This window comes from Silvanigrella paludirubra, from assembly GCF_009208775.1.
Classification (GTDB): Bacteria; Bdellovibrionota_B; Oligoflexia; order Silvanigrellales; family Silvanigrellaceae; genus Silvanigrella; species Silvanigrella paludirubra.
This window is the reverse complement of the sequence record NZ_WFLM01000002.1, coordinates 57,672-115,342: the sequence shown is the minus strand read 5'-3', so window position 1 is coordinate 115,342 and position 57,671 is coordinate 57,672. Positions and strand designations below refer to the sequence as shown.

Genomic DNA, 57,671 nt, shown 5'->3' with positions numbered 1-57,671 from the left:
TTCAAAATTTAATTGAATATGATCTCGTAATAACGGCAGATATTCCTTTAGCAGATCTTGTTGTAAAAAAAGGAGCAGTAGCTATTAATCCTAGAGGTGAGCTTTATAATGAAGGAAATATTACAGAACGTTTGTCTATTCGAAATTTCACCCAAGTTCTTAGAGAGGGTGGTTTAATTCAAGGAGGTCCTCCTCAATTTAGCGCAGCAGATAAGCAAAAGTTTGCATCTACATTTGATAAACAATTGACAATACTTTTAAGAAAAGAAAAAATGAAAATTTAAATATTTTTCTAATTAATTACTTCTTTCAAAAATAGAACGTACAGTATTTCTGGTATGACTTCCTGCATTTGCCATAAGTGTATTAACATTATCATACATCTTTTCTTTTATTTTATCTGTTTGTTGTTCTAAAATTTGTATTGCTTGAAAAGAATCATTAAAAATATATTTTGGGTCATTTGTATAATTTTCAGGAAAAGATCTTCTAATAATTGCAGATGTATCTTTATTTACTCTCCAAAATATAAGACTACCATAAGTAGGTTTAGTATAATAAGAAGCTTCTTTTGAAATAACATCTCGAACATCATTTTCATTAACCATTGGATAACTATTATCATGAGATTGATTTTGTAAAAAATTAATTATGAAGGACTGATATTGGTTATTTACTCTAGCATAAACTAATTCTTCATAAACTAATTTTTCAAGAATTAAATGCCTATTTGTAATTATATTTATTGCATCATTCATTTTGTTATTTTTTTTGCAAAAAGCACCTTCTAACTTATCTAATATGTTTAAACCAATGAGATCTGTTGTTGAATATCCTGGGATTGGTGCATTATGAAAGGGTTGAGTTAAATCTTGTATATAATGAAGACTCCATCCTAAAAACCGAAGCCCCCAATAAGGATGTCCACTCTTAAATGCCATGATTGATAATTCTTGATATAATTTTATTCTATGTTCTGCATAGGTTTGTTTAATGTAAGGTGCCAGCTTATAAACAATTGGAGATTCATGGTAAAAACCCATGTGAAAGGGAGCTTGGCTGCTAAATGAAAAATTGGCATTACCAAACGGTTGATTTCCAAATCCAAAATTTACATTAAAATCTTTAATATTATCTGCAAATAAATTGATGTCATGGCCATAATCAGGTTCGTCAGATGCTGTTGCAATCACTTGTAGAGGATTTATATATTGACCATTAGAAACCTTAATAAATTTATAATCGCCTACATCATTTAATATAGGTGAAATAATGACATCATTATTTCTTAATAATGTGTCTGAATTTCCTAATGAATCACCTGGTAATAATTGTAAAAATAAATTTAGTTTAACCGTTGGGTTTATTCTTATGGCGTATAGAAATTTTTGTAAAATTTGAGGGTCCTCTTTTGAGGCATTAAATTTTAATTCAGAAGGTGTTTTAGGGTATGTGAAATTGTATTTTTGAGTTCTTGAAATAGTCCAATTTTCTACATTTGACAAAACATCAGGAATTAAGTTTGATGTATTAGACAAAAAATCTTCTATGCTTTCTGCTTGAACTAAATTTTTTTCATTTATAATGTTTGAATTTTTTAATGATATTTCTGTTATTAAAGAATGGTTTTTCCATCCATATGCTTTCTGTTTAGTTTGAAAAAAAAGAAAACAAAATAATGCTATAATAATACTATTTTTTTTATTACAAAAAGTTTTCATATTTACCTCATTAAAAATTATAGAGATTTAACTTCTTTTTTTATAGCGAGATTTATTTTATTTATAATTTCTATTCCAACTTTTTTTGAACACATAAAATGCCTAACTACTTCATTTTTACTGTCAGTTATTTCTTTGTATTCTAAATACATTTTAATATCTTTGTTTTTATTTTGGTAATATTCAAATTCATTTAAAGTAAAAAAGGCATAATCACCTTCTTTTTTAATTATCTTTAATAACATTTCTTCTTGATCTGAGGAAGTAGAAATAATTTTATTATTTTTTTCTTTTTCTATATTGTATATAGAGTAGTTTTTGTATTTTTCTAAAAGATCGGATACAGCTTTTTCATGATTATATCCAATTTTAATAATTGGATATAATTCATTTTTTGAAATAACATCTTTAAACGTATTTAAATTTTTAAATCTTAAGTCATCCTTTCTAATAGCTAAAATTAATTTTGAAGTTTTTTGAAATGGAAGGCTAAATAGTGCGCTTTTTTCTCTTTCTTTGCTTTTATAGGCATATGGATAACAGGTTGGATATCTATTTTCTTTAATATCTAATAAAGATCTAACTAATGGTTTATTTTCATAAACAAAATTTATTTTTGATTCTTTAAGTATTTTATCAATGATTTCGTATCCTATACCTTCAGTGAGTTTGTGAGTTATTGGGTTTTCAATAAAAAAGGGAGGTCTATTTTGATATTGAATTGATATTTTGAAATCTTCGCAATAAGCAAATGTTATTTTTGTTAATGCTATAATAAGTGTAATTATATTTTTTATAGACATTAGATCTCCAAATATCATTAAATTTTAGTATCTTTTATAAGGATTCATCCTTTTTTTGTTTGAATAAAATATTAAAGAATAGTTATTGGTTTTGTCAAGTTAAAAACTCAATTAATTATGTAAAGCTATTTTAAAATATTTACAATATTAAATTATCAATCATTATATCTGCATTTTTTAATGCATTTTCTCTTTTATTAGGATAACTTAAACCTTCTGCTTTAATAATTTGTATATCTGATATCCCAATAAAATTAAATATAAATCTTAAATAGGGTTCATTAAAATCAATTGATGAATTAGAATAAACTCCACCACTAGCAATAATAATAATTGCTTTTTTATTTTCAGCTAATCCAAAATATCCATTATCATCTTTTGAAAATGTTTTTCCGACGCGTACAATATGATCTAACCAAGCTTTTAATGATGAAGGAATACTAAAGTTCCACATAGGAGCGCCCACAATAACGATATTTGAATCTAATAACTCGTCTGTTAATTTATTTGATAAATTAATTGCAGAATTTAATTCATCAGTAAGCATTTCTTTTGGAGTAAAATAAGCACTTATTGTTTCATTTGTTGGATGTGGTAATGGATTTTTTGATAAATTTTTATATGTAATAATAGCATTTTTGTGTTTTTTAACAATTTTATCTTCTATTTTTTGGATAAGGTTATTTGTGATGGAATCGTTTTCTCTTGGGCTTGATTGAATAATAAGTATTTTTTTTGTCATTGCGATATCCTAATTTTAAATTATTTATGAATGTATTTTAATAAGTTACAAGAGAACTTGTATTATTAAGATGTTTCAAATTCGTTTATAGACGGTTTTTTGATTGTACACTAGATAGTAAAATATAGACATTATGTGCAATATTTTGTACAATCAAGTTTATGGAACTAGATGCTATTGTTGTATTTACAAAAGTGGTTGAAACGAAAAGCTTTTCTGGAGCTGCAAGGCTCTTGAAAATGCCTAAAACTACGGTTAGTTCCAAAATAGCAGGGCTTGAAAAAAGGCTTGGTGTCACACTAATACAAAGAACAACTCGTCATTTGAATATTACGGAATCAGGTTTGGTATTTTATAATCATTGTGTGAATGCAATTAAATCTATTGAACAAGGTGAATCTGAAATTCTTTCACGCCAGGAAAAACCAAAAGGACTTTTGAAAATAACTTTTCCTGTTGGTATTTCTTCATCAATATTAGCTCGTATTATAAGTGAATATTTAAATAAATACCCTGATGTTACTATTGAGCTTATCGTAACAAATAGATTAGTAGACTTAATACGTGAAGGTTTTGATCTTGCTATTAGGGCTGGGCAATTAAGTGATTCTACATTAAGGACAAAAAAATTTTTCGACGTTCATTTCTCTTTATGGGCATCTCATGATTTTATTAAAAATAATAATAAAATAAATCATCCATTAGATTTAAAAACTCATTCATTAATTATGCATAATTCATTAAATCTAAGAAATTTTGAATTAATAAAAGGGAAAGAAAGTTTTATACTTAAAGATGAATCGAGAGTTATGTCAGATGATTTTCAAATAATTAAAGAACTTATTTTGTTAAATAATGGCATAGGATTATTACCAAATCATGTATTAAATAATAAACATGATCTTGATAATTTAATTCAAGTGTTACCAGATTGGAAATTTAATTCAACAGGATCGTTTTCATTTGTATTTCCTGCTCAAAAATACGCATCACCTAAAGTTAAATCCTTTATTGAATTAGCTTTAGATAGAATAAATAAAACATAAATTAAATAATATTTGTTAATTTAATGTGATTAATTAAAAGAAAAATGCTGAAAATGTTTTTTTGAACCCATTTTTCTCATTAAGAACTTCAAAATCATATTTTTCTATTAGCCAAGATATTTTCCTGTTATTTTCATTTTTAAATTACTTTTCTTTTAAAATATAATTAAGAATGATTAATAAAAAGAAAAAAATTCATTTTAAAATGAGTTTATTTTACAATTATGTGTCAATATAATGACTTTTAAAAATGAATATATGTGAAATATTATTTTATAAATATCTAATGAGGGATTTTTATGAAAAAAATATATTTGTATTTAAAAATAAAAACATTTTTTCTCTTTTGTTTTTATATTTTTCCAGTCTATTCGGAAGTAAGAATTGTTCGACTTCCCGTCTCTGAGGTAAAATTAGGAAAGTTTGGTGCGGTTATTCAAGATAATGGAGAATTTAAAAAAACAAAGGCTAGTTACGACGAAGCTACAAAAGAATATTATCATCCATTTAGTGAAAACACGACAGAACTTGCAAGAAGAGATATAGCAATCATTGGAACAAGTTTTGAAATTATGAATTATTTGGCCAAAAATAAAGATGTTTTGATTAAAAACGATATCAAAGAATTACCCGGTATTTATATTGGTTTTGGTAAATATAATCCTAAAGATAGATTTTACGGGATGTTTCCTTTTCAAGATTTTGTGAATCAGCTTGTAGAAAATACCAGTAAAATCTTTACAGCTAGTGTTTCAAGCGCTAGTGAGTTTTCACAAGCCTATAATGAATCATTAACGACAACACAGTCACAGTCTGTGTCTGCCGAATTTTCTTTTGATGATTATAAAAGTCAATTTAATAATTTTTTCAACTTTATTCAGGTATATGATGATGGTAATGGTGTTGCTAAATTTTATAATGGATTGAAAAATAATTCAATTAAAAATTCATTAAATACCAAATATATTTTAGTTATCTCCTATTTGTTTTCAAATGAATACTTAAAAGAAGATTTAAAGGAAGTTGGTAAAAATAAAGTTACTTTTTTTGATATTTATAAAAAAATTATGGATGATTTTCTTTTAAGTATTAAAGGATACCAAGATGTGTTTATTTGGAGAGATATTCATGGAGTAGCTTATGGAAGCCATAGTGATAAAAGTAAAATAAAATACAAAAGTCATTTTGAAAAACAAAATTCTTTGATTACAGTTGATGAGCCTAGTCTTAAAGAAAAAGCTTATAATTTTGTTGATAATGAACCTTTAGTTTCTAGTGCTCCTTTTATTTTAATAGGTAGTGAATCGGATATTTTGAATTTTTTTGCTCAAAGATTTGATTATTCTTTTATTAATAAAATGGAAATTTATCAAAATAAAAAAATCTATATGGGGATCTCAGACTATAAATATTCTGATCTTTTTGGAGCTAGAAAAATAGACAAATTTAGAAGTTTTTTAAATAAATTAGCAATTCGAAGTTCATATGAAGGAAGGTATTCTGTAAGTGATTTTATGAATAATATGGTAAAAAATGAGAATGGCTTTTTTCCAGATAACTCCGGTGGAAAAATGAGCTTTAATGATTTTTTAGTCATGGCAAAAAAACTAAAATATAGACAATATCTTCCTGGCTATGTCTATAAAGGAAAATATTATTATTATATTAAAATTGGTTTGCATCCTGAAAAGGGAATGTTTGAAATTGGAAATGGGGAAGTAAAATTTTCGAGTATATTATCTCTTTTTAAAGATTCTATGCCAAGTTACGTTCTTAAATAATAAAAATGACAAAGAAATAAAAAAATTATTTCTTTGTAAAAAAGTTCAAAAAATTAGTGAACTAGTTTTTTGAACTTGATTCTTTTTGGATTAACGGCATCTTCGCCAAGTCTGCGTTTTTTATCTGCCATATAGTCTTGATAGTTACCTTCAAACCAAACAACATTACTGTTACCTTCAAAGGCAAGAATATGTGTTGCAATGCGGTCTAAGAAATAGCGATCATGGCTAATAACAACAGCACAACCTGGAAAAGAGACAAGAGAATCTTCTAGTGCTCTTAAAGTATCAACATCGAGATCATTTGTAGGCTCATCAAGAAGTAACAAGTTACCACCATTCATAACCATTTTAGCTAAATTAAGTCTATTGCGTTCACCGCCAGATAACTTTCCTACAGCTTTTTGCTGATCTGCTCCGCGGAATCCAAAGCTTGAAATATAAGAACGGGCTGGAATTTCTTTGTTACCAACCATGATCATTTCTTTTCCTTGGCTTAGCTCTTGAAATACTGTTTTATCGCTATCTAGAGACTCTCTATTTTGATCAACGTAACTAATTTTTACGGTTTCCCCAATTTTTAGTTCACCTTGATCTGGTTTTTCAAGTCCAGCAATCATTTTAAAGAGAGTTGTTTTACCAGCTCCGTTAGGGCCGATTATCCCAACAATTCCTCCTGGAGGAAGTTTAAAGTTCAGATTTTCAAATAGTAATTTATCACCAAAAGATTTTGTTAAATTAACAGAGTCTACAACATTATCTCCAAGTCTTGGAGCTGGTGGAAAAGCAATTTCTCGAATTCCTTCTTGTTTTTCATTTTGTTCTTTTAGAAGTTCATTGTACGCAGAAATTCGCCATTTGCTTTTTGCTTGTCTTGCTTTAGGGGACATGCTCATCCACTCAAGTTCACGTTTTAATGTTTTTTGACGAGCGGATTCTTGTTTTTCTTCTTCAGAAAGTCGAGTTGTTTTTTGACCTAGCCAAGAAGAATAATTCCCTTGCCAAGGAATTCCTTCTCCTTTGTCAAGTTCCAAAACCCATTCTGTTACATTATCAAGAAAGTATCTATCATGCGTAATAGTAACAAGAGTTCCTGGGTATTCTTTAAGGTAACGTTCTAACCATTGAACACTTTCTGCATCAAGATGGTTTGTAGGTTCGTCAAGAAGGAGTAATTCAGGTTTTTCCATTAATAATTTACATAATGCAACTCTTCTTAATTCGCCACCAGATAAACTTGTTACTTTTGAATCGCCAGGGGGACAGCGAAGGGCATCCATAGCAATTTCAATTGTTCTATCAATTTCCCAAGCATTTTTTGCATCAATTTCGTCTTGTAAAACGGCTGTTTGTTCAAGAATTTTATTCATTTCATCATCTTCAAGTGGTTCGCCAAGGCGTTCATTTAAAGAATCAAATTTGCGGATAAGATCTTTTATATCTTTTACAGCTTCTTCTACATTTTCAAATACAGTTTTATTTGGATCTAGTTTTGGTTCTTGAGGTAAATATCCAACTTTTATTCCTTTTTGAGGAAATGCTTCACCAGCAAAATCTTTATCTATACCCGCCATAATTCTCAATAAAGTTGATTTACCAGCACCATTCGATCCAATGACACCAATTTTAGCGCCGTGAAAAAAGGATAAATAAATATCTTTCAAAATATCTTTACCCGCAATATTTTTGCGAAGTTTGACCATATTATAAATATAGTTAGCCATGTTCTGGTTTTCCTTTCCAGGTGATATTAACATTAATTATATAATTCCAAATTGCGGCAATAAAATAACCAAAAGCATTGGAGAGATAAACATCCATTCCATAAGTTAACATTTTAAGTGCTATAGCTTGATTTATAAGTGCACCACCTAAACAAATTGCATGAAATGTGGCAAGGCCTCGAATGATTTTCCAAAGCCCTTTTAATTTAAAGTTTTTGAAAGTCCAATAATTATTTAAATAAAAATTAGTTATAATGCTTATTTCAATAGAAAGAGCAATTGAATATGATTTAGATAAATTCGTAAAATGTTGGCATATAAAAATGATTGCAGTTGCAATAATTAGTCCAGAGAAACCAATAATACCATATTTAATAAATTGGGTTGGCAAATATTTACCAATGCTTAATTCATATAATGCAAATATATAATCAAAAATAACTTTACTAGAAAGTTTACTTTCACCGTGAATTCTTCCTCTAAAAGTATATCCAACTTCTTCTATTTGTGTATTTTTAGCTCGTGCTAAAAATTCTAAAAGAATTTTAAAACCTCTAGGATTGATTTCATGCTTATATGTCTCATAAATTTTTCGTTTTATACCAAAAAAACCACTCATAGGATCACTTACAGATTTTGTGAGGGCAATTTTAGCGAGTAAGGTAGCTGACCAAGAAACAAATTTTCGGAAGGGGCTCCAATCTTCAATTCCGCCACCTGCTACTTTTCGAGAGCCAACAACAATATCGGCTCCTTTTTCAAAGGCAGTGATAAAGGATAGAAGAGCCTTTTCATCATGTTGAAGATCAGAGTCCATAACAGCTAAAACATCGCCTTCTGATATTTCAAACCCAGCAAGTACTGCTGAGCTCAAACCTCTATCTGACATTCGGCGAATGACTCTTAGCCAAGGATATTCATTGCTTAAAGTTCTAGCTATTTCCCAGGTTTTATCTGGAGAGTTATCATCTACAATAATCACTTCTTTAGATATATTTGATAAAGTTTGTGCTATTCGTTCAATTAAAATTGGAATATTTTTGCTTTCATTATATGTTGGTATGATAAGCGAAAGAAGCATAGAATTCTCCAATATTGAAAGATAAATATATATTAACTTATAACGACGGTATCTTTTTTATAATTGATATCATCAGTATAAGGATAATCTAGAGAATAATGAATCCCTCTGCTTTCTTTTCTCATTCTGGCGCATTTTACGGTTAACTGCGCTACGACAGCCAGATTTCGAACCTCAACAAGAGATCTACTTGGAATTATATTCCAGTAATATGTCTCTATCTCTTGGCAAATTTGATCAATCCGAGCTGCTGCGCGAGAAAGTCTTTTTTCAGTACGCACAATACTTACGTAGTTCCACATAGTGCGGCGAATTTCATCCCAAAGTTGACTGATAACGACCATTTCATCGGGTTCGCCCGCTTTGCCTATTTGCCATTTAGGTACCTCTGGAATAGAATAATTTTGTAAATCTGGCCAGAGATTTTTAATATCTTCATAGACAAAATCAGCAAAAACGAGTCCTTCTAAAAGAGAATTTGAGGCAAGACGATTGGCTCCATGTAAACCAGTACAAGCCACTTCACCAATAGCCCATAAAGCTTTAATACCAGTACGGCCTCTTGTGTCTGTTACGATACCGCCACAGCTATAATGAGCTGCTGGAACTACGGGAATGGGATCTTTTGTGATATCAATACCAAGACTTAAACATTTTGAATAAATTCCTGGAAAATGTGCTTTTATAAAGTCAGGATCTTTGTGTGAAATATCTAGTAAAACATAAGCTTCACCTGTTTTTTTAATTTCGGCATCAATTGCTCTTGCTACAATGTCACGGGGGGCAAGTTCTTTTAATGGATGGGCATCTTCCATAAATCTTTTGCCATTTTTAGATTTTAAAATGGCCCCTTCACCACGCATTGCTTCAGAAATAAGAAAGTTTTTTGCTCTAGGGCTATATAAACAAGTAGGATGAAATTGCATAAATTCTAAATTAGCAACTCTTGCTCCTGCTCTCCAAGCCATGGCAACACCATCACCTGCAGCTACATCAGGATTTGTAGTATATAAATATAATTTTCCATGACCACCTGTAGCAAGTATTGTTGCTTTCGCTAATAAAGCAGAAATAATATTGTCTCTTTCGTTTATAACATAAGCACCTAAAACACGATTTCTTGAAAAATCAGGGCAAACTTTATCAGTTACAATTAGATCAATTGCGGTATGAAATTCGAGTATTACGATATTGGGATTTTCTGTTACTTTTTCTACAAGGGTTTTTTGTAATGCTGCTCCCGTCATATCTGCAGCATGAATAATACGACGAGCGCTATGCGCACCTTCTTGGGTGAGATGATATTCAAAGTCATATTGGTTTTGAGATTCACTAGGAGTAAAGGCTACTCCCATATCAATAAGTTCTTGAACTGCTTTCGGACCAGCTGCAACAACTTTACGAACTGTGGCTTCATGGCAAAGTCCATTTCCCGCAATTAATGTGTCTTGTGTATGTGATTCATAGGAATCATTTTCACTTAATACGGAAGCGATTCCTCCTTGAGCCCAGCGCGTGTTACATTCAAATAATGTTTCTTTACAAAGAAGACCCACTTTTCCAAGTTTACTTAATTTTAAAGCGGCTGATGCGCCTGCGACACCACTTCCAATAATAAGGAAATCAAATTTTATATTTTCACCAACTTGAATGGATGTTTTTTTTGCCATATTTTAAATCCTCAGAACGCATCAGTCTAAACCAGAATTGCACATTATGCATGTTGCGGAACTCTTGCAAGTGTCCTATCAAAGAGCATATACTTTGAAGCGTTCGATTTAGGTAAAGATTAAAAATGCCTATATTGCTTTTGTAAATAATAAAGAAAGGGTTTTAAATGTTAAATACAAAAAAAGTATTGTATATATCTCCTCTTTTGTTAGCAGTTTCCCTTGCTTTCACAGGGTGTGCTTCATTTGAAGGTGATTATGGTGATGCAAACCAAGCTCAAATTTTGGATGATAAATGGAACCCTACTGATGCAACATTAACTGTTCAAAAAATGGTTAAAGATATGTCTGCTGCTCCTTGGGTGCAAAATTGGCGTGATGATATGCAAAAAAAAGGAACGGATCGTCCTTTTGTTCTTGTAGATGACATGGAAAATAGAACAAGTGAAATCATTGATACAAAAGCATTATTTGAAGATTTAAGAAGTCAAATTTTAAATGATGGAAAAGTTCGTTTTCTAGATGGTGATGCTCGTAAGAAAATTTTAAATGAATATAAATATCAACAATCTGGTGTTGTGAAAAAAGGTCAAGTTAAAGGTCCAGGAAATCAATATGGCGCTGACTTTTTCTTATCTGGTGCAATTTCAAGCATAGTTTCAAAACAAGGTGGTAAAAGCTCTGTTCAATATCAAATTGAAATGAAGCTTGTTAATATCTCTACTGGAGAACTTGTTTGGAGTGGAATTGAGAAAATAAGAAAAAACTTTAAAAGAAGCAGCGTTGGCTGGTAATTTGTAGTATAGATCGAATACTAAAAAAGCAGTTTTTAACTGCTTTTTTGTTTTAAGCAATAATATATAAAGGATATTTATATGGATAAAAAACAACTTGTTAATAAAGTAAAAGAAGGTATGGATAAAACAATTAGCTCATTGCAAGCCGACTTACAAAAAGTGAGAACGGGTAGAGCATCTACTTCTTTACTTGATGATGTTAGAGTTGATTCTTATGGCACATTAATGCCTTTAAGCAAAGTCGCAACATTAGCTACTCCTGAAGCACGTTTAATTACGGTAAACCCTTTCGATAAAGGAATGTTACCAATCGTAGAAAAAGCAATTTTAACTTCGGGTTTAGGTTTAACTCCAAATAATGATGGTAAAGTCATTCGTATTCCAATTCCTGCGCTTTCAGAAGATCGTCGTAAAGAAATGGCAAAACAAGTAAAAAAAATTGGTGAAGAAGCTAAAGTTGCTGTCCGTCATCATAGACAAGAAGGAAATACGAAAGCAAAAGCTTCTCAAAAAGAATTTGGTTGGTCTGAAGATGAAGTTAAACGTGCAAATGAAGAAGTTCAAAAACTTACAGATTCTTATGTTAAAAAAGTTGATGAACTTTGTGCCATAAAAGAAAAAGAAGTTTTAACAGTTTAATTTATTAAGCTGATTTATACTTATAATATCTTGCTTTAAATAATAGACTTAAAAATAACATTGAAATTGTTGAGCAAGATATTAATATAGTAAAGTAACTATTCCAACCCCATTTGTCTAATATAATTCCAACAGGACCGCCTGCAACAAAAGCACCTAAATAACCTATCCATCCAATAAAACCGGTGGAGGTAGCGGCCGCTTTTTTGTGAGATAATTCAACTGCAGCAATACCAATTAGCATTTGTGGACCAAAAACAAAAAATCCAATGGAACCTACTAATAAAGAATCTATCCAAATATTTGCTGAGGTATATTGCCAAAAAATAACTAAAAATACAGATAGTAATAATGCAAATAAAAAATTAACAGGTCCTCTTCCGCCTTTAAAAAGAATGTCTGAAAACCACCCTGCCACAATACTTCCAAAAAAACCACCAACTTCAAAAGCAGCAATTACTGTGCCCGCTTTTGTAGAATTTAAATAACCTTTTTTTTCAATTAAATATGGCATTGTCCAATCATTCATTACAATTCGAACAATATATACAAAAAAATAAGCTATTGCTAAAATCCAAATAAATTTATTTTTAAAAATGTATTTAAAAAATATTTCTTTAAGCGAAGTATTATTTTCATTTTGATTTATATATTGAATTGTGTTTTCGTTTCTATGCTTTTCAATTGTTGGGAGTCCTAAACTTGCAGGTGTGTCTCTAAGTCTATTTGCAAGCCATAATCCAACAATAATTGCGCTCAATCCTGTAATTTGCATTGCATAACGCCATCCTAATGAATTTGCAAAAAACACCATAAAAATAGGAATTATTGCTCCACCTAAATTGTGAGATGTATTCCATACACCCCACCATCTACCGCGTTCCGATTGAGAATACCAATAGCTTAAAAATTTTGCGCATGGAGGCCACCCAAAACCTTGAAACCAACCATTTAATGTCCAACAAAGTGCAAAAACCCAAAATGCAGAAGAGAGACCAAAAATAATATTTATGATTCCTGTCATGATCAAACCAATTGCCATAAAGTAACGAGCATTAGCGTTGTCTGAAATAATTCCACTAATAAATTTACTAATTCCATAACTAATTGCTAATAAACTTCCAATCCATCCAAGGCTTGCTTTATCTAAATGAAGTTCTGAAGAAATATTAGGCATAACAAATGTAAACGATTTTCTTGTGAAATAATAAACAGCATATCCTATATACATTGAATAAAAAATTCGAATTCTCCAATATTTATAATCGATATTTATTTTTGTTTGATCTTCTATTGCTTCAATAGAATCTGGTTGTTTTAATTTTGATATAATATTGGAAAAAATAGCCATATATAATCCTTTATTGGCATTTAATATAAATTATTCTTTTAATTCTACAAAGTTTGTTTTTATAACAAATATCAGAGAAGTGATTAAAAAATCTTTTTTGAAATAGCATAAGATAAAAATATTGGCAAAAATAATTACATAAATTCGTTTGTATTATTGAAATAGATGAATAAAAAATGATGTAAATTGTTTATAACTTATGGAAAAATATTATAATTTATAGATATTTGTAAATTTTACAAATATAATATTTCGTGGTAAATAAGTATTTTATAATATTAACTATATTTTTTTAATTATGTTGTTTAGCAATAAGTTTAAAATTATATCTAATGATTTATTGTGTTGATGTATTAATTTTTGATAATAAAATAAATTTTATTTATAAATCATCACTTGTTACAAAAGCCCAAGCATTATGATTATGTATGGATTCAAAATTTTCTGCACTTACTTCAAACTTTGAAATTCCAGATTTTTCTTTAAGTTGAATAGCTGCTTCACGAACAAGGTCTTCTACAAATCTAGGAGTATTGTAAGCTTTTTCAGTAACGTATTTTTCATCCACTCTTTTTAAGACAGGATATATTGCTGAGCTTGCAGAAGATTCAGCAATAGCAACGCATTCTTGAATAGATAATTTAGGATTCCATAAAGTGATTGTCATATGACTTCTTTGGCTATGAGCGCCATATTCAGAAATTGCCTTACTGCACGGGCATAAACTTTTTACAGGAATTTGAATGCTCATTACAGTTTCAGTTGTATTATTTATTGAGTTTGCTTTTATTTTTAATTGAATTTGTAGATCCGCTATACCTTTCGTTTTCGAAACAGGAGCATATTTTTCATAAAAATATGTAAACTTAGTTTCAATAAATGAAGTTTGACTTTCTAATTTATTATTAATGGCGTGAGCCATTTCTTCAAATTTTTTTAAATTAAAATTTGGTGCGAATTCATATAAAATTGTCGGAAATCGGCTCATATGAGTTCCTTTTTTTGTTGAGGAAAGTTCAACAAAAAAAGAAAATGTTGCAGTGGTAGGAAAGGTAACAAAATTATCCTGACCTATGTCTGAAAAAAATATGGGATGGCAGACATCCTTAATACCTACTTTAGCTATTTTTACCATTCTTTGATCTGGAAAACCTTGCGTATCTTGCATATTTCTCTTTCTAATAAAGTTAAATATTCGATAAATTTATTTATTATTGTTGTGCCTTTGTTTGAAAATCTAAAAATAAAGGACGTCCTATTTCTTTACGAAAAGACCAAGGCATTCCTGCTATTAAAACCAATACAGCGATGCCTGTATATAAAGCTACAGTTTTGTGTTTTTTCACATCGTCTTTAGATTTTTTAGACAAAGTTCTTCCTAATTGAACTAAAACAACAAATACAAGCATAGTAAATATATGCTCAACCGCCCAAAAACGTAAACTCGCATTTTTCATAGCAAAACCCATATTATTAAGGGCTGATTGTGTTATGGGACTTAATGCAAAATATAATACAAGACCTATAATAAGTTGCAAATGAGTAAATCCTACTAAAATGCCACCCAATACTTTATCTTTTTTAGCAAAGGGAGTCTTTTGGCGCCAACCTGAAATGGAGCGAAATAAAACGAGGATAAGAAAAATACTAATAATCCAACGCAACCAGGAATGAACAAATAATACGGACTCATACATACTCAAAAACCTCCATCTTGACCTAACAACTCACTAGTGTTATTCCCTCCAAGGAATAGCTGCAAGGATTTCTTTAACATTTTAGAAGGATTTATTGAATGTCTGTGAAATTTACGGGACAATTAGTAGCACCTCAAACTACAGAAATTAAGCATAATTCATCTGGAGCATTAATTAAAACGACGGCTCCTGTAGACAATGGTGGTGATGGAAGTTGTTTTTCTCCAACAGATCTATTTGCTTCTTCTTTAGGGGCTTGCGGCACTACGATTATGTCTTTGTATGCCACAAAAAGTGCGATTCCTCTTGAAAATATTCATTTTGAAGTAGAAAAAATAATGGATACGGCACCAAGACGGGTTTCAAAAATAATTGTTCAATATTTTTTAAAAACAAATTGTACCGAAGAAGAATTTAAAAAATTAGTAGCCGCTGGAAAATCCTGCCCTGTTAAAGTAACAATTCAAAATGTAGTACAAATTCAAGAAAGTTATATTAGAGTGTAGAGTTAATCTTTAATACCATACTTTTCATAGATTTTTTTTATACGTCCTTCGATTCGCATTTTATTTAAAACTTTATTTAAAACTTTATTTAACACTTCTTTTTTGTCTAAATGCGGAGATTTTCTTGACATCCCATAAAAAATTTCATCAATTTCTTCATGCCTATATATGGCTTTTGTATAATCTTTGAAATTATTTTTTTCAAAATATCTTATCAAGGATAAATAGTCTCTTATTGCTATGACTTTGAATCTTTTATTCATAAACATCAAAGACATATTTTCATCATCTTTGTATTCTAATTTATGAATAGAATTGTCTTTGTTAAATTTTTCAAAATAATGAGTACCTCGTTTAATGGCTACAGGATATTTTTTAAGATCATCATAACTTTTAATTATTTTTTCTTGTCCTTTTGGCACAATAAAATAAACAATTTTATTCACTCTTGAAATTGGCCCTAGAAAATAAGCAAATTCTTCACGTTCCGGTGTTTTTGAAAAACGAGGGCATAAATCAACTTTGCCATTTTCTAAATCTATTAGAGTTCTTGTAAAAGGGGCTTCAATAAATTCAATTTTTATTCCTATATTTTCTGCAGCTTCATTTATAATATCTATTAAAGGACCGGTAATTTTATTATTTTCAATTACAATTTCAGGATAACGATCTCTAACATGCATTGTAAGAATTGTTTCAAGAGAATAAGAATTTAAATTGGTAAATAATTGAAATATAAATATTAAGTATAAAAGAGAAGCTTTCATATTAAACTTAAAAATCAAACATATAAGATAACATAAATGAATGATTTAAATTCAACTCCTTTCCTTCTCTTGTTTAAAAGTTAATAGCGATATTTCACAATTTGTTCCTAAGCGCATAGGTGGTCCCCAAAATCCTGTGCCTTGGTTAACATAAATTTGTTGGTTTTCGTTTATTTGATAAAGCCCTTTAACATATTTTTGGTCTTTTTTTACAATATATTGTAAAGGCCAAATTTGACCCCCATGAGTGTGGCCTGAAATTTGTAGATCAATAAATGGAAATTGAACCAATAATCGCGAATCCTTAGGCTGGTGAGCTAATAAAACATTTAAAGAGTGTTCTTTTTGAAAACCTTTTTGTTCTAAATGATGGACTGCTTGATGCAAACGTTTATCGAGCTTTCTTGGGATTTTTTCATAACTAAGCCAATGTCTGTCTTCTATTCCTAAAATATTTATTACTAAATCATTTATTTTAAGGGAGTGTGAAGAGTTAGAAATTACTTTCCAATGAAATTTTTCTGCAAAATGTCTTTTCCAATTTAAAGGACCGCTATAATATTCATGATTTCCTGTAATATAATAAATCCCATATTTTGCATAAAGTGTTTCAAGAGGAGCGATTTCTTTTTTTAATTGGTTAACTGATCCATCCATTAGGTCTCCAGTAATAAAAATAATATCTGGTTTTAGTTGGTTTACAACTTCAGCAAGATATTTCATTTTTTTTCTACCAATTAATCCTGAAACATGGATATCACTTAATACAACAAATTTAAGTTCATTAATTATTTTTGGAAGGTCGTTTTTTATTTTAATTTCTTTTTCAATAACAATAGGCTTTTTTAAAGCTAAATACATTGAATATATTGTTAAAATTGTTCCTGAGAATAAAACAAAGTAACTTAAATAAGCTGTATTGTAATTATTAGCTTTTAAAAACATGTTTATTGGAGAGGTTAAAAGACAAACAAGTGTAAATAAAAAAGCAACTCCCATCCATATGAACATGAAAATTTCAAATATTTTTCTTAAAAAATGTGGGACGATACGTAAAATAATAAAACCAAAAAAAGTCATAGACCAGAGACATGTAAAAGTTGTAATCCAAAAAGGACTTTTGCCAAAAATAGGAAAAATGATACGGGAATATAAATAATAATGTCCCAAAATGGTAACTAGTATAGCGATAGAAATGGAAAAAAGCATTTTTAAAAACATAAGAACTTACTTCCACATGCTATAAATAACATTAAAACTAGGAGTTGAATTTGTTTTCTTGTTATCATTTCCTTTGTTATCAGTTCCCTTATTATCGTTACCTTTGTTATCATTTCCTTTATTATCTTTATCTTTGTTATCAGTTCCCTTATTATCGTTACCTTTGTTGTCATTATCCTTATTATCAGTTCCCTTATTGTCGTTTCCTTTGCTGGAAAAATCACCTTGTTGTAAAATAACAACCAATGTTTTTTCAACTCCGTTTACAACACCTCTCGATTCAACACGATATATGGTATCGGTGTTTCCAAATAAAAGCTCAATGATTTTTACTGTATCTGGGTTATCTTTTGTTGCGGGTAAATTTTTAGCAAACCAATCTTTAGGAGATTCTTTAATAATTGGTTTTTCCCTAAAATTTTCAAATGTATCCATTTCTTGGTTGTTTACTTCTTGACCATTTTGTGTCAACAAAGCAGCAACAAGTTCAACAGGAACATTATTTATATTTAAATTTCCTTTTTTTGGCACAATAGGCCATATTGTGAAATAAGGGGAATACATATTGTAAATATCATCTAAATGGAATCCTGGAATTCTTCTTAATTCTTCTAAAGACTCTAAACCACCATTTTTAGCTTTGTATTTTGCACCAATATTATCATATGCACCAGCGGCAGCATTATTTGTTGAGGAAATTTTAATGTAACTTGTTAAGTTATCAACTAATTGTTGTGGAGTATACCCCATAGATTCTATAAATTTTTGTGAATCGGGAGTAGAAAAAATACGTAATAAGGCTTTTTGAGTATCTGCTGAATAGGTGGATTGCAATAAATTTAAATTTAATTTTGAGTTTTCAGATGAAATATTTAATACAAAATATCCAGGAATAACTTTAAGTGCTTGTTGTATTCCAGGTGCAATCGCTTTAGAAATATTTGCTCCCGATAATTCTTCTAATTTTTCTAAACCAGACGAGCCTATGGGTTGTCCATTTAATAAATTATATAAATTTTTAGGAATGGGTACTAAAGGATTACCTTGATATTTTTCTGATAATATACTTAAAGATAACATTATTTTAGCAAATTCAATTCCTGTTAAAGCGGTTGCTTGTGCATCGAGGCCATTTCGTTCTTCAATTGAACCTCTTGCTCCCACTTGGGTTTGATAAACAATATCACCGACTACACCCATAATCATGGCAACAAAGACAAGTACAAATATAAGTGCAAAGCCGTTTTGTTTTTTTTTCAAATTTAGAATTTTATTTTTGAGGGAGATTAATTTTTTTATTGCCATTTATAATCTCCAGATTGGGTAGTCATTTCTTGAACACCTATTGTGCTCATAATATATACAATTGTGTCGAGAGCAATAAATCTTCTTTCTTGTTTCGTTGTTGGTGAGACTTCAGTCAGTTGTTTTTCCGCATTTGTTTGTCTAAAGTAACTCTGTAAATGAATTTTAACTAATTTGGGGAGTTTTCCTTGGGTATCATTTGCTGTTGAGTCCCATTCTCTTTGATACTCTGTTCCATTCCAGAAGCTAAGTGAAAATTCTTTTAAATCTGGGACCAATACTTCAGATACTCCTACTCCTGTATTTTCTATTTTTTCAACCATATCTGTATCTACTACACGAATAAGTTGCATTGTTTTTGTGTCTTTAGGGTTGGGACGAATATAATATCGAACAATAGCTAAGTTACTTTGATTTGAATTTTCAATAAGTGATTTATAATTTTTAACTGACATAATTAAATTTTCATTTTTAAACGAAAACTGAGGTATTATAGGACGTATATTTGTATTTAAAGAATTTGAATCATTTGGATTTGTAATGTAAGCACTTTGAATATCCGAATAAATTCGTTCCATAGCCATATTTATGGAATGCTGAGCTGTATTTTGCGCTGTTACTTTTTCTCTAGTATCAATTTGTGTAGATAATATATTAATAGTTAAAACGCCTATAGTAGCCAATATTGAAATGGATAAAATAATTTCTATTAAAGTAAAACCATTTTGTGAGTTATTCATTTTGATCCACCTGCTGCGCCGCCACCAGCGCCACCACTGGGTGTACCATTATTTGAACCACTATTTGTTCCACCGCTAGTACTTCCTCCATTGGAAGTGCTGCCGCTCTTATCACCGCCAGAATCCTTATCATCACTATTCCCAATTTTAGGTAATTTTTCGGAAATTCCTTTAAAAGTATCATTATCAATAAAGAAAAAACCTTCAGATATTGTTTTGGGAATTAAACCGCTATTCCACTTTACATTTATGGTAAAGTTACTAAAATAACCTTTTGGACTAGAGGATAAGTTTTGATCTAAAACATTATTTATAGAAGAAAACATTCTTTCTGAATCAATATTTTCATTACCTGCAGGATTTACAATATTATATACACCCATGGCACTTGTTAAAAATTGTGAAATTTTAACATCTTTTAATTCTGTTCTATTAATTGTGATCACAAATTGATTATCTGTAACCCATGGAAACGTAGTATTCTCAGGCAATTTGGATTGGCCTTGCATTTCAACTAAATATTGCATTTGTGCTATTGTGGAACGAACAGCCCAAGAAGCTCTCATACCATCAGTTGCTATTTGAGTAACTGAAATAATAGATGATTGTAAACCAACAATACTAGCAACAACAATTGATAAAATTCCAACAGCAAGGATACATTCTATTAAAGTAAATCCTTTTTCAGAATGATTTATTTTTTGATTTGCTAAATTTAAATTTTTATTTTCTTGGTAAAGTAAAGTTTGCATCTTGAAAGCCTTCTAGCAAATTGGATTCGCCAGTAAGAGAATTTAAATTTATGGTGAATTTAGGGCCTTCTTCATTAATAGAAGTTTCAATATTTTTAGAACGAGTCGCCAACTTAATTGAAGTTGCCGTAGCTGTTCCATTAGGTAAAAAATAAATATATGCATATTCTTTTTTTGACTTGTCATTATTATTAGTAATTGCTACAAAATCAAATTTTTTAGATGATACGGCAGAAAGAATTTGAGCAAAAACAACATTACCTTGAAGTTTTTGTCGGTATGTAACAGCATCATTTATTTCACGCCATTCAATGGGTTTTAATATTTTTCTTTGAACAACTGGTATACTCCGTATGGAATAATATTTCATATTTGAAGCAGTACTTGTAGGCATTTGTCTATCAAAATTATTTTTATATTGTTCATCAAAAAGTTTGATCAAATCGTTTCTTTTATCTTTTTTTAATAACGATTCGGATTCAGAATCTGAATCCATTAGAGGAGGGCGCCCTTCAAAACCAAGCGGTGCTTGCTCGACCCAATATTCTCCCGTTTTTATATCGAATATCATTCTATGCAGACGACCTGAAAAGATGGCATCATCGTATGCAGCTCGAATTTGACCCGTTAAACTTCTTAGACTAGAGGACATTTGGGAATCAACAGAAAGGGTTAAATTGGGTATAACAACACCTGCAATAGCACCAATAATCCCAAGGACAATGATGATTTCAATTAAAGTAAAACCATCTTGTCTTCGATTTTTTTTATTTTGAATTAATCTTAAACAAATAAAATTGAGCGAGGGGAGTTTCAGTTTGTTGCTCCCGCATCTATGGTTTTACAATCCGCTTTTTTACCATTTAAGTAACAAAGTGAACCGGCACTATTTGGAGTGCCTTCTGCACCATTAGATGTAATTAGAGGGCCTTTTGCTGTTAATTTATAATCAAAAGGATTTCCCCAACCATCTGTAAGATCATCTGCAGAAGCAATTGGTGTTCCAGGATTGGTTGTTAAGGCTTGAAGGCCTTGAGCTGAAGTTGGGTATTTACCTACTGCTAATTGATACTGAATTAATTTTGATTGAAGAGTATAAGCTTTAGTATCGGTAATACCTGATTTAGCTTGGTCATTACCTCCAGAAATACGAGCCACAATAATTCCCATTAATGTACCAATAATAGCAACAACAATGATAATCTCAATAAGAGAAAAACCTGCTTGTGAATTTAAAGATCTTTTTAATTTTAAAAAATTTTTCATTTTCATAAGTTAACATCCCCATAGTCTAAAAAGAAATATAATTATACAAATACTAGAACTCAATGCAACTGGTTCATGGCAGCCATCATAGGTCCAATTACGGCCATTACCATCATAAAAACGATTACAGCCATAAAAACCATCATAGCTGGTTCAATTAAGCGTGTTGTTGCTACAATTTGATTATTCACATCTTCATCATAAACATCAGAAATATTTACAAGCATTTCTTCTAATTGCCCTGTTTTCTCTCCTGTTCTTAACATGTGGATAACCATTGTTGGAAATCTTCCTGTTCTTTCCAACGCAGTTGCAAGTTTATCTCCATCTTGAACTTTAATGATAGCCTCATCCAAAGCTTTTTCCATTACAGTGTTTCCAACTACTTTTCTTGTGAGTTGTAAACCTTCTACAATTCTTACGCCACTCGATAAAATTGTTGAAAGAGTTTTAGAGAAACGAGAAACGGTAACTCTTTGTATGAGTGGTCCAAAAATGGGTGCAGTATACATAAACAAATCGATTTTATAACGACCTTTTTCAGTCTTAGACCAAGAGTAAATGGCAAAACCAATTCCTGCAAGAAACAAAATACAAATAAGCCACCAATCTTGCATCCAATTTGAAATATCATTCATTAAAATGGTATACCAAGGGAGTGTTACTTTAAGTGTGGTAAATGATTTTGTCATTTGAGGCATTACTTTAACAAATAAATAAATGACAACAGCAATTGCCATAACAACCATTAAAGCAGGATAAGTTAACGCACCTACAACTTTTCTTTTTATTTCTATTTGATATGTAATAAATTCAGATAATCTTTGCATTACTAAAGGAAGTGCGCCTGCTTTTTCAGCAGCAGCAATCATATTTGTATAGATATTTGTAAAAACTTTTGGAAAGTTTTTATGAGCATCGGATAAAGATTTTCCTTCCGAAACTAATTCTCTCATTTTTATATAAACAGATTTTAATTCTTCATTCTCAACTTGTTCTGAAATAGCTCTTAAGGCGTCATTAATGTCAACTGCTGATCGTAACAAAATAGCAAATTGTTTTGTAGCAACAGCAATATCTTCTTGTTTTGGTGGTTTTCGATTTAAGATTGCAATAATTCCAGATTTGCCTTCAGCGGCACTAGATCTATTATCTACTTTCATTTCAAGAACGTAGATATTTTGTTTTTTTAATTTTAGTTTTGCATCTTTAGGTGATTCAGCTTCAATATAAGCTTTAATTTTTTTTCCAGTTTTAGAATTTTGGCCTCTGTAAGAATACATCGGCATAATTAAATTACCTCATTTTCTTGTTCATGTTCAGCTTGAGTTGCATAAAGAGCTTCTTCAAGAGTTGTTTCTCCATTTAAAAAACGTTCTTGCGCAGAATCTCTTAGTGTTTTCATACCACGTTGCACACACATTTTTTTCAAACTGGCACCATCGGAACTTTTTAAAACAAAATTTCTTACGTGTTCATCAAATACAAGAAGTTCATAAATACCAATACGCCCTGAATATCCACTTGTCTTGCAATTAGGACATCCACCATCTCTGGCTTTATAAAAAACTTTTCCTGCTGTTTGTTTCGTTGTTAATCCAAATAAATTTAATTCTTCTGCAGTATGAGTCGTTTGTTCGCGACAATTCATGCATACTTTTCTAACAAGTCGGACAGCTAAAATAGCAACAACAGCAGTTGTAATTTGAAAAGGTTCAATTCCAAAGTCAACAAGACGAGTAACAGAAGCCGCAGTATCGTTTGTATGCAGAGTACTAAATACAAGGTGACCCGTAATCGAAGCTTGCACAGCAATTTGAGCTGTTTCCGCGTCACGAATTTCACCTATTAAAATAATATTTGGGTTTTGACGTAAAATAGAACGTAACGCTGCAGCAAAACTAAGTCCTGCCCGATCATTTACCTCAACTTGACTTACTCCTGGAAGCTGAACTTCCACGGGATCTTCAACCGTTATAATACTTACATCTGGTTTATTGATATGCATTAATGCAGATGCAAGAGTGGTTGTTTTTCCGGAACCTGTAGGTCCTGTAACTAAAACAATTCCATGTTTTTGATTGATTACTTGTTTAAAATTTTTAAGTAACGCTTTGGGTAATCCAATATCGTCTAAATTTGGCAATCCACCCGATTTATCAAGAATACGTAACACAATTCTTTCCCCGAATTTAATAGGGAGAGTACTAACGCGCACATCAATTTCTCGAGTTCCTACTTTTAAAGTAATACGACCATCTTGGGGAAGTCTACTTTCAGCAATATTTAATTTAGCTAATATTTTAATACGGGTAGAAACACTTGATTGGTATTTTTTTGGAATAACACGTACTTCTTTAAGTCTTCCGTCGACACGAAAGCGCACAGATACTCGATCTTCAAAAGGTTCAATATGAATATCAGATGCTTTTTCAGAGATACTACGACGAATGATTGCTGTTACTTCTTTTCTTACAGGAGCTTCTTCATTATCCTGAAGAAGGTTATGAGCGACATCGAGGCCTTCAATACCATCAATTTCATCATCTGCTGTAAGACCTTTGTTTTGATCAACTAGTTCTTGTCTTTCAAAAACATTATTAATAGCAGCTTCAACGAGATCTTTTGGAGCAACAATTCGTTTAATATTTTTATTTAAAAGAACTCGAAGATCATCAATACTAACCGTGTCTAAAGGATTTGCTACAGCAACAGTTACGTTAAGCTCATCTTCTGAAATAGGAATAAACATATGCTGTAAACAGAAACTTATATTTAATTTAGAAATTAATTTAGGATTAATTTCATGAAAAGGAAAGTTATCGCGAAACTCAAGATTTAAATGAATTGCAAGCGCTTTTAGCATGTCAACTTCAAGAATCAATTCATTTTCAATTAAAATTTCACTTAGAGATCGATTCGTTGCTTTTTGTTCTAATATTGCTTCTTCTATTTGATTTTGAGAAATACGAAAATCATTATGTAAAATGTCTTCCATATTTCTATTTTTAGAAGAATATTCATTTGCATCAATATTTTCTTTTGTTGCTTTAATTTTAGAAAAAATGTTATTCACAGCATCGCTATTGTTCGTATTTTCTTGCTTATTTGTCATTGAGCTGTTTGCACCTCTTTTATTTAATTATTAAAGGGAGGAGGCGGTGGAGCAGATGCTGGCGCTGATTGTGGGAATCCAAATCCTCCACTACCGCTGCCATTGCTAGAAGGCGCGTTAATTGGGTTCGGATCTTCGCTAGGCAATGGAGCCTTTTTCGGTAAAGGATCAACTTGCGTATTGTTTTGATTTTCATTGTTATTACTAAAATCTTCTTTTTTTGGAGGAGGTGCTTTTCCTGCTTCTTCTGTTGGAAGTTTAGAATAAAATTCTTGATCTCTGTATTTATCACCGTAATAAATTTTTAAGAAATCATCACGGTCTTTAATTTTTTGACTATAAATTTTTTCAAGATCTTCAGAATTACGAACAATATGTGGTGTTATATATACATTTAAACTAGTTTTTACTTTATTTCTCAAAGACTTTTTAAATAACCAGCCAAGGATAGGAATATCTCCAAGCAATGGAACTTTAGAATCTGTTACTGTAGTTTTATCTTGTGTTAATCCACCTATAACAGCTGTTTGTCCATTTTGAACAATCACAACAGACTCCGCAGAACGCTTGCTAATAGGGTTTGGTGCCCCAGTTTTATCATCTATTGCACCAGCATCATCAAGTTTTAAATTGATTTTCATGGTAACAAAGTCGGCGCGTGAAATTTGAGGTGTTACTTTAAGTTCGGTAGATACTGTGTATTTTGTTGGTTGTTGAACAGTTCCATTTCCTGTAGTATTTTGTACTGTATACACAGCACTATATTCCTGGTTTGATGCAAATGAAGCTGGTTCATTATCAGAAACCATCATACTTGGAGTTTGCAAAATATTTGAATTTGCATCTGTTTTCATTGCAAATAATAAGGCACCAGGAGTCAAACTAAATGGTCCTAAATTAATTGGACTTGTGCCCATAATTCCTAATGCAGCACCACCCAAAACATTTCCTAAACTTGTTGGATCGGGAGTTGTTCCTGTTTGTGAGAAAAATAATGGTGCACCTTGTGTTGCATTAAATCCAAATGGAATTGTTGTTCCGTTACCACCACTTGCGCCACCTAAAACAGATGGTGCCCATGTAAAACCATTTGATATATTCATATCAATAATATTTGCTTCAACATAAACCTGCGCGCGGCGTTTATCGAGTTGTGCAATAATGTTATCAAGTTCATCAAATGCAGATTTGTTACCTTGAATAACCAAGGAGTTTGTTGCTTTATCAGATGTTACTTTAACTCCGTTTAAATCGGCAACAGCTTGGCCTTGTTGTGGTGCTCCAGGAGCTCCAGGCATATTCATAGGAGGGGGATAAAATGCAGGACGAAACGTATTTGATTGGTTTTTAGTCCCTTGTGTAAGAGCTTGAAGTGTTTGAGCTAGCTTTTCCGCATCGGCGTAATCTAGAGGACGAACTCGAACCATCGTTTGTGAGTTTTGATCTAAAGCCGGTTTATCAATGCGCTGAATAAAACGTACAACATCATCGAGACCAGAAGATGGACCAACTAAAATGATAGAGTTTGTTCTTTCGTCGGCAAGGACTTTTTGAACACTTAGGGAAGGTCCATTTCTATTTCCGAATATTTCATTTACTTTTGTAACGGTATCTTTAGCGTCCATATAATTAATAGGAACAATTGTTACGATAGGCTGATTTGTTTTTGCATCTAATAATTTAATAACTTCAAGAATACGGCGAATGCGGTTTCCTGTATCTGTCAATATAAGTGAATTTGTTGTTGTAAACGCTGCATATTGAGTAACACCCAATAAAGGACGAAGTTGGTTAATTACTGTATTTGCATCAATGTAACGTAACGGAATTACCTGATTGATAATTTCATCTGTTGATGGAGACCAGTTTTCTCCATAATATGTTTTTATATTAGATGATTTTGCGTTTGCAATAGGAAGAATTTTAACAACAGATCCTGTGTCAACAGTAGTGAAACCAGAAATATTTAATGCACTTAAGAATGCTTGATAAGCTTCTTCTTTTGTTACTTGCTCAGGAGATATAATAGAAATTCTAGAAGAACCTGCAACACCTTGGGCTAAAACAAAGTTTTTTCCTGTCCACATACCAACTGTTTTGATAATATCACTTAAATTAGCGCCGTTTGGAAAATCAATGCTGACGAGATCTTGTCCATGAGGGACTGCATCAGATTGTGATTTTTTTGTTGGCGAAGATGGTGCGGCGGAATTAGATACATTTTTATTTTTAGAGTTATTTTGGTTATTATTGTTATTTTTAGACGGATTTGGTGCTGGATCAGAAGCTGGTGGTGGTAACGATTGTGGTTTGGGAATTGGTGGCGTTTGAGCAATTACCGAAGTATTGTTGAAAGTTGTTCCTAAAAATGCAGTAATTAAAGCAATAGGTATCGCTTTGTTTTTACCTCTTCTTCGTGAAGTATTATTTAAAGCGTTATGAAAGTTTTTCTGATTCATCTAACTGTTACCTTTTTAGTCATCTGTCCGCCAGCCCTTTTAATTTGCAAAGTAATATTTGTTTCATCTTGCAGAGCTTCATAGATTTTAAAGCCTTGCGAAGGATCTTCTAGATTAATTCCATTAACACTTGTGATTACATCTCCGTTTTCTAGTTTTATTTTTTCAAACAAACTTCCCGAAGTAATACCATATATTTTAAAACCTATCGTTTTTCCATTCACAGATTCGGGTACAAGCCTTGCTGAATTTAGTATTCTGGAAAATCCAGGGCCAATTTGTTCACTAACAAACTCAGAATCTAATTCAGTAACTTGATCTTCATTTCCAGAGATATCTTCTGGTTTTTTTGCTGCAGTTCTTTGTTGAGAGCCTGTAAATAGACATATTTTTTTGTTTTGATTGCGTAATTGTACGGCTGAGGGGCTAGCAATTTTGTATATTTCATAGGCGTCGTATTCAATGATATGTTGCCCTTCTCTATAAACATCTGCTGTTTCTACTCTAGAGTCTTTAAATGTTACTAAATTCGTCTTGGGATTGCCAGTGAAAAGAATGCCCACAAGTTCAACGGGTAGCTTTTCATCTTGGTTACTACAGGGAACTTCTTCAAAATTCTTTATTAATCCTAAAGGATTATCATCTAAATCTTCCGAAGGAATGGCCCCTGATCTATTTAAAATATTTCTAGAAATTATTGATTTTCTCAGTTGAATATAGGACTGACCAGAGCTTTTTGAAGCAGAATATACAAGTATTTCGTTGGAGCTTTTTAATGGTTTTATTAGCTTCATAGAAATAATTGTATTTAATATTACAGATCCTATGAATATACCTGAACAAATAAAAAAATATTTTCTAAAAACTAAAATATTTTTATGATTCCAACTTTTTAAAAAATTGTTGTTAGAAACTGAGCTTATGTCTTTCTGATCATTTGTTTTTTGTGTCATTGGACGTTCACTTTAAAAGAAATTGGCTGACCGCCACGCATAATTTGGAGATCAATTGTATTTTCATTTCGCATGGAATTTAATGTTTGAATGGCACGTGCCGCATCATTTAATTCAATCCCATTAATTGCTGATACGATATCTCCATCTTTTAAGCCAAGTTTTGCATAAACACTATTTTGAGTGATATTTGTAATAACGAATCCTTTTACCTGCCCCCCTACTAAATTAGGGCTTGCCTTTGCTTCTTCAAGGGTTTTTGCAAAATCATTTGTTAAAATATTATTAACCCATTGTTTTGAGGCCGTTGTTGCATTTCCATTTCTTTCAAATCCATCTTCTTTGTAATTAGCGCCAGAAGCGTTTTGTGGAGAGCGAGATCGCGCATCGGGTGGTGGTGGAGATGTAAGCTCAATGAATTCGGGGCAGTTTTTGTTTGTGACTAAAATTCTATTTTTTTCAATAGAATAGAGAACTCCTCCTTGAGGAAGTGAGTCGCCTTGTTTAAAAACAGGGTTTGTTCCTGAGTCAAATACAACTAAACTTGTTTCAGATGTGCCTCCAAAAAGAATTCCCGAAATTTTATAAGGTAAATTGGATTTAAACGGCTCAAGGGAGCATGCTTTACTCCCATCCTCTTCTGCGTCTGGGATTAATCCCTTGATATTAAATAAATTTCTGTTAATAATAGAGTAAAGATCTGTATTTCCTTTTTCATTTTCTCGTTCGACGGTAGCAATTGGTTTTTTTTGTGTGGGTGGGTTTGTTTTCCAAAAAAGATTAAGTAAAGTAGTTGTAATTCCAAATAAAAAAGCTATTCCTGCAATTGTGTAAAATACAGGAGTTACCTTTTCTGCAGGCGGTATACTCGCGTCAGAAGAAAATAACTTGTATTTAAGTTTAGAAGCAATTTGAATCATTTTCACTAATTCTTAAATTAAGGTTGTTTTATTTTGGTAACGACCACAGTTATGTCGTCCTCAAGTGCTTTTCCTGCGCCATAAAACTCAAGGCTATCTTGTAAAAGCAGCGAAATGAATTCAGAACTAGCTTTTGTGTAGTTTTTTTCAATGAACTTTCTGAGGCGTCGTTTGCCATACTCCTCATCTTTGTCATTTTTGTTTTCTATTAATCCATCAGTATAGAAAAAGATAAATTCACCGCCAGCCATAGGAATTTCTTTTTTTTCAAATACTTTATTGTCAATACGGGTTGCCCCAATATTTCCTAAACGATTCCCACTAGCTATAAGTGTTTCCACCTTTTTATCTTCCCTAATTAACAAAGGAAAATTATGCCCTGCATTTGCAAATCGGATAACTTTCTTTTCAAAATCAAATACACATGAAAAACAAGTCATGTTGTAACTTACGTCACTATGACCCATGCTAGAAAGCACTGTATCAAATCCTGAAAGAATGTCATCAACATCTAGGTTTTCTCCTGCAAAGAGTTTGCTCTTAACTGAAACAAAGTAACCAGAAACAGCCGCTGTTACCATGGCACTTGCTGTACCGTGACCAGTCACATCGGCGATAAAAACAAAAAATTTGTCTTTTAATGTTACAGTATTCCACCAATCTCCTCCGCAAAATGCAGCAGGAATAGCCGTACCAGCACAGTCTACATTTGGGTGTTCTGGCGCTACTTGAGGCAAAAAAGTTTTTTGGACAAGTTGGCTTGTGGCTAATTCCATCTCTAAAGTTCTTCTCTGTCCTTCTTTTTCTTCTATCTCCTTTTTGATTTGGTCGTAACGTTTAGCAAGCTCTTCGTTTGCTCTACCAAGTTCATAGTTACTTTTGTTTACTTGGTTAAAAAGTCTTACGGTTTCAGCTTGGTTTTTTGCTATCATTGTATAGCCTAATAAGACTCCTGTTGTGCTTTCAATTTTAACCCCGTTAATAGAAAAAGGTAACAATTCTCCTTCAGAAGTTTGAACAAAAACTTCAACATCTCTAACAAAGCCTTGGGTTGTAAATTGAATTTCAAGTTCTAAATAGTAATCAACAAGACTTTCGGCATGAGGAAATAGTTTTCGAATATGTTGTCCAATAAGGTCAGATTGTGAAAAATGTGTTGTTTCACATGCCGATTTATTGGCTTTCATGATTATTCCATCTTGGTTTAAAAGAAACATCATTTCAAACATATTATCTACAACTTGGTCAATAAATCTTTGGTGTTCTAGAATTCCTCTGGCCACTTCTAAAAGTTTTAAATGAGACTCAGAGGTGAAACTATTTAATTGTTCTTCAGGTAATAAGTCTAATTTTTGCATTGAGACCATTTGAATGGTCTGTAAAAGTTTTTCAGTAGGATTTGTAAATTCTTCGTGCCACTCTTTCATTAATAATTGAACTTTTTGGGTCATTAAATATGAAAATAATCCGCAAATAATAATAACAATAATTACTAAAATATTAAACATTAAATTTGGAACTAAATAATTTCCCAAAATTCCAATAAAAATAATAAAACCTACAAAGCGATACAGATTTTTTAGCATTTCTGTAAGCTTTAAGGTCCACTTTTTTATAATGTCTTCAATTGTTATAAAACTCAATTGAAAATTCTCCTTAACTTCATCCTAGACTTATCGTTTAAAAAGAGATGTCAGTTAAATGAAACTTTGAAATCTTCTTTCACTATGTCAATACTGTGGCTCCTCATAAAGATGTTACATTATCCGATGAACGGAACGTATTTGAATTTTCGACTGCGGCTGGAGCGCTTCATGGAAGAAATCCGATTTAAACCAACAATATTTGTATTAATTGCTATTATTGGCGCTGTTGCAATTGCTGCAACTGGGTTTTTATCAACTGATTGGATGTTAACAACAGCGGTTAGTGTTGTTTTATTTTTATTATCTTATGTCTGGTTTTTCTCAGTAAGGAAACGAATTGATGAAATACTAACACATGATCTTGATAAAATTGCTAATGATGCAGCAAGAGCTATACGTGAGGAATTAGAATCATCTTCCCAAGGTGGTGGCGATAGATCTTCACATGAAAAAGATAAAAATCTTGAGTTAAAAGAAAAAGAGTTATTAACAAAAGAAAAAGAATTGGCTCTAAGAGAAAAAGAAATTTCTTCTCGTGAAAAAGAAATACAAAAAAATAAAGATGATTTGGATTCTAAGAAGAAATCTTTTGAACAAGCATCATCAATTCCTTCTATTACTTCTGCGCCATCATCTAGATCAAAAGATGCAGCAACAAAAGAAGAATTATTACAAAGAGAAATTATTGCACTCAGGCATCAACTATTACATATGGAAGAAGTTAACAATACAAGATTGTCTACTTTGCAACATGAATTTCAATCTAAAAATGTTCAAGCGCAAAAAAATATGGAGTTTTGGAAATCAAGCGCTGAGAGCATGAATAAAAAACTCCAAGATCAAAAACGTGAATTTGATTCTTTAGCTAAATCTCTAGAAAGTAGAGCTGTTCTAGCAGAAGAAAGAGGTCTTGATCAACAAAATAAATTAGCAAGACTTCAATTAGATGCATCTCAAAAAGAACTTGGTGTGAGCGAACAGGTGCAACGTTTAGAAGAAATTATATCCTTAGTACCTGAAATGACAAATCAGCTTCATAACGTAACTCATCAAACGGAAAGAAGTGCTATAGAAATTGGGGATAAAGTAAGATTTATTTATGAAAAAGCACAAGAACACTTAGAAGAATCTAATGAAATATCCGCACAGTTTAGGGGTGGAAAAGGTAACAATAGTAATACATCTTTAAGTGAAGTGATTCAAAGTAGTTTATCCTTGTTACGTGAAATGATTGAAATGTTAGAGCATAACTCAAAATTAAATATGGATTATTCTCAGGCAATTGATACCATTCTCGTAAATACAGCAGAAATTAATAAAATTAGTGATGAAATTCAATACATCTCTGACCAAACAAACTTACTAGCTCTGAACGCGGCAATTGAAGCGGCGAGAGCGGGCGAGCATGGTCGTGGTTTCTCAGTGGTTGCAGAAGAAGTTCGTAAGCTTTCAGATAGAACAAGTCTTGCAAGTAACAACATTATTCAAATTGTTGGAAAAGTGAACTCTAGTGTGAGAGATATTAGTAGAAGTTTATTAGAAAACTTAAAGAAAAATACAGAGAAAAAGACGCATGTGGATCATGCTGTGAATGAACTTGTTCGCACTGCTGAAGAAAGTACGGAGGTGTTTACTAAATTAATTTCAAATGCAGTAGCAAGTTCTGAAAGTGTTGCAAAGAACATTGATCAAATTATATTAAGCTTACAATTCCAAGACATAACGAAACAACAGATCGATCAGGCACTACAGCCTCTTGATAAAATCAAAATTAATATAGAAGAACTTTTAAATAAAGCGCTTCAAAATGATGCTCTTGCTTTAAAAGCAGCTCATCAACACGGAGGTGGCGGATCTAACGAAGGTGGTACAAGTGGAGGTGGGGGTGGATCATCTGGTGGAGGAACTCCACCCCCTTCATCGCCTGCAGGAACACCTCCACAATCAACACCTCCTTCAAGCGCTCCTCCCAAAGCAAGCGCACCGCCCAAAGCACCTGCTGCAGCGCCTCAAAAACCAGCAGAATCATCGGCGGGTAGCGCACCAGCTGCCGATGATGAGTCTCTCGTAAAAGGAGATGTGGTCTTTTTCTAAGTATTATTTACTTTTTAGAACCCCTTAGAAGTTTTGCCGAAAAAACTCCCATTTGTGGTCTTGTTTAAATATTTACAAGGTGCAATAATCTAACTTAGTAAACCCTTATAAATAATTTTTTTAGAATGATCCTTAATTGGTCATGCCATTAATGCTTTAGGGAGGAGTCCGTGAACGGATCTTATGCGCTTATGGGTTCAAGTGCCATTATTCGGCATGTTCAACATCTGGTATATAAAGTCGCTGAAACAAATTCTGCGGTTTTAATAACAGGTGAACCAGGGACAGGGAAAGATGCGATTGCTAAAATAATTCATGAAAGATCTCCTCGAAATAAAGGGAGTCTTATTCCAGTAAAATGTGGAACGGGAAATGAAGAAAGTTTAGAATTGGATCTATTTGGTTATGAAGTAGGCTATTTTCAAGGTAACACTCAAGCACGACCTGGTTATTTTGTAGAAGCTGATGGTGGTACTCTTTATATTGATGAAGTTGGTAAATTAACAACTAAACTTCAGTTGTCTTTATTAAAAGCAATGAACGAAGGTGTGATTAAAAGTTTTGGAGCTAAAACGGAAACTCCGATTAATGTTAGAGTGATTTGTTCCACTTCTGTCGATTTAGAGCATTTGGTAAAAAGAGGCGTGTTTTTAGAAGATTTATTTTATAAACTTTCAACCTCTTCTATTTATCTTCCTCCAATTAGAGAAAGAAGGGAAGATATTCCTATTTTAGCTGAATTTTTTGTTCAAAAATTCAATCAACTAAAATCCAAAAAAATTCTCGGTATTTCGCATGATGCTATGAATGCTCTTTTGCAAAATTCATGGACACATAATACGCAAGAACTAGAAAACTTAATTGAGCGCATTGTTGTTTTAAAAAATTCAGGAAGTATTGATATTTGTGACCTACCACCACGATTAAGAAATTTAGTAACAGATAATATTGATGCATTTTATGATAGAACTACTCAAGCTCAACAAAATTTATCTTCATTATCTATGAGTAATCAAAACTCATACCATAATTTATCACAGCCGAATATAAATCAATATTCTAAAATGTCTCATCAAAATATTCAATCTCACGGAAATTATAATCAACAAATTGCTAAAGAAAATAATTTACAGAATAATCATAGCTCAACTCTTTCTAAGAGCCAAAATAATTCATCCATAATGAATAATAATTATTCGCAATTAAATTCAAATCAGCAAAATTATAATCCGAATTTTTCTCAATCTCAATCTGGAAATCAGGTTCATAATCAAATTAATAGACCTTCTATGTTTGAAGACCTTCCTAGTGAAATTGATCAATTTATCAAAAAAGAAATTGATTTAGGATCGGGAATTGATTTTTATAGAGTAGTAGAGGAATTTGAAAATAGATTAATTTCTGAAGCTTTAAGAAGAACTAATCATAATAAAAATAGAGCAGCTCAATTGCTTTCTATGAATAGAACAACATTAGTAGAAAAGTTAAAAAAGAGAGCCACTTCTTCACCTATTAAAAATGAAACAGGCAGGGTAAAGAGAAATTCTGCTTTTACAATTTTTGATGGATTAGGAAATGAAAACCCTGATTTTGAAGCAATAGATTTCGTAAATATATCAACAGAAGATAGCCCTTAATTCTTAATTTTAAAAAAATAGGAAGAAAGTATCTAGTTATAGATATCACTAGATACTTTCTTCTTTTGTTTTTTCTTTAAATAAATATAAAATATTTTATAAATAATTAAATGTGAATGAGGGATTAATGTTAAAAAAAATAATTTTAGCATTTTTAATTAATTTAATTTGTTCTCCTATATTCTCTCAAGAATATGAATCAAGTAGTTCTTCAGGTTCTGAAAACAAAGTCGATTTTTTATTAAGTGGGGGATATTCACAAATTGTGATAGCTGGGAATTCTTATCAAGGATATAACGGCTCAGCAAAATTATTATTTCCTTTAAGTAGTAGTTTTTCTTTTGGAGTAGGTGGAAAATATGAATATGCAACAAGTACTTCTGGTGCATTAGATAATCCTAATGGAGCAATCAATTCAACATTCAATGCAATTTATGCTGGACTAGATTTTGCCTATAAGCTCTCTTTTTCCTTTGTTGATTTTCAATTAAATCCATATGGGTACTATGGAGTTTATAATTATTGGAATAGAGATACCACATTTTCTGGAACTACAATATCAGGGAATCCTAACGTAACAACAAATTTATTATATGGTTTAGGCTTTTCCGTTTTATTTAAATTAGGGATGTTTTATTTTGGTCCTTCAGCTATTTATTCAAGAGGTTATATGGAATGTGATAGTTATAAGGACACTTTTGGGAATAGCTTTTCTGCTAATACTGGTAACTATGAGATATATAATTACAACTTTACAATAGGAATGTTTTTATGAAAAAATCAAATTACTTTTGGTTTTTTATATTATTAAATTTTTTTTTAACGAATAGCTGTTCTGATCTATCTGACTTAGCAGACCCTGGTAAAAAAGATGATCCTTTAAGTTTATTTAGTTTTTCTTCGCTTCAAGACCTTGCGAATCAGGCTTTAGTATCAGGGACTGTTCCACAATATTCTACATTTGGAAATAAAAGTGGTCTGATAACTGTAGGTGATGCAAGCGGCTGTGTTGTGATGTCTTATGGAAAATTAAAATGTTGGGGTCAAAATGATAATGCGCAATTAGGAGACGGCTCAACTTCAAATAATGCAAACCCACATTTAGCGACAAGTGTAAATCCAAGCTCAATTAGCGATATTATTGTTGCTGTCGTTTCGGGAAGAACTTCCACTTGTGCCTATTATTACTCTGGATTTAAATGTTGGGGAAATCAAACGAATGGCGTTTTAGGTAATGGTGTTACGACAAGTTATGCAACAACTCCTCAAAATGTAACAAATGCTACAGGTGTAGTAATAAAAGCGATTCAATTAAATGATGGGTATTCTTGTATGATGAGTTCATCAGGAGTCATCACTTGTTGGGGATTAAATACAAGTGGTCAATTAGGTAACGGAACAACAACGTCTTCTACCACTGGAGTGAATGTTTCTTTAGGGGGAACAGCAAGCACTTTTGTTTCTCATAATAATGATGGCTGCGCTATTTTAGCCTCGAATATTTTAAAATGCTGGGGACAGGATTTTGGGAGTACACCTGTAACTATTACAACAAGTGGTACTCCACAGTTTTTGGGTGGTGGAACTCTTTATTCTCCTTTTTTTACTTGTGTCGTTCTTACGAATTCTACAGTTCAATGTTTTGGTAATAATGGAAATCCAAATGGAGAATTTGGAAATGGGACAACAGGTTCTTCTTCAAGTACCACAGCTGTTACTGTATTAAATAATTCTACAGGACAGCCATTAAGTGGCGTTAATATGGTAGGCACTGGAGACTCTGGGACTGCTAATGGCCATGGATTCGCTTGTGCCGTCGTTGATGATTTTACAAGCGTGTATTGTTGGGGAAGCAATAGTTATGGCAATTTTGGAAATGCAACAACAACAAATTCAACTAAAGCCACTAAAGTAAACAAAACTTGGCCGAATTCCAATATTATTGATATTGCTGTTTCCGACGGAAGAGCATGTATTTTATTAAAAAATAATGATGTTTGGTGTTGGGGTGGTGGTTATTATAATAAGGGTGAGCTTGGAAATGGAAGTTTAACGGGAAATTCAAATGTTGCTATTAAAATATTAAACCGTACTGATCCTTGATTTTGTTTTAACTAAAAATTCTATATTAAAATTATGTTAAAATTTTAATATAATGATATTGCTATACAAATTATTTAAGCCTCTCATTGTTAAGTAAATCGAAATAATCAATTCAATAAATACGATCTTATCATCTCAAAAATTAATGGTATTCTAAAATTGCCGGTAGATAATTTTTAGTTTTATTGTTTATTATATATATGTTTTATAAAGGATATTTTATGAAAAAATTATTAATTTCAGCAATTTCATTGTTGTTTACTTCTACAATTTCTGCGCAAGAATTTTCTGCTAAAGTAAACCAAATTTCTTCAGATGGCTTTGTTTCAACATTTAAATCTTTTCCAAATGAATTAATATTAAACGGATTAGATTGTAAAGGAGGGAATATATCTCCAGAAATTTCATGGAAAGGAGCACCGAAGGAAACAAAATCTTTTGCTATATCTTTATATGATGCAAGTGCTCCAACAGATAGTGGATTTTGGCACTGGGTTGTATTTAATATTCCTTCAAATGTAAATACTATTAAAAAAGGTGCTAGTAAAAACATTCAATTGCTTCCAAAAGGTGCAATTGAAAGTAGAACTGATTTTATTAAAGATATTAATGGAGTCTATGGATATGGTGGTCCCTGTCCAAGTGTAGGAGACAAGCCTCATAATTATGTATTTAAAGTAACTGCATTAAAAGACTATATTCCACTTGATAAAGACGCTACTCCTGCTTTTATATCTTATTATGTTGGTCAATTAAAATTAGCAGAATCAAAAATTATTGTTCCATTTTCAAGATAAATTTTAAATATTAATAACATTTAAAATGGATTTATAATGTTATTAAATTCTTTGTTATGAGGAAAATTTTATGTATCGTAAAGAAAAAATAACGAGTGTTAATTTGGGTTATATATCTTTATCTTTTCATTATATATCTGCTTTAATAGTAAAAGAAATTATAGAAAAATATGGTGTAAAAGTTAATTTGGTTACAGCTCCTCATGAAGAACTTTTTATAAAACAAAAAAATGGTGAAATTGATTTTCTTGTTTCTGCTTGGCTACCAAGTAGTCACGAAATATATTTAGAACCTTATTTGGATAAGATTCTAAAATTAGGAAAACTTTATGATCCATTCTGTGTTTGGGCTGTACCTGACTATATTCCAAAAAATAAAGTCAACTCAGTTGAAGATTTATTAAAAAAAGATGTAATCGAAATCATGAATAAGAATATTCAAGGAATTAATAAAGGTGCAGGAATAACAAGATTTTCCTTAAATATGATGAAAGAATATTCATTAGAACAAAATGGGTATCAATTTAATACAGGCGCCTTAAATAGCTTTGCAGATAATGCAAGGAATTTATATCAAAATAAATCTTGGTTTGTTATTCCTTTGTGGAAGCCTCAATATCTAAATAAAGAGTTGAATTTAAGGGTTTTAAATGAACCCAAAAAATTGCTTGGTGGTATTGATTTATCACAAATTATTTTATTAAAAAATACAGCTAAACATTTACCAAAAGAATTATTAGAAGAATTAAATCAATTAATAATAGGGAATGAAAAAATGAGTTTATTGGATTATAAGATTGAAGTTGAAAAAAAAGATCCAATACAAATAGCAAAAGACTACATTAACAATCGTGATTAGACGTTATAATTTTTAAATTTTATAAAATAGAGTAGTAAGGAAAAAAAAAGAGCAACTTCAATTAAGAAGCTGCTCTTTTTTGTAAGTAAATCTCGTTAATTAGCGAGAGTCACTTCCTTGTCCGTAGCTTAAAATAGCCATAGTACGTGCGCGTTTTACAGCTAATGTAAGAGCACGTTGTTGTTGTGCGCTTGCACCGCTAATACGACGAGGAACAATTTTGCCGTGTTCTGTAACAAAACGACGAAGAAGTTGTGTGTCTTTATAATCAAAAGTGATTTGAGGATCTAGCGTGCGTTTTGGTCTAGAATAGCGACGCTTTTTTTTACCTGTGGATACTGCCATTGAAAAACTCCTAAAGAAGTTCGTGAAATAAAATGCAGGCAGCAGCGTTGGGCTTTCGCTTTGCCAACGCAGCAACTCAACAAAACATGAGAGGACAAATAAGCACAGCAAAGCTCTTGCGTCAAGTTAAAAGAGGGTTTGTTCTTTTGTGAGTAATTGTTCTTTATTTTTTTTTGAGGCATTTTGCGATTTATGGACTACTTTATGAAACTCTTGGTTTTTTAGGCTTATTTCTTCCTCGTTATTTTTATTTACGAATGATTTTAAGGAATAAAGGATATCGAGAGCTTCCCTTGGAGAAATGGAATTGGGGTCAATTTTTGTAATAAAATTAGTTAGTTTTGAGTTTTTGTTTTCAACCGCAACGGTTTCATTGTGCGGAAGATTTTTTTCTTCATTAGGGCTTTGGATCGTTTGTATTGGCGCGGAATTATCCTTTTGAATGATCTCATGTGAGGGGGTTTCTAGTGATTGTAAAACAGATTCCGCTCTATGGATGATTTTTTCTGGTATGCCAGCTAATTCAGCTACATGTAGGCCATAGCTCTTTCCTGACCCTCCTTCTTTATAAATTCTTGTAAATTTAATTTCTTTTTTAACTTCTAAATGGTTATTTTTTATTATGTTTTCAGACACTTGCATATGCATAGGGATGATGTTTGTTTTTTCAGAGACGACTTTTTGTAATTCATGATAATGGGTTGAAAAAAGTGTTCGTGCTTTTACATCATCGTGAAGACTTTCTAATATAGCCCAAGCCAGGGATAGGCCATCAAATGTAGAGGTCCCGCGGCCTATTTCATCTAAAAGAAGCAGGCTTTTTTCTGTGGCAAAACGAAGCATATTTGAAGTTTCAAGCATTTCTACCATAAAAGTAGATTGGTTTTTTAAGGCATTATCAGCAGAACCAATTCTTGTGAAAATTCTATCTGTCATACCTATTAAAGCGCTTGTTGCTGGTACAAAGGAACCCATTTGGCATAATACCTGCGTTATGGCTACTTGCCGCATGATGGTGCTTTTACCTGCCATGTTGGGGCCCGTGATTAAATGGATAATAGGATTTTTTAAATGCCCCTCATTTTCGCAGCCAATTGTAATATTATTAGCTATAAAAGGTTCCATATTGCTAGATAAGGTCGATAAAATAGGATGAGTCGAGTTTGTTAATTTAGTTAAATTTTGTTCTGATATAGTTGGTTTACACCAATTAAATTGCAAAGCTAAATTTGCAAAAGTAACGGAAAGATCAATTTCAGCTATTAAATTTGAAGCTTCGCAAAGATAACTAGAAAATTCCAAAATTTTAATTCTTAAACTCTCTAAAATTTCTTTTTCTAAAATAATACGATTGTCACTAGCTGACAAAGATTTTTCTTCTAGTTCTTTTAACTCTGGGGTGATATATCTCTCACAATTTGTAAGGGTTTGTTTGCGGATAAAGTGTTTTGGAGCTTGTAAAACTTTTCCTTTTGAAATTTCAAAATAATACCCAAATGCTCCTGTATACCCAATTTTTAATGTTGGAATTTGAGAACGTTCTTTTTCTAGTTTTTCAAGATCCGCAAGCATTTGATTAAAATTAGTTGTTAAAGATATGGCTTCGTCTAATTCTTTTGAATACCCCTCTTTGAAAATGATACCCCCTTTGCCAATGACAGCAGCAGGTTCCTCGGCAAGTGCTTTTATTAATAATTCAGTAAGGGGTTCTATAGATTTTATTATTTCACTATTCGAAAAAATGGCATTAAAAGTGGGTGTTGTTTTTTTATCTTCAAGAATTTTTTTTATGTAGGGAAGATGAATTAAAGTTTGTCTTAACCAAGCCATTCCTCTTGCGTCTAAGTTACGTTGTGCTGCTTTTGATAATAAACGATCAATATCAGCTGTGTTTCTTAAGTTTTCGATCAATTCTTGAATTAAATTTGGTGTATTTATAATTTCATGTACTTTTTTTAGAGATAACTCGACATCTTCTTTGTTTTTAAAAGGATATTTTAAACGGTGTAATAAATGCCTGCTACCAGTCGCTGTGGTGCATTTATTTAAAAAGTGAAAAAGACTCCCTTTTTTTTCACCAGAAGATGTAAAGAAAAAGTCCAAATGCCTTTTGGTGCCTTCATCGACAATTAAATGAGTAGAAAGTTCGTATTTTTTAATATTTTGAATATTTTTTAAAACGCTTTTTTGGGTGGTTTTTAAATATTGCAGGATAGAGCAAATAGCTTGAAGGCTGCTTGGAATATTAGTTAAACCAAAACGATGAAAATCTTTCTCATGAAAAAACTCACAAAATAATTCTTTGCAAGATGAATCAGATCGCATAATCCAATTTTCAATTGAATTTATTGTCGCTATGTTTCTTTGTTGAATAGTTTTTAAAATGGTACTTATTTTTTCATGAATATTTTGTGGGACCAATAATTCGCGTGGTGATACAGTCGCAATTTCTTCAGCAAGTAAAGTTTCATTTAGATTATAGGTTATGCGGAATTCACCTGTAGATGCATCAACATAAGATAAGGTAAAAAGTTTTTTATTTTCAATTACGCTTGCAAGGTAACAACCAAATTTTGTTTCGTTATTGGAGTCATCTTCGTCAAGATCGCCAGGAACAGCAGGTGTTGCTATTCGAGTAATTTCTCTTTTTACGATTCCTTTTGCTTGCCTTGGGTCTTCTATTTGATCGCATACCGCAACCTTAAATCCAGATTGAACACATTTTTTTAAAGCATTTTTATAACCAACAACGGGCACTCCAGCCATTGGTACGGGATTAACACTCGATTTATCCCTTGATGTTAATGTTAATCCACAAATATCAGATGCTATTATGGCGTCAATACCAAAGAGCTCATAAAAATCTCCCATTCTAAAAAAAAGCATAGCATCAGGAATTTCTTCTTTAGCGCTGCGAAATTGTTTCATCATGGGTGAGTCTAGCTGTTTTATTGAAATGCCTGAACAATGCTCTTTGCTCAATCGTTCTAAAGCTGGTTTTAAATGAGGAGGAAGCTCTTTGCCTTGAGATAACCATTGGGTGATGAGAGAGTCAGATTCATTATTTGTAGTTTCAACATTTGTCATATCTAAAGCCCTTATTGGTGCAATATTTCCAATCGGGGTGAACTATAAAGTATAAAAAAAGGAGAGTAAATTTTACTCTCCTTTTTCTCTTCTTGAAACGCTGCGTTGGTTTGCAGCTAAAATTCGCTTACGAATACGAATATTTTTTGGTGTAATTTCTATCCAGTCATCATCTTCAACCCAGTCCAAAGCGGTTTCAAGGCCTAGTTTAGTAATGGGAGAAAGTTTTGTGGAGTCATCGGATCCAGAAGCACGCATGTTTGTTAGTTTTTTCTCACGAACAGCATTCACGTCAAGGTTGGAATCACGGTTGTGTTCACCAATAATCATACCTTCATAAACTTCTTCACCTGCAGCAACAAATAAGCGTCCGCGTTCTTCAAGACCGCTAAGAGCATATTCTGTTGTTTTCCCGTTGCGGTCTGCAATAAGAGATCCGTTTACACGAGATAAAAAGTTACCACGGCTTGGTTCCCAACCTTCAAAGTAACTTGACATTAAGCCTTCGCCCTTTGTGTCTGTTAAGAAAGTACTGCGGTAGCCAAGTAACCCACGAGTAGGGATGCTAAATTCTACGCGTGTGCGGCCATTATTAAAGGCTTGCATGTTTTCAAGACGGCCTTTGCGAATAGAAAGTTTTTCTGTAACGGCTCCAACACTATTGTCTGGAACATCAAGAACAACTCTTTCAACAGGCTCTAATTCAACTCTATCAACAGTTTTTGTAATTACTTTAGGGCGGGCAACCATACATTCGCCACCGGAACGACGAAGGTTTTCCATAACTATGGCAACTTGAAGTTCACCACGTGCTTTTAAAATGAAAACTTCAGGAGAATCTGTATTTTCAATTTTTAATGCCACGTTATTCATAGCTTCTTTATGCAAAAACTCACCAAGTTTATTACTTGTTAGATAAGTTCCTTCACGGCCTGCTGTTGGGGAAGTGTTTACACTAACTTCAACGCCAACTGTAGGTGGATCAACTTCAATTCTTGGAAGAGCTTCTGGGTTAGATGCGTCTGAAATGGTATCGCCAATCGCAAGATCATTTAAACCAGTGGCAACAATAGCAATGTCACCAGCAGAAACGGATTCAACGTCCACTTGTTCAAGACCACGATAAGCTCTTACTTTAATAATTTTAGCAGGCTGAGTTTTGCCTTCTTTATTAATAAGAACAATACTTTGGTTTGCTTGCAAGGAACCGCGTTCTACACGACCAATTGCCAAACGGCCTAAGAAGTTATTATAGCTTAAATTGTTAATGAGCATTTGAGCGCCGCCTTCAAGAGAAACTTTTGGAGGTGGAACATGCTCAAGTACGGTATCAAATAAGTCTTGTAGAGTTTCTTTTTGAACACCTTGTTCTTTACTAGCCCAGCCGTTACGGCCAGAAGCATAAAGAATTGGGAAATCTAAGTGATGATCTTCAGAAGAAAGTTCTAAGAAAAGGTCTTGAACCATTTCAGAAACTTCTTCAATACGAGCGTCTGGGCGATCAACTTTGTTAATAACTAAAATCATACGAAGATTGCGTTGTAATGCTTTTTGTAAAACGAATCTTGTTTGTGGAAGAGGGCCTTCCGCCGCATCCACTAGCAAAATAGCGCCATCAACCATCATTAGAGTACGTTCAACTTCACCACCGAAGTCCGCGTGACCAGGAGTGTCCACAATGTTAATACGGACATCTTTATAAACCATGGAAGCATTTTTTGCTGCAATAGTAATACCGCGTTCACGTTCAAGGTCCATGCTGTCCATTACACGTTCGGCAACGGCTTGGTGAGCTGCAAAAGTTCCTGATTGTTGTAGTAGCTTGTCAACCAAGGTTGTTTTCCCATGGTCAACGTGAGCTATGATCGCAATGTTACGCATATTTCCGTTAATCGTTGTCATACAAAGCCTTTCGTAAGATTGGACCAATCGAGATCCAAGATAATTTCCGTTTAGTTGGTATTCATATTTCGTTAAAAATGCAAATCAATTCATTGTAAGCTATCATAAAGTTGTATTGTTTCTCTAGCCATTCGCTCCCACGAGTATTTTTTGGCAAGTGTTAACCCATTTTCAATATAGGCCTTCCTATTTGGATTTTGTTCATCCAAAGCTTCCCGAATGCCTCTTTGAATATCATTTATGTTATTTGGATCGACATAAATAGAAGCATTTCCCATGACTTCAGGTAAAGAAGTTGTATTGCTTACAATTGTAGGAATACCACAAGCGGCGGCTTCGATAGGGGGGAGTCCAAATCCTTCATACAATGAAATATAAATAAATATTTTACTTAAGCAATAGATAATAGGAAAATCATTTTCATGAATAAAATTTATAAATTGTATTTTATTCTTATAATTATATTGATTTACAATTTCCATTAATGAATCATTTGAGTCTGTTAAAATAACTAAAGGTATTTGAAAACTCCCTGTGCAGTATGATTCAATTAATTTAGCAAGATTTTTATGTGGCTTATGATTTCCAATTGAAAAAATATATTTTTGAGGAAGATTATATTTAAAAATAACAGAATTTATTTTTTCTTTGCTAAATTCACTAAGTGGTTTAAAATTGTTAAATACTCCATTATAAAAAACATGAATTTTATTTTCGTTTATACCAGTATATTTTGTTATCTCAGATTTAGAAAACTGCGAAACAGTAATAATTGATTCTGATTTTAATAACTTCTTTTTTAGGAAAAAATTATAATAAATTTTTTTATAAAACGCATAATTATTTGGAAGTGCCACATGATTCATATCATGAATAGTTGCTATTAAGGGTACGTTACTTAAAAGAGGTACTATAAATTGTGGGGAATGATAAAAATCAGGCTTATATTTCAATATTATAAAAAATAATTCAATTTGACTTAATAAACTAAAAACACCATATTTTAAAGTGATTAATTTGAAGTTTTTTGGGAATTTTAAATCTAGAAATGGGGAATTCTTATTTATTAAAATGTAAAATGTAAATTTATCATTTTCACTAATATTTAAAATGTTTGTTATGAGTTCTCTTACATGTCTTGCTATACCATGTTCAGAATTTTTTAATACGATTCTGGCATCAAGCATGATTGTTTTATTTAAAGAATTCATTTGTAAACCTCAAAATTAGAGAACTCGATTATTTAAGAAATAGCATTTTAAGTATTCCGATGAATCTGGATGCGCAAGATGTGTGTGACAAGGTGATTGTTCGCCTTTATGTATGAAAACCCAGTTACCTTCTTCAAGTCCTAAGGATACAGATTCAAGAAATTCAGAGTCTTTAATATTTCTGCTACAACTACAAACAATGAGTAATCCATTTTCTGATAGTAATTTACTAGCTAATTTGGCCATTCGTGAATAAGCTCTTTTTGCTTCATGAATATGTTTTTTTGATTTAGCAAAAGCTGGTGGATCGGCAATAATTAAATCAAATTTTTTCTCATTTTTTATCAAACCTTGCATGTGTTCAAACATATCACCATGCAATGTCTCAATCGTTGTGTTCCCTTTTGCATTCGCTAATATATTTCTTTTTGCTAAGTTTAATGCCCAAGAGTCTTGATCAATTAAAGTTAAGTTTTCTACTCCAGAATTTGCAGCGATAGAGCTCCATGAACCAGCATAACTACATATATCAAGGCAAGAATTTATATTATAATTTTTAATTATATTTGCAAGGTATGTTAAGTTATTTCTTTGGTCTAAAAATAATCCCGTTTTTTGTGCTTTATTTAGAAAAAAAGTCATATTTAGAGATGAAAATAAACAATTTATTTCAAAATTTTGATCTTTGTTTAAGGGTTCACGGATCCAACGTGTTCTTTCGGGGAGATTTTCTAATTTTCTAATTTGTCCTGTGCTCCTTTCAAAAATAGATCTCTCATCTATTTGTTTAAGAGCATCAATAACATAAGGTAGAATATATTCTCCTGCTTGAGATGAACTTTGCAAAACAAGAACAGATTGGTAGTCATCAATAGCAATAGCTGGAAGGCCGTCATTATCCCCATGAGATAATCTGAAAGCTTCTTTATTTGTAAAATTAAATTTTGATTTTGCTTTTTTTAAGTTTACTAAATGATTAAAAATTACGTCAATAAATTGATCTTTTTTGATAAAACCGTTTTCTATTTTTTCAAATAAAGAATCGGGTAAAAAACGAATTGATATTAAACTATTTTTGCAATAAACTCCCACTTTTTTTGTTCCTTTAATTTGAACTAGTGAAACTTTATCATTATTTAATTCGTTGTCCGATTTATGAATTATTTGATTGCTAAAGAGCCATGGACTTTTAAAAAACTTTTGTTTTAATCCAACTGTTTCAATTTCTAACACTTTAATCAAAGCTATGGCTCCCTATTTTAAAAATATCATTTAGGTATTTCGCACTTCCATTTTTTATGGAATAAGTGATATAATCTTCTTTATCTTTTTTTGTAAAATATTTGAACCTAATTTTCGCTTGATGTAAAAATGCAACTGCTTTCTTCAAAATTTAAGAAAGTGTGCTTCCATTTTCTGAGGTGCAGTATGAGAAAAGTGATACACAATGTATCCGAAATGTCCATTTCTAAAGACTCTTTATCAACCATGCCATATGCTCATAAAGTTATGATGGTAAATCCCGCTTATTTTAATATTGATACCCCAATCAATGCACATATGCTGCAGGCTGATGGGTCACCTCACTTATTAGATAAAAATAAAGCAATGGAACAGTGGCAAGAATTAAAAAAAACATATGAACATATTGGTTTAAATGTATTTGTTGTGGATCCTGTTAAAGGATTACCAGATATGGTTTTTTGTGCAAATCAAAGTTTTCCTTATTTAGATGCGATTGGAAACTATAACGCCGTATTATCAAATATGTTTAACGACACTCGAAATGAAGAAGTCCCATTTATCAATTCATTTTTAAATGCACACGGTTATACAACACATCGTATAGCATCTAGAACAATGGGGTATTTTTTTGAATCGATGGGTGACGCTTTGTGGCTTCCTGGGCACAGATTTATTTTAGGAGGCTACGGATTTCGGACAGATAAACGTATTTATAATTTTTTATCTGAAATAACAAATGCTCCTATTGCAATATTTGAATTGAAAAATCCAAAATTTTATCATTTAGATACTTGTTTAAGTGTATTAAACGCAACTTCTGCAATTGCATGTAAAGAAGCATTTACAGAGGAAGGTTGGCAATTGTTAAAGAGCATTTTTATCAATCTTATTGAAGTACCCCTTGAAGAAGCAGACTCACCTGGCTTTGCTTGTAATGCACATTGCCCCGACCAAAAACATGTGATTATCCAAAAAGGTTGTCAGAAAACTCTTCAATTATTAAAAGATTACGATTTTGTTCCTTTAGAGGTTGATACTTCAGAATTTATCAAATCTGGTGGTTCTGTATTTTGCATGAAACTCATGTTTTTCTAAATAAATTTTCAAATTAAAAGTTTGATACTCTAGGAATTGAATACCATTGTGTTCTTTCCTTCTTTTTCCTATCCTTTTTAGATTGACGCTTTCTTGCAGTCCCGATTTTTCTGTCATAGCTTACGCACGTGTGTGTTTGAGTGCAAACTCAAACTTAACTTATATGTAGAATGTTTAAATATTTGTTTTTTTCGATCCTATTATTTGGAGAGTTTATACATGGCTCAAAAATTATCAAATCAGCTTCTGGTAGCTTTTTATAAAGAGATGCTACTAGGGCGTCGCATCGAAGAGCGTGTCGGCCAACTTTATGTTCAACAAAAATTTAGTGGATTTTGTCACCTATATATTGGACAAGAAGCTGTTGGCACGGGTTGTTTAAATGCAATAAGAAAAGGGGAAGACTATGTGATTACAGGATATCGTGATCATTTTCTCCCTATTGTTTTAGGTATGGATCCAGGTGTTATGCTTGCTGAACTTCTTGGTAAGGTAACAGGTTGTGCGCGTGGAAAAGGTGGCTCCATGCACATGTTTTCTGAAAAACTTCATTTTATGGGTGGCCACGGTATTGTTGGAGGACAAGTTCCTCTAGCTGTTGGGGCAGGTTGGAAAATTAAGTATCAAAAAGAAGACAATGTAGCACTTTGCTTTTTAGGTGATGCGGCTATTAACCAAGGTCAATTTCATGAAGCACTTAACTTAGCTGCTATTTGGGATCTACCATGTATTTTTATTATTGAAAATAATATGTATGGAATGGGTACAGCTATTACAAGAACATGTTCTTTGCATAATCTTGCCGATAGGGCAAAAGGTTATAATATGCGTCAAGCAATTGTAGATGGACGTAATGTTGTAAATACTTATAGTCAAATGAAAGAAATTGTAGAAGAAACACGTAAAACTTCTAAACCAATTCTTGTTGAAATTCAAACTTATCGTTTCCGTGGTCACTCTGTTTCTGACCCAGGGAATTATCGTACAAAAGAAGAAGTTGAAAAAGAACGTAGTCGCGATTGTTTAGTCTTACTTAAAGATATTATGATTCAACAAAAAGCTGCAAAAGAAGACGATTTTGAAACTTATGAAGAAGAAATTGCTGAAATTGTAGAAAAAGCGGTTACTTTTGCTGATGAGTCTCCTGAACCAGGGCTAGAAGAAATTCATGCTCATGTTCTTGCCTAATAACTTGAGTTTGAGGTTTTAAAATTATGGCTATATTAACTTTACGCGAAGCTTTAAACCAGGCTTTGACAGAAGAAATGGAACGCGATCCAAGTGTATTTGTCATGGGCGAAGAAGTTGCTCAGTATGACGGTGCTTATAAAGTAACAAAAGGAATGTTGGCAAAATTTGGACCTATGCGCGTTGTCGATTCCCCTATTTCCGAAGCAGGTTTTGCAGGATTAGGTGTTGGCGCTGCTATGTGTGGTCTTCGTCCTGTGATCGAAATGATGACATGGAACTTTGCTATTCAAGCTTTTGACCAAATTATCAATCACGCAGCAAAAATGCTATATATGAGCGGTGGACAATATAAAGTCCCAATGGTTATTCGTGGACCACATGGTGCGGCTCACATGCTTGGTGCTCAACACAGTCAATGTGTGGATCACATGCTTGTAAATTGCCCTGGTTTAAAAATAGTAAGTACAGTTATTCCTTCAGACGCTAAAGGATTAATGAAGTCTGCTATTCGCGATGACAACACGGTTTTATTTTTAGAAAGCGAAATGCTTTATGGCCGTTCTGGTGAAGTTCCTGATGGGGAATATATAATTCCATTGGGCGTTGGTGATATTAAACGCGAAGGAACAGATGTTACTTTAGTAGCATGGAATAAAATGGTTCTTCTTGCTCTAGATGTTGCTGCAGAACTTGAAAAAGAAGGCATCAGTGTTGAAATAATTGATCCCCGTACATTAATGCCACTCGATGAAGACATGATTTTTAACTCTGTTCGTAAGACAAATCGTTTGGTTGTTTTAGAAGAAGGTTGGGGAGTTGCTTCGTTTGGATGTCACATTGTCGATCGTGTTGTCAAAGAGTGTTTTGATTATCTTGATGCGCCACCAGAAAGAGTAACAAACTTATTTGTTCCTATGCCTTATAATGAGCGCTTAGAGCATGAAGTGTTACCATCTGCAGAGCGCACAATTTCTGCAATCAAGGCTGTATTATATAAATAATGAAACTCTGGAGAAGTAACTATGGCAACAGTAATGGAAATGCCAAAACTTTCAGATACGATGTCCGAAGGTTCTGTAGCTCGTTGGTTAAAAAAAGAAGGTGATAAAGTATCTGCTGGTATTCCAGTAATTGAAATTGATACAGATAAAGCCACAATGGAATATGAATGTCCTGCAAGTGGTACTTTATTAAAAATATTAGTTGGCGATGGACAAAAATGTGCTTTGCAAGCTCCTATTGCGGTTATTGGTAAACCCGATGAAAAATGGGAAGAAGCTCTCGAAAAATATAATGCAAAAAAAGGAGGAGCAGCTGCTTCTTCTGAAACAAAAAAAGAAGCTCCTAAAGCATCTTCTGCAGCGGCGCCAAGTGCATCTTCATCTAAATCATCTGCTTCTGCACCTGATCTAAATGTAAAAGCAAGTCCACTTGCTAAAAAAATTGCTGCTGATAAAGGAATTGATCTAAAAGCAATTCAAGGAAGCGGTCCAAATGGACGTATTGTGCAAAGAGATCTTGATCAAGCGCCATCCTCGGGATCTTCTTCATCTAGTTTTGTATTTGCAGCTAATGCGGAAGTTGAAAAAATTCCGCATACTAATATGCGCAAAACAATTGCTCGTCGTTTAGCAGAAAGTGTAAATACAGCACCGCACTTTTTCTTAACAGTTAATATTAATATGACAAATCTTCTTGCTTGGCGTAAAGATGCTGTTGCAAAATTACCTGAAAATGAAAAATTCAGTGTAAATGATTTGGTTATCTTCTTAACTGCGCGTGCTTTAAAACGTCACCCAGACGTAAACTCTTCTTGGCAAGATGATTATGTTGCAAAATATCGTGATGTTCATATGAGCGTTGCGGTTGCTCTGCCAAATGGGCTTATGACTCCTGTGGTTCGTCATGCAGATAAACTTACAGTTGTTCAAATTGCGCAAGAAACAAAACGTCTTGTGAAATTAGCTAAAGATGGAAAATTACAACCAAATGACTATGCTGGCGGAACGTTTTCTGTTAGTAATTTAGGTATGGCTGGTATTGAAAGTTTTACAGCAATCATTAACCCACCACAGGCAGCAATATTAGCGGTAGGAGCAACAGTTCCTACTCCAGTGGTATTGCCAAATGGAACAATTGGTGTGGAACAAAGAATGAAAGTAACTTTAAGTTGCGATCATAGGGTAATCGATGGCGCTGTTGGTGCTGAATTCTTAAAGACATTAAGACAATTTTTTGAAGACCCTGTCTCTGCATTGTTTTTAGGATAAAATTTAATTTGGTAGTTTTTTGAACAGAACTCAATCTAGCCATGTTAAAGCTAATATTGAGTTCTGTTTTTTTATTTTCATGTTGGGAAACATTATATGGTTAAAGTAGCAAATAAAGAAGAGCTTGTTCGTTTAAATGTCCTTTTGCAAGAGTTTGGTGTTTCTTCACGCCGAAAAGCAGATGAACTCATTGAGTCCGGTGCTGTTCAAGTTAATGGAAAAATAATTCGAGTATTAGGGACAAAAATAGAAAGACAATCCTCTATTTCTGTAAATGGAAAAGTTTTAAAAAACATTCCTGCTAAAGTAACGTATATTTTAAACAAGCCTTTTATGACAATTACGAGTCGAAAGGATGATAAAGAAAGAGCTACTATTTTTGATTTACCTGAAATCAAAAAACTTCCTTTAAATGTTCAATCTGTTGGGCGCTTGGATTACCGAAGCGAAGGTTTACTTGTTTTAACCAATGATGGGGATTTAGCGCTGGCTTTATCGCATCCTAAGTACTCCGTTGAAAAAACTTATGCTGTTTTAACTTCTTCTGCCTTTACTGTTGAAGATTCTGAAAAATTAAAAAAAGGAATTGAACTTGATGATGGCCCAGCTAAAGCAATTTCAGTAAAAATTGGTGGAAAAGAAAAGTTAGGTAACAGTGTTGGGCAATGGATTGAGTTGGTTGTTACGGAAGGTAGAAATCGTCTTGTCCGTCGTATGATGGAAGCGTTGGGTTTGAGTGTTGTAAGACTTGTTCGTGTTGCTATTGGAGATCTTCGACTTCCAGGTAAATTAGAGCCTGGAAAAATGCGAATAGTCTCTGACATTGAAGCTAAATATTTAAATGATATTAAAAAAAGCATGATTAACGAAGAATCTAAAAAGAAAAAAACTCCAAATGCTTTATCAAAAGATGTCACTGAGAAAAGAAAGATCAAACGTAAATTAACACTTAACGATACAGATTATGCACGAGAAGCAGAAAGACGTGAAAAAAGAGCCTCTTTAGTTGCGAGTTTACGTAAAAAAGAAACAGAAAAAATAAAAGAAGAAAAAAGATCTGCTTGGCATAGTAATGAAAATGCGAAGAAAGATAATAAAGATAAAAAATCGTATTTTACAAAAGAAAAAAAAGAGGAAGTTTCTAAAAATAAAGAATCAAAAAGAAGTTCAGTTTATCGCGAAGATAAAGTAAAATCAGAAGATAAATTGGAATCCAAAAGTAAAAAGAGAAACTCCAAAAAAGACTTTGAAAAAAAACCAAAAACGTCTTCAGGAAAAAACCAAAGTTCTAAAAAGAGGTACGATAAATGACTTTTGATTGGCACTGGCTTTATTTTGTATTTGGTGTTCTTTTTATATTAATTGAAATTTTTACCTTAACATTTTATTTTTTACCTATTGGAATTGCTGCTATAGTTACAGGAATATTTGCGTTATTTATTCAAAATGTTTATATTCATGTTGCTATTTTTACAATAGCAGGAATTATACTTCTTTTTCTTATTTCTAAATGGAAAAAATCACGTTTCCTTAAACCTGTAGGTTCTCAATTTGTGGCAGGTCTTGTTGGTCAGCAAGGGGTTATTATTGAAGGCTTTATGTCTTCTCAGTCTCCAGGAAAAGTCAAAATATTTTCTGATATTTGGGAAATTCATTGGGATCCTCATCAAGAAAATAAAATAATGAATTTAAAGGTTGGTGATCTAGTAAAAGTTATCACAGTAGAGGGAAATAAGGTTACTGTAGATAAAGTAAAGACTTAAATAATTAACTTGAGGTTTAGTATTTATGGAAGGTTTTAGTTTGTTACCTATATTTTTGTTACTTGCAATTGTTTTTTTAGTTATTATAATATTTACAAAATATGTTATTGTTATTCGTCAGCAAGAATGTGTTATTGTAGAACGTTTAGGAAAATTTCATACTATTTTAAATTCAGGATTAAATATTTTAATTCCATTTGTCGATCAATCAAGACAAATTTTATGGAGCCGTAATGGAATGATAACGAATGTAGATCGTATTGATTTACGTGAAGTTGTAATTGATATTCCAGAACAAAAAGTGATTACAAAAGATAACGTGGGTATTATTGTTGACGCTATTATTTATGTTCAAATTACTGATGTAAAACGTGCTGCGTACGAAATTCAGTCGTTACCTTGGGCTGTTGCTCAATTAACACAAACGACCTTAAGAAGTTTAGTTGGCGAAATGGATTTAGATCATACTTTAAGCAGTCGTGATGTAATTAACTCAAGATTAAAAATTGTTCTTGACGAAGCTACTGATAAATGGGGTTTAAAAGTAAATCGTGTGGAACTTAAAAATGTTTCACCACCACCTGATGTTCAAATGGCCATGGAAAAACAAATGCAAGCTGAGCGTGAACGTCGTGCCAATGTCTTAACTGCTGAAGGTTCAAAACAGAGCCAAATTTTAAATGCAGAAGGTGAAAAGCGTTCTCGTATTGAACACTCTGAAGGTGAAAAACAAGAAAAAATCAATCAGGCTCTTGGTGATAAAGAGGCCACAATTGCAAGAGCAATTGGTCAAGCCCAAGCGATTGAAGATGTAGCTGCTGCCCAAGCAAAATCAATTGAGTTGATAAAGGGTGCTTTTGGTTCGCCAGACGTAGCTGCAAATTATCTTATTGCTATGGAATATTTAAAACGTTTTGGAGAAATGACTCATAAAAATACCGATAAAGTATTTATTCCTTATGAGGCAACAGCTGTTCTTTCTTCGTTAGGAGCAGTTGGAGACATAATGGGTAAAGTGGCTTCAAACGCGGGAAGCAATATACCATTAAGAAAATAAACATAATTTTTTGACATAATTTATTTTATAATTTTCTTGTTTAAAAATGATCAGATTTTATCTGATCATTTTTGTTTTTTAATTTTAGGAAAATATTCCCAAGGTAAAAATTACATCTATCCTTCTCCCTAATTTTTATATGATAAAAAGGGGGAATTATTATGTTTGTAAATAAGCCTAAATCAAATATTTGGATGACAGAATATTTATCTCCAAGCGAAATTTATCGGTCATTAGTTTCCGAGGTTATATATCAAGGGAAAAGTCTTTTTCAAAATATAAGTATTGTAAAACTTTTAAATGATAGTAAAGCGCTCTATTTGGACAATCAATTACAATCAACAACGGCAGATGAGTTTATTTATCATGAAACAATTGTTCATATACCTTTTATTTTAAATAAAAATCCTGAGAGTATTTTAATTATAGGAGCTGGTGAAGGAGCAACCGCTCGCGAAGCTTTAAAATGGAAAACAGTAAAAGAAATAACATTAATTGAAATAGATAAAGATGTTATTGATTTTTGTGCTAAATATCTTCCAGAAATGAGTTTAAATTCTTATAAAGATCCTAGGGTTAAAATTGAAATATGTGATGCAAGGGTTTTTTTAGAAAATACGACAAAAAAATTTGATGTTATAATTTGTGATTTGTGTGATCAAAACTTAGATAAAAATCAGATTATAAATATTGATTTTTTAAAAAAATGTAAAAATATTTTAAATGAAAATGGAAATATTTGTATTCAATCTGGCGAAATGCCATTTCAAAAAAATATATCATTTTCTAATTATATTCAAATGCTAAAAACAGAATTTAATACAGTAAAAATATTTACTGCATGGATCCCTTCTTTTTGTAGAAATTGGTCATTTGTACTTCTTCATAATAAAAAAGATAAATCTATTCTAATAGAAGAGATAAAAAATATTATAGTTGAAAAAATTGATAAAGAACTTTTATATATCAACGATCAAACAATTTTAGGAGTGCTAAATCCACCAAAATATATCCAAGATTTTGAGAAATAGATAACTATGTATTTTAAATACTTATGTATTGTTTTTAATAGAATTAGGAATAGCTAATTATGTTAAACAAAAAAATAATATTTTTCTGTATATTAGCATATCTATTTCAATTTATTATTGAAAATTTAGCAATTAGTTCAAGTTCTTTTTTTATTGATGTTATTGGTGCAGAGCAATTACCAAAAGCTCTCATTATTTCTTCGTTATTAACACCAATTGTTATCTTTGTTCTTTCTTTACTTGAAGGATTTAAAAAATCAAGACAATATAAAGTTTTATTTTTAATTTTATTTTCTATTTCATTTCTATTTTTCATGTTTTATAATACAGGTGTACCAAATTTTTATTCAAAAACAGTTTGGATGTATCAAATATTTGGAAGTTTGTTTTCTTTAATAAGTATAATTTTGTATTGGAATTTAATTAATGCTTATTTTTATGTATTTGAATCAAAATTATTTTTCTCTTATTTTATAATATCAGAAGAAATAGGAGCTATTTCGTCTGATGTATTAATTAATAAAATATTTTACGGATTTAGTATAGCTCAATACTTTTTGGTTAATATAGTATTATTAATTATTTTATTGTTTTTTTATTTTTATGTATTTAAAATAAAAGTTATTAATGAAGAAATTGTGGATGATAGTCATAAAGAGAGTAAATCTGAAGAAAAGAATAATAGTTTTTTGAAAAATAAGTCTTTATTTAATTTGGCGTTTTTATATATTGTAGTGATTTGCTTATTTCACTTTATAACTACTTTAATTACATATCAATTTAACTTTGCAGCAGGTGCAACTTATGGAAATACAGAAGATTTAAATAAGTTTTTTTCAGAGTTTCAATTTTTTTCCAGCTTATTAATTATAGCTACGAGTTATTCATTAAATAAATTTTTATTTACAAAGTCTAAGATTATATTCCAGCATCTATTGTATGGAGTTTGTCTTCTATTTTTGGTTTATTTTATGAATATTTCATATACATTTTATGTAATTGCTGCAGTAGAAATGGCAAAAGTTATTTTGGAGCATTCCTTATTTCAAACCTCTTACGAGCACTTTACAGCATCATTTAATGAAAAAGTGAGTGATAAGCTTAGGAATTATACAGAAGGTTTTTATGTACCAGCTATTATAGTTATATCCGGTTTATTTATGAACTTTTTTCCAAGTAAATTTAGTTTCTATTATTTGAATTTTTCTATGTTATTTTGTATATTGTTTGTTATATTTTTAGCGTTTTTAATTAAAAATTATTATTACAAATATCATCTTGATAATGTGAAAAGCAATATTGGAAATATAAGATCGATTCAAGCTTTAGGAGAAAAAAATAATATTCCAGCCTTAAAAGTATTAATGGAAAACTTTGAAAAAACCCAGGATCGTTTTTTAAAAAAGAATATGGTTATTTCAATGGGAAAAATAAATAGCGACAAAACAATAGATTATATTTTTAATGTGCTAAATAATAGTGATGAATTTATGCAATCTGCAGCAGTAGAAGCATTATTTAATTATAAATCATTTAAGGTTGAATATTTATTGGTTGAATTTGTTTTAGGAGAAAAAAATAAGAGTTTATATATTAGGCATAAAGTGATTTCATTTATTAATAAAGTTTATAAAAACGCGATAGTCCCTTTTTTTATGCATTTACTATATAGCGATGATCATAGAGTGGTTGCAAATACAATCGAGAATTTTTGGGAAATAAATGATAAAAAATTGATTCCTTATATGATTAAGTTTTTAAATCATCCTAGCAATAGAGTTCGTGCAAATGTTATTATTTTAATTTATAATTATAAAATAAGTTATTATAATAGTACTTGTATTGTTTCACTAATGTCTTTAAAGAAATCAAGTATCTTAAATGATAACTTGTCTTTTGTTTTTGTGGTCGGGTTTTTAAAAATAGAAAAATATTCTCAAGATGTAGAAAAAATATATGAAAGATTAAAAAACACAGAGTTTTTTAAGGAAAGATTGGTAGAAAATTTTGCGTTTTCTTTTTCTGGGCTAAAAAATCCTATTGGGGATGATCTTTTTCAATTTTTATTTTTAGAGTCTGTAAATTACCCACAAAGTTTACTATATAAGTTTAAGCTTTTGTCTTTATCGCAACGAATAAATATTTTAAAGACATTTATGGAAGCTGGTTTCGGAGATATTGTTCAACAAAATTTATATAATAACTTTAAAAATTCAATCTATGATTTAAGTTTTGAAGTTGAAATGATAGAAGAACTAATGAATAAAAAAATAGAAAAATAATTTTTTTACAACTCGCCTGTAATTGCAAGAGCTATTTGATCGGTTCGCCAATAAACTTTGGGATTATTTCTGCCATTAAATAAGACTGGTTCTAGTGAATACATTGCTCCAGGTTGAGTTTCTTGTAACATATAAGTTAAACTGTAAACAGATTTTTTATTATAATAAGCAATTCCAGCTGTATAACCTAAAAAGTTTACGTTAACAAATTGATCTGTTACGTTAGGATCGCCAGACCAATAATTTGTAAAGAATCCCAATCGAATTCCTAATGTTTCATAAAATACGGTTTCTGAACCAAACGCATAATCATACACTTTTTTAGTGTGATAAAAAGGATTTACAGCATTATTTTCTGAAGTATAAATAAAATCACTTGTAAAGGTTTGCCAATCAGTAGGCATCCAGGCTATTCCAAATCGAATAGTATAAGGTAACTGTTCAAAGGGCTTTGGAGTATGTTTTATTGTCGTTTGATTTATATATTGTTCATAAAAATCGCTGTAATCATTTCCATTGTTAATAGGATTAAACTCAGAGTCTGTTACAACTTGATTGTCTACATAAGTGCCTTCTGCATTTTGAGAGAGAATAAATTTATATTTACCCGATAAACCAAATGAAATATATTCTTTTGGCTTGTATAAAAATCCTAACCCAGCTTCAATTCCTCTAACATAAAAATTACTGGTATAATTCCATAATTCGTATTGATAAATTTGAGACCCTCCATAGGGATCGTCATATGGACCAGAAAGAATATTAGCGCCTTGAACTTCAGAATAGCGCATATCAAAAAAAGCAATAGATAATCCAAAACTAAACTTATCATGCGTGCGAATGGAAAATGCCATTGCGTATTCGTTTTCAGTTGAACTTACTTTTTGAACAAATCTTGTTTTTGTTAATCCATTTTTGCTACGTGATTCAACGACATTATCTATATTTACATAGTCCTTATTATAAATGGCAAAGGCAATATAAACAGGTAAATCAGTAC

Annotated in this window: 49 protein-coding genes and 1 pseudogene (2 of these 50 cut by a window edge); 21 read left to right on the top strand and 29 right to left on the bottom strand. The window is 31.7% G+C overall.

Going from position 1 to position 57,671, the window contains the following annotated elements; genetic code table 11:
• On the top strand, nt 1-284 hold the 3' portion of the coding sequence (locus tag GCL60_RS04770) for a YaiI/YqxD family protein (RefSeq protein WP_153418744.1). The gene continues 184 nt to the left of window position 1, outside the view; 284 of the gene's 468 nt are visible here — the last part of the coding sequence; its start codon lies beyond the left edge, outside the window; its stop codon occupies nt 282-284.
• A 12-nt stretch (nt 285-296) separates the two neighbouring features.
• On the opposite strand, the gene GCL60_RS04765 is transcribed toward GCL60_RS04770, so the two are convergent.
• The 3 genes from GCL60_RS04765 to GCL60_RS04755 form a co-directional block, all read right to left on the bottom strand.
• Nucleotides 297-1,721 carry a phospholipase C/P1 nuclease family protein gene (locus GCL60_RS04765; RefSeq protein ID WP_153418742.1) on the bottom strand — a complete coding sequence of 475 codons (1,425 nt, stop codon included), beginning with the start codon at nt 1,719-1,721 and terminating at the stop codon, nt 297-299.
• Between the two features lie 17 nt (nt 1,722-1,738).
• Complete coding sequence (locus tag GCL60_RS04760; RefSeq protein ID WP_161998083.1) at nt 1,739-2,524, bottom strand: transporter substrate-binding domain-containing protein; 786 nt, start codon at nt 2,522-2,524, stop codon at nt 1,739-1,741.
• Nucleotides 2,525-2,663: 139 nt separating this feature from the next.
• Nucleotides 2,664-3,266, bottom strand: coding sequence for an FMN-dependent NADH-azoreductase (locus tag GCL60_RS04755; protein WP_153418739.1), 603 nt, complete (start codon nt 3,264-3,266; stop codon nt 2,664-2,666).
• Between the two features lie 161 nt (nt 3,267-3,427).
• On the opposite strand from GCL60_RS04755, the gene GCL60_RS04750 reads away from it, so the two are divergent.
• Both GCL60_RS04750 and GCL60_RS04745 read left to right on the top strand, forming a co-directional pair.
• Nucleotides 3,428-4,312 carry a LysR family transcriptional regulator gene (locus tag GCL60_RS04750; protein WP_153418738.1) on the top strand — a complete coding sequence of 295 codons (885 nt, stop codon included), beginning with the start codon at nt 3,428-3,430 and terminating at the stop codon, nt 4,310-4,312.
• A gap of 299 nt (nt 4,313-4,611) precedes the next feature.
• Nucleotides 4,612-6,093: a hypothetical protein gene (locus GCL60_RS04745; protein WP_153418737.1), complete on the top strand. Its 1,482-nt coding sequence runs from the start codon at nt 4,612-4,614 to the stop codon at nt 6,091-6,093.
• Between the two features lie 53 nt (nt 6,094-6,146).
• Here GCL60_RS04745 and ettA read toward each other — a convergent pair whose 3' ends face one another.
• Genes ettA through nadB form a run of 3 tightly spaced genes read right to left on the bottom strand, consistent with a single transcriptional unit; the run spans nt 6,147 to nt 10,568 of the window.
• On the bottom strand, nt 6,147-7,817 hold the full coding sequence (gene ettA / locus GCL60_RS04740; RefSeq protein WP_153418736.1) for an energy-dependent translational throttle protein EttA: 1,671 nt from the start codon (nt 7,815-7,817) through the stop codon (nt 6,147-6,149).
• Complete coding sequence (locus GCL60_RS04735; protein ID WP_153418735.1) at nt 7,810-8,898, bottom strand: glycosyltransferase; 1,089 nt, start codon at nt 8,896-8,898, stop codon at nt 7,810-7,812. Before GCL60_RS04735 ends, ettA begins: the two co-directional genes overlap by 8 nt.
• 32 nt (nt 8,899-8,930) lie before the next feature.
• On the bottom strand, nt 8,931-10,568 hold the full coding sequence (gene nadB / locus GCL60_RS04730) for an L-aspartate oxidase (RefSeq protein ID WP_153418734.1): 1,638 nt from the start codon (nt 10,566-10,568) through the stop codon (nt 8,931-8,933).
• Between the two features lie 167 nt (nt 10,569-10,735).
• Here nadB and lpoB point away from each other — a divergent pair, with 167 nt between their 5' ends.
• Together lpoB and frr are read left to right on the top strand one after the other, a co-directional pair.
• Nucleotides 10,736-11,362, top strand: coding sequence for a penicillin-binding protein activator LpoB (gene lpoB, locus GCL60_RS04725; RefSeq protein ID WP_153418733.1), 627 nt, complete (start codon nt 10,736-10,738; stop codon nt 11,360-11,362).
• An 81-nt stretch (nt 11,363-11,443) separates the two neighbouring features.
• On the top strand, nt 11,444-12,004 hold the full coding sequence (gene frr / locus GCL60_RS04720; RefSeq protein WP_153418732.1) for a ribosome recycling factor: 561 nt from the start codon (nt 11,444-11,446) through the stop codon (nt 12,002-12,004).
• Between the two features lie 4 nt (nt 12,005-12,008).
• Here frr and pgtP read toward each other — a convergent pair whose 3' ends face one another.
• From pgtP to GCL60_RS04705, 3 genes are all read right to left on the bottom strand, one after another.
• Nucleotides 12,009-13,355, bottom strand: a complete 1,347-nt coding sequence (gene pgtP, locus GCL60_RS04715; RefSeq protein WP_153418731.1) for a phosphoglycerate transporter protein PgtP — start codon at nt 13,353-13,355, stop codon at nt 12,009-12,011.
• Between the two features lie 382 nt (nt 13,356-13,737).
• A complete protein-coding gene (folE2, locus tag GCL60_RS04710; RefSeq protein WP_153418730.1) occupies nt 13,738-14,523 on the bottom strand; it encodes a GTP cyclohydrolase FolE2 in 786 nt (261 codons plus the stop codon).
• A gap of 43 nt (nt 14,524-14,566) precedes the next feature.
• On the bottom strand, nt 14,567-15,052 hold the full coding sequence (locus GCL60_RS04705; protein WP_153418729.1) for a hypothetical protein: 486 nt from the start codon (nt 15,050-15,052) through the stop codon (nt 14,567-14,569).
• A gap of 98 nt (nt 15,053-15,150) precedes the next feature.
• Between GCL60_RS04705 and GCL60_RS04700 the strand changes: the two genes are divergently transcribed.
• On the top strand, nt 15,151-15,558 hold the full coding sequence (locus GCL60_RS04700; protein WP_153418728.1) for an OsmC family protein: 408 nt from the start codon (nt 15,151-15,153) through the stop codon (nt 15,556-15,558).
• A gap of 2 nt (nt 15,559-15,560) precedes the next feature.
• Here the strand turns inward: GCL60_RS04700 and GCL60_RS04695 are convergent, their stop codons facing one another.
• From GCL60_RS04695 to GCL60_RS04635, 14 genes and pseudogenes are all read right to left on the bottom strand, one after another.
• On the bottom strand, nt 15,561-16,325 hold the full coding sequence (locus tag GCL60_RS04695; protein ID WP_153418727.1) for a substrate-binding periplasmic protein: 765 nt from the start codon (nt 16,323-16,325) through the stop codon (nt 15,561-15,563).
• Between the two features lie 51 nt (nt 16,326-16,376).
• Entirely contained in the window at nt 16,377-17,546 is a 1,170-nt protein-coding gene (locus GCL60_RS04690; RefSeq protein ID WP_153418726.1) for a metallophosphoesterase, read from the bottom strand.
• Nucleotides 17,547-17,552: 6 nt separating this feature from the next.
• A complete protein-coding gene (locus tag GCL60_RS04685) occupies nt 17,553-18,851 on the bottom strand; it encodes a type II secretion system minor pseudopilin (protein WP_153418725.1) in 1,299 nt (432 codons plus the stop codon).
• The gene (locus tag GCL60_RS04680) at nt 18,842-19,591 is read right to left on the bottom strand and encodes a prepilin-type N-terminal cleavage/methylation domain-containing protein (protein ID WP_153418724.1); all 750 of its coding nucleotides are present in this window, start codon (nt 19,589-19,591) and stop codon (nt 18,842-18,844) included. The genes GCL60_RS04685 and GCL60_RS04680 overlap by 10 nt, the downstream gene beginning before the upstream one ends.
• Entirely contained in the window at nt 19,588-20,343 is a 756-nt protein-coding gene (locus GCL60_RS04675; protein WP_153418723.1) for a type II secretion system protein, read from the bottom strand. The genes GCL60_RS04680 and GCL60_RS04675 overlap by 4 nt, the downstream gene beginning before the upstream one ends.
• Entirely contained in the window at nt 20,315-20,995 is a 681-nt protein-coding gene (locus GCL60_RS04670) for a hypothetical protein (RefSeq protein ID WP_237639044.1), read from the bottom strand. Before GCL60_RS04670 ends, GCL60_RS04675 begins: the two co-directional genes overlap by 29 nt.
• Before the next feature lie 39 nt (nt 20,996-21,034).
• Nucleotides 21,035-21,121: pseudogene (locus GCL60_RS17530) on the bottom strand (prepilin-type N-terminal cleavage/methylation domain-containing protein); the annotation flags it as partial.
• 35 nt (nt 21,122-21,156) lie between these two features.
• A complete protein-coding gene (locus GCL60_RS04665; protein WP_153419814.1) occupies nt 21,157-21,615 on the bottom strand; it encodes a type II secretion system protein GspG in 459 nt (152 codons plus the stop codon).
• A gap of 53 nt (nt 21,616-21,668) precedes the next feature.
• Nucleotides 21,669-22,898 carry a type II secretion system F family protein gene (locus GCL60_RS04660; RefSeq protein WP_153418722.1) on the bottom strand — a complete coding sequence of 410 codons (1,230 nt, stop codon included), beginning with the start codon at nt 22,896-22,898 and terminating at the stop codon, nt 21,669-21,671.
• A 2-nt stretch (nt 22,899-22,900) separates the two neighbouring features.
• Nucleotides 22,901-24,724 (bottom strand): GspE/PulE family protein, encoded by a 1,824-nt coding sequence (locus GCL60_RS04655; RefSeq protein ID WP_153418721.1) that lies wholly within the window; start codon nt 24,722-24,724, stop codon nt 22,901-22,903.
• A gap of 23 nt (nt 24,725-24,747) precedes the next feature.
• Nucleotides 24,748-27,183, bottom strand: a complete 2,436-nt coding sequence (gene gspD, locus GCL60_RS04650) for a type II secretion system secretin GspD (RefSeq protein ID WP_153418720.1) — start codon at nt 27,181-27,183, stop codon at nt 24,748-24,750.
• The gene (locus GCL60_RS04645) at nt 27,180-28,136 is read right to left on the bottom strand and encodes a hypothetical protein (RefSeq protein ID WP_153418719.1); all 957 of its coding nucleotides are present in this window, start codon (nt 28,134-28,136) and stop codon (nt 27,180-27,182) included. Before GCL60_RS04645 ends, gspD begins: the two co-directional genes overlap by 4 nt.
• A complete protein-coding gene (locus GCL60_RS04640) occupies nt 28,133-29,056 on the bottom strand; it encodes a PDZ domain-containing protein (protein ID WP_153418718.1) in 924 nt (307 codons plus the stop codon). The genes GCL60_RS04645 and GCL60_RS04640 overlap by 4 nt, the downstream gene beginning before the upstream one ends.
• A 17-nt stretch (nt 29,057-29,073) precedes the next feature.
• Complete coding sequence (locus GCL60_RS04635) at nt 29,074-30,699, bottom strand: SpoIIE family protein phosphatase (RefSeq protein ID WP_153418717.1); 1,626 nt, start codon at nt 30,697-30,699, stop codon at nt 29,074-29,076.
• 171 nt (nt 30,700-30,870) lie between these two features.
• Between GCL60_RS04635 and GCL60_RS17435 the strand changes: the two genes are divergently transcribed.
• From GCL60_RS17435 to GCL60_RS04605, 6 genes are all read left to right on the top strand, one after another.
• Nucleotides 30,871-32,796: a methyl-accepting chemotaxis protein gene (locus GCL60_RS17435; protein ID WP_272914809.1), complete on the top strand. Its 1,926-nt coding sequence runs from the start codon at nt 30,871-30,873 to the stop codon at nt 32,794-32,796.
• A gap of 170 nt (nt 32,797-32,966) precedes the next feature.
• Nucleotides 32,967-34,433, top strand: coding sequence for a sigma 54-interacting transcriptional regulator (locus tag GCL60_RS04625; RefSeq protein WP_153418716.1), 1,467 nt, complete (start codon nt 32,967-32,969; stop codon nt 34,431-34,433).
• 127 nt (nt 34,434-34,560) lie between these two features.
• Nucleotides 34,561-35,208: a hypothetical protein gene (locus GCL60_RS04620; protein WP_153418715.1), complete on the top strand. Its 648-nt coding sequence runs from the start codon at nt 34,561-34,563 to the stop codon at nt 35,206-35,208.
• The gene (locus GCL60_RS04615) at nt 35,205-36,536 is read left to right on the top strand and encodes an RCC1 domain-containing protein (protein WP_153418714.1); all 1,332 of its coding nucleotides are present in this window, start codon (nt 35,205-35,207) and stop codon (nt 36,534-36,536) included. The genes GCL60_RS04620 and GCL60_RS04615 overlap by 4 nt, the downstream gene beginning before the upstream one ends.
• A gap of 221 nt (nt 36,537-36,757) precedes the next feature.
• The gene (locus GCL60_RS04610; protein ID WP_202613997.1) at nt 36,758-37,333 is read left to right on the top strand and encodes a YbhB/YbcL family Raf kinase inhibitor-like protein; all 576 of its coding nucleotides are present in this window, start codon (nt 36,758-36,760) and stop codon (nt 37,331-37,333) included.
• 70 nt (nt 37,334-37,403) lie between these two features.
• Nucleotides 37,404-38,192, top strand: a complete 789-nt coding sequence (locus GCL60_RS04605) for a glycine betaine ABC transporter substrate-binding protein (protein ID WP_153418712.1) — start codon at nt 37,404-37,406, stop codon at nt 38,190-38,192.
• Between the two features lie 99 nt (nt 38,193-38,291).
• Here the strand turns inward: GCL60_RS04605 and rpsR are convergent, their stop codons facing one another.
• The 5 genes from rpsR to GCL60_RS04580 form a co-directional block, all read right to left on the bottom strand.
• Nucleotides 38,292-38,537 carry a 30S ribosomal protein S18 gene (rpsR, locus tag GCL60_RS04600; RefSeq protein WP_153418711.1) on the bottom strand — a complete coding sequence of 82 codons (246 nt, stop codon included), beginning with the start codon at nt 38,535-38,537 and terminating at the stop codon, nt 38,292-38,294.
• 126 nt (nt 38,538-38,663) lie between these two features.
• The gene (mutS, locus tag GCL60_RS04595; RefSeq protein ID WP_153418710.1) at nt 38,664-41,624 is read right to left on the bottom strand and encodes a DNA mismatch repair protein MutS; all 2,961 of its coding nucleotides are present in this window, start codon (nt 41,622-41,624) and stop codon (nt 38,664-38,666) included.
• A gap of 72 nt (nt 41,625-41,696) precedes the next feature.
• Entirely contained in the window at nt 41,697-43,526 is a 1,830-nt protein-coding gene (gene typA / locus GCL60_RS04590; RefSeq protein WP_153418709.1) for a translational GTPase TypA, read from the bottom strand.
• Nucleotides 43,527-43,615: 89 nt separating this feature from the next.
• A complete protein-coding gene (locus GCL60_RS04585) occupies nt 43,616-44,737 on the bottom strand; it encodes a glycosyltransferase family 4 protein (protein ID WP_153418708.1) in 1,122 nt (373 codons plus the stop codon).
• Nucleotides 44,738-44,752: 15 nt separating this feature from the next.
• A complete protein-coding gene (locus tag GCL60_RS04580) occupies nt 44,753-45,970 on the bottom strand; it encodes a class I SAM-dependent rRNA methyltransferase (RefSeq protein ID WP_237639050.1) in 1,218 nt (405 codons plus the stop codon).
• A gap of 195 nt (nt 45,971-46,165) precedes the next feature.
• On the opposite strand from GCL60_RS04580, the gene GCL60_RS04575 reads away from it, so the two are divergent.
• From GCL60_RS04575 to GCL60_RS04535, 9 genes are all read left to right on the top strand, one after another.
• On the top strand, nt 46,166-47,077 hold the full coding sequence (locus GCL60_RS04575; RefSeq protein WP_161998081.1) for a dimethylarginine dimethylaminohydrolase family protein: 912 nt from the start codon (nt 46,166-46,168) through the stop codon (nt 47,075-47,077).
• A gap of 219 nt (nt 47,078-47,296) precedes the next feature.
• On the top strand, nt 47,297-48,265 hold the full coding sequence (gene pdhA / locus GCL60_RS04570; RefSeq protein ID WP_153418705.1) for a pyruvate dehydrogenase (acetyl-transferring) E1 component subunit alpha: 969 nt from the start codon (nt 47,297-47,299) through the stop codon (nt 48,263-48,265).
• A 26-nt stretch (nt 48,266-48,291) separates the two neighbouring features.
• Nucleotides 48,292-49,269 (top strand): pyruvate dehydrogenase complex E1 component subunit beta, encoded by a 978-nt coding sequence (locus tag GCL60_RS04565; RefSeq protein WP_153418704.1) that lies wholly within the window; start codon nt 48,292-48,294, stop codon nt 49,267-49,269.
• Nucleotides 49,270-49,290: 21 nt separating this feature from the next.
• Nucleotides 49,291-50,538 carry a pyruvate dehydrogenase complex dihydrolipoamide acetyltransferase gene (locus GCL60_RS04560; RefSeq protein ID WP_153418703.1) on the top strand — a complete coding sequence of 416 codons (1,248 nt, stop codon included), beginning with the start codon at nt 49,291-49,293 and terminating at the stop codon, nt 50,536-50,538.
• Nucleotides 50,539-50,634: 96 nt separating this feature from the next.
• Nucleotides 50,635-51,849, top strand: coding sequence for a pseudouridine synthase (locus GCL60_RS04555; protein ID WP_153418702.1), 1,215 nt, complete (start codon nt 50,635-50,637; stop codon nt 51,847-51,849).
• Complete coding sequence (locus GCL60_RS04550) at nt 51,846-52,301, top strand: NfeD family protein (protein ID WP_153418701.1); 456 nt, start codon at nt 51,846-51,848, stop codon at nt 52,299-52,301. Before GCL60_RS04555 ends, GCL60_RS04550 begins: the two co-directional genes overlap by 4 nt.
• A 25-nt stretch (nt 52,302-52,326) precedes the next feature.
• Entirely contained in the window at nt 52,327-53,358 is a 1,032-nt protein-coding gene (locus GCL60_RS04545; protein WP_153418700.1) for an SPFH domain-containing protein, read from the top strand.
• Between the two features lie 161 nt (nt 53,359-53,519).
• Nucleotides 53,520-54,389, top strand: coding sequence for a spermine/spermidine synthase domain-containing protein (locus GCL60_RS04540; RefSeq protein WP_153418699.1), 870 nt, complete (start codon nt 53,520-53,522; stop codon nt 54,387-54,389).
• A 59-nt stretch (nt 54,390-54,448) separates the two neighbouring features.
• Entirely contained in the window at nt 54,449-56,671 is a 2,223-nt protein-coding gene (locus GCL60_RS04535) for a HEAT repeat domain-containing protein (protein ID WP_153418698.1), read from the top strand.
• Nucleotides 56,672-56,676: 5 nt separating this feature from the next.
• On the opposite strand, the gene GCL60_RS04530 is transcribed toward GCL60_RS04535, so the two are convergent.
• Nucleotides 56,677-57,671, bottom strand: the 3' portion of a protein-coding gene (locus tag GCL60_RS04530) for a hypothetical protein (protein WP_153418697.1). The gene runs 373 nt beyond the window's last position; the window shows 995 of its 1,368 coding nt (coding positions 374-1,368); its start codon lies off the right edge, out of view; it ends in the stop codon at nt 56,677-56,679.

Coding starts and splice junctions, on each gene's coding strand:
- gspD (WP_153418720.1), bottom strand. CDS start 27,183: ATGAATCAGAAAAACTTTCATAACGCTTTAAATAATACTTCACGAAGA.
- lpoB (WP_153418733.1), top strand. CDS start 10,736: ATGTTAAATACAAAAAAAGTATTGTATATATCTCCTCTTTTGTTAGCA.
- GCL60_RS04760 (WP_161998083.1), bottom strand. CDS start 2,524: ATGTCTATAAAAAATATAATTACACTTATTATAGCATTAACAAAAATA.
- GCL60_RS04705 (WP_153418729.1), bottom strand. CDS start 15,052: ATGTATGAGTCCGTATTATTTGTTCATTCCTGGTTGCGTTGGATTATT.
- typA (WP_153418709.1), bottom strand. CDS start 43,526: ATGACAACGATTAACGGAAATATGCGTAACATTGCGATCATAGCTCAC.
- GCL60_RS04680 (WP_153418724.1), bottom strand. CDS start 19,591: ATGAATAACTCACAAAATGGTTTTACTTTAATAGAAATTATTTTATCC.
- mutS (WP_153418710.1), bottom strand. CDS start 41,624: ATGACAAATGTTGAAACTACAAATAATGAATCTGACTCTCTCATCACC.
- GCL60_RS04560 (WP_153418703.1), top strand. CDS start 49,291: ATGGCAACAGTAATGGAAATGCCAAAACTTTCAGATACGATGTCCGAA.
- GCL60_RS04575 (WP_161998081.1), top strand. CDS start 46,166: ATGAGAAAAGTGATACACAATGTATCCGAAATGTCCATTTCTAAAGAC.
- GCL60_RS04745 (WP_153418737.1), top strand. CDS start 4,612: ATGAAAAAAATATATTTGTATTTAAAAATAAAAACATTTTTTCTCTTT.
- GCL60_RS04660 (WP_153418722.1), bottom strand. CDS start 22,898: ATGCCGATGTATTCTTACAGAGGCCAAAATTCTAAAACTGGAAAAAAA.
- GCL60_RS04695 (WP_153418727.1), bottom strand. CDS start 16,325: ATGAAAGCTTCTCTTTTATACTTAATATTTATATTTCAATTATTTACC.
- GCL60_RS04655 (WP_153418721.1), bottom strand. CDS start 24,724: ATGACAAATAAGCAAGAAAATACGAACAATAGCGATGCTGTGAATAAC.
- pgtP (WP_153418731.1), bottom strand. CDS start 13,355: ATGGCTATTTTTTCCAATATTATATCAAAATTAAAACAACCAGATTCT.
- folE2 (WP_153418730.1), bottom strand. CDS start 14,523: ATGCAAGATACGCAAGGTTTTCCAGATCAAAGAATGGTAAAAATAGCT.
- GCL60_RS04685 (WP_153418725.1), bottom strand. CDS start 18,851: ATGGCAATAAAAAAATTAATCTCCCTCAAAAATAAAATTCTAAATTTG.
- GCL60_RS04610 (WP_202613997.1), top strand. CDS start 36,758: ATGAAAAAATTATTAATTTCAGCAATTTCATTGTTGTTTACTTCTACA.
- GCL60_RS04670 (WP_237639044.1), bottom strand. CDS start 20,995: ATGTCCTCTAGTCTAAGAAGTTTAACGGGTCAAATTCGAGCTGCATAC.
- GCL60_RS04645 (WP_153418719.1), bottom strand. CDS start 28,136: ATGACACAAAAAACAAATGATCAGAAAGACATAAGCTCAGTTTCTAAC.
- frr (WP_153418732.1), top strand. CDS start 11,444: ATGGATAAAAAACAACTTGTTAATAAAGTAAAAGAAGGTATGGATAAA.
- GCL60_RS04675 (WP_153418723.1), bottom strand. CDS start 20,343: ATGCAAACTTTACTTTACCAAGAAAATAAAAATTTAAATTTAGCAAAT.
- GCL60_RS04620 (WP_153418715.1), top strand. CDS start 34,561: ATGTTAAAAAAAATAATTTTAGCATTTTTAATTAATTTAATTTGTTCT.
- GCL60_RS04640 (WP_153418718.1), bottom strand. CDS start 29,056: ATGATTCAAATTGCTTCTAAACTTAAATACAAGTTATTTTCTTCTGAC.
- GCL60_RS04700 (WP_153418728.1), top strand. CDS start 15,151: ATGTCTGTGAAATTTACGGGACAATTAGTAGCACCTCAAACTACAGAA.
- ettA (WP_153418736.1), bottom strand. CDS start 7,817: ATGGCTAACTATATTTATAATATGGTCAAACTTCGCAAAAATATTGCG.
- GCL60_RS04735 (WP_153418735.1), bottom strand. CDS start 8,898: ATGCTTCTTTCGCTTATCATACCAACATATAATGAAAGCAAAAATATT.
- GCL60_RS04605 (WP_153418712.1), top strand. CDS start 37,404: ATGTATCGTAAAGAAAAAATAACGAGTGTTAATTTGGGTTATATATCT.
- GCL60_RS04550 (WP_153418701.1), top strand. CDS start 51,846: ATGACTTTTGATTGGCACTGGCTTTATTTTGTATTTGGTGTTCTTTTT.
- GCL60_RS04555 (WP_153418702.1), top strand. CDS start 50,635: ATGGTTAAAGTAGCAAATAAAGAAGAGCTTGTTCGTTTAAATGTCCTT.
- GCL60_RS04585 (WP_153418708.1), bottom strand. CDS start 44,737: ATGAATTCTTTAAATAAAACAATCATGCTTGATGCCAGAATCGTATTA.
- GCL60_RS04765 (WP_153418742.1), bottom strand. CDS start 1,721: ATGAAAACTTTTTGTAATAAAAAAAATAGTATTATTATAGCATTATTT.
- GCL60_RS04665 (WP_153419814.1), bottom strand. CDS start 21,615: ATGAAAATGAAAAATTTTTTAAAATTAAAAAGATCTTTAAATTCACAA.
- GCL60_RS17435 (WP_272914809.1), top strand. CDS start 30,871: ATGGAAGAAATCCGATTTAAACCAACAATATTTGTATTAATTGCTATT.
- rpsR (WP_153418711.1), bottom strand. CDS start 38,537: ATGGCAGTATCCACAGGTAAAAAAAAGCGTCGCTATTCTAGACCAAAA.
- GCL60_RS04690 (WP_153418726.1), bottom strand. CDS start 17,546: ATGTTTTTAAAAATGCTTTTTTCCATTTCTATCGCTATACTAGTTACC.
- GCL60_RS04535 (WP_153418698.1), top strand. CDS start 54,449: ATGTTAAACAAAAAAATAATATTTTTCTGTATATTAGCATATCTATTT.
- GCL60_RS04615 (WP_153418714.1), top strand. CDS start 35,205: ATGAAAAAATCAAATTACTTTTGGTTTTTTATATTATTAAATTTTTTT.
- GCL60_RS04540 (WP_153418699.1), top strand. CDS start 53,520: ATGTTTGTAAATAAGCCTAAATCAAATATTTGGATGACAGAATATTTA.
- GCL60_RS04750 (WP_153418738.1), top strand. CDS start 3,428: ATGGAACTAGATGCTATTGTTGTATTTACAAAAGTGGTTGAAACGAAA.
- GCL60_RS04565 (WP_153418704.1), top strand. CDS start 48,292: ATGGCTATATTAACTTTACGCGAAGCTTTAAACCAGGCTTTGACAGAA.
- GCL60_RS04545 (WP_153418700.1), top strand. CDS start 52,327: ATGGAAGGTTTTAGTTTGTTACCTATATTTTTGTTACTTGCAATTGTT.
- nadB (WP_153418734.1), bottom strand. CDS start 10,568: ATGGCAAAAAAAACATCCATTCAAGTTGGTGAAAATATAAAATTTGAT.
- GCL60_RS04755 (WP_153418739.1), bottom strand. CDS start 3,266: ATGACAAAAAAAATACTTATTATTCAATCAAGCCCAAGAGAAAACGAT.
- pdhA (WP_153418705.1), top strand. CDS start 47,297: ATGGCTCAAAAATTATCAAATCAGCTTCTGGTAGCTTTTTATAAAGAG.